Below are 50652 nucleotides of genomic sequence, written 5' to 3'. Positions count from 1 at the left end.
GATCACTATGACTAAAAAACAACCACACTCACCTGGAGGTCTCGACATGACAAAAGTAAAAACAAAATCGACGGCAGCCACCACCTCTTCCAAAAAAAGATCCTACGAAGATACGCTAAATAACCTGGCCCACTACTTGGAGAAAAAACCAGGCAAACGAAAATAAAAACAAAGAGTGCCTGGCAAAAGCGGCACTCTGTTTGGCGTGAATCGAGGCTACGCCATCCTCTCTCTTCTCTTCCTTGCTCCACTACCTCTTGTCGATCCCCTCAGCCAATCGCTACTCTTCTTCTGGAGACTCCATCCAGCCTATCACGTAAAAATCCGTCAACAAGCGAACGATTTTCCCATCTGCATCGTAACCGATATAGCTTGCGTAGCTGCCATCGCCCCAGCCGGACGAAAACATGGCAATGTTTGCGCCATCCCCCATGTCTTTCACCAGCCAGTTCCGTGTGTGTTTGTACGTCTGATCCATTTCCTCCATCAATGTTTCGAAGTATGTATCATCCTGCTCCATTTTGCTCTCCAATTGTTTGCATGCCACTTCGTCCATAAAGCAGCCTGTGCCTGCGTCAACGCCGTAGCCAAAAAACTCATGAGGTGCGAGCTGAGAGACGTCCGAGTTTTCCCAGACCGCCATTTTCCAACTCACTACCGGCTTATCTGCAAACACAATCCGGGCCAAAGCGACGCGCTCATCCGGTTCCAATTCTTCCTCTGGCGACTTCGCTTCATCCAAATGCTGTACTTGTGCAATCGCGAGTTGAACCGGGAAGCTGCCTGTCGGGAATGTTTCCGTAAATGGTTCTGTTTCAAACATGACTAGCGGGTCATTGGCGACGATTTTTCCTGTTTGAATCTGGAGCTGGCCGATGTCTTGGCGGAAAAGGCGGTATTCATAGCCGTCCTGTTCCGTACGAAATCCTGCTGCAAATGCGCTTTCAAACAAATCAGGATAATGCTCTCTCACACGTCATTCCTCCTAGCAAATCCATTTGGTATCGCTACAGAATGAAGCAACCCACTGTCAGGTAGTTGCCAGCGGGTTGTCAGTCTTCGCATTCGTTTCTTGCTTGTTTATTTCGTTAAAGCTGCGTCCAGCGCCACTTCGATCATTTCGTTGAACGTCGTTTGGCGCTCATCTGCCGAAGTCTCTTCTCCGGTCAAAATGTGGTCGCTTACGGTCAAGATGGACAAGGCGTTGCGCTTGTGCTTGGCGGCCAATGTGTACAGCGCAGAAGACTCCATTTCGACGGCAAGCACCTGGTAAGTCGCCAGTTTTTTGTACAGGTCAAAATTTTCGCGGTAAAAGCTGTCGCTGGTGAAAATATTGCCGACTTTGACTGACAGGTTGCGTTCAGATGCTACTTGGTAAGCTTTGTGCAAAAGTTCAAAGCTCGCTGTCGGAGCAAAGTCAATCTGGTTGAACAGCAAGCGGTTTACTTGCGAATCAGAAGAAGCGCTCATCGCGATGATGACGTCGCGCACTTTGATGTCTTCCTGGATCGCTCCGCACGTTCCGACGCGAATCAAGTTTTGCACGCCGTAGGACTCCATCAGTTCATTCACGTAAATCGAGATAGACGGAACGCCCATGCCTGTTCCTTGGACGGAGACGCGTTTGCCTTTGTATGTACCTGTGAATCCGAGCATGCCGCGCACTTCATTGTAGCACTCGGCGCCTTCCAGGAAAGTTTCCGCAATGTATTTGGCGCGCAACGGATCGCCAGGCAGCAAAATCGTTTCTGCGATTTGTCCTTGCTTCGCTCCAATATGTATACTCATAATCGCTTGCTCCTTCTCTTACAAAAAATTTCCTACCTGACTATCGTACTACAAAAACCGAACGATGCAAAATGAAAAATAGAGAGCGATACTATGGCAGCATCGCTTATTTGAACCGTGTATGTCATTCGTCTGGTTGCTGTAAAAAGGAGATGGCCTCCAGGTGATCTCCCAAGTCTGTCAACTTGCTTTGCGCATCGCGTTCCGGCGTGATTCGCTGCTCCTTGCCTGAAAGCCGCTCAATCCTCGTGCGGATAGAAGTCACGCGCAGCTCTTTTTGCAAAGCGATCGCTTGTGCTACGGCTGGGACGAGAAAATAGTGGGCACCGATCGAGGAAGCAGCTTCCCGCGTGATGGCAAAAGGAAGATCGTTCATCGACGCACCGCCAAGCTCACTGCGATTGAGCAAGCTATTGAGGAATTGTTTGGCTAACTGCACCGGGTACTGTTCTTCCTTCACCCTTACAGGTGAACAGGCGGCGTGCCGTACAGCAATATCACCGCCGCGATAGCAGGAACGGACAAACGGCTGAAGCTCGTGGGCGGCGACGATTTGCTCCGCCGCAAGAAACAGCCACACGTCGCCCGTCGCTTCGCGCGCTCCCACTGTACGCCACACATCTTCCCCGAGCGCAAAAGGATAGACGAAGATGCGCAAGGCGCTGCCAGAGTAGGAAAGCACCTGTTCCAGCGAGCGATCTTGACTGCCGTGCACGACGACGACGATTTCCAAGGGGCAGAGCTTCTCAGCCTGTTTGAGCACCTTGAGCACCGTTTTTTCATCCTGTTCGACTCCGACGATAATGCTTAGTCTGCCCTGATTCTCCCATTTTTCCACATGGCTAATGCGGACGCCTTTTGTGTCTTTGCGCTCTCTTGCGGATTCTCTTGGTCCTTTCTTTCCGTTTGGCACCCCATCCATCGGCCTCCTTGTCGTCTGATTCCTGGTAGAACACAGAACGCAGATGCAAAAGTCCTGTTTCTTGCGCCAAAATCCGGTGCCGTTCCCCATCCGGCATGGCTCCGCGCTCATTTTTATCTTGGAGGAGCATGTGAATCGCTCGCGCATGTTCCTCGAATAAGACTGATTTTGGTTTGGCTAAAGCCTGACTTGGCGGCAATCGCTTTCGTGCGGAGCGCTCGATTGGCTCACAGGTGATGGCAAGACCTTTTTTGACGGCTTTCACAAGCGCCACGGCCGGAATGCGCAAGGCTCGAAAGTCGATCGTCTCCAACGCCTTGCGGTTCAGTATGAACGGAGCCTTTTCCAACGAAGCCGAACCGAACTGCCGATGACCGAGCAACTGATTCAGGAAGGAAAAGGCGTAGCGGACAGAGCCCGGCTTCGTTTTTGCCTGTCCAAAGTCGTCTGCGCACATGACGACGTCATAGCCTTGCTGGACTTTTGCGATCCACTTTTTATAACAAGCCTGTGACAAGCCGTTTCGCTCGTCCAGAAAAAGCAGAACGCTTCCTGTGGCGTGCTTGGCGCCAATCGCCCGGCATTCGCTGCTGCTGGCATTGCTCTCGGCCGCAATCACTTTCGCTCCCCACACGTAAGATACAGAGATATCGTCCGCATGGGGCTGCAACCCTGCGCAGACGATGACCATTTCCGCGCCAGGAGTCACTTGCTTTACAGCGTGAACCAAGCGCTCTACATTCCTGGCCTGGTCATGGGTCGGGATAATGACGGACAAAAGACCTTGTACATCGTGTGTAGCGTCCATCGGCAGTTCCCCCCATCGACAGAAATGTAAGGCTTTACCCATATTGTACGTTTCCCGGCAACAATAGGACACGGCTGCTATCCCCGCGCGTTCTATCCAAATCCGCATGCAAAAAAGCAGGACGATGGAAGCGTTGTCCGTCGCCCTGCTTTTGATTGCCTGCCTTGCATTCCCTTTTGTCAATTTACGCGGCGCTGCCAATCGCGCTGCCGGACTCGACGCGCTTTGCGCGAGCGGGAGATGGCACAGCCGATCAAGAACAAATTCATCCCCAGCCAGGCGATCAGCACGCTGTATCGCGCCACGGGAGGACTGTCGTCCAATGCTAACGCCGAAGCGATTACTGTCGGTTTCGGTTGCACAGGTGGATCGTGGCGCTCTAGCGGGTAGGAAACCGCAAGTGCCCCGGCCGTGACGGAGAGCTGTCCGTCTGAAGCGAGCTGGACGAGCGGCTCCGTGCCTTTTGGAACAGTCGCGTACAAATCATCCTTTGCCGAGTAAGTCACTTGGCTGTCACTGCCCGGTGACGACACCTCTGTGTAACGCTCTCCTTTGGCGGCAATTTGCTTCGTCTCATAGCCGTTCAACCCGAAATCGAGCAGTTTGACTACGTCTTTGTACGCATAGTTGCTTGAAGCCGCTTTCATCGTGACAGCGATCATCTCCGTATCGCCGCGTTTGGCAGAGCCAACCAATGTATGCATCGCCTGATCGGTAAAACCATTCTTGATCCCGGTTGCCCCGGGATAATCGCGCAGCAGCTTGTTGTGATTGATCAGCTCCGATTTCCATTCCTTCCCGTCCCATGGCAGGCGGTTTGTGCCGACGATTTGCCGGAAAATCGGGTTTTTCATCGCGTACTGGGCGATTTTGGCCATGTCGGCGGCTGTCGTGTAATGGTTCGGATCGTGCAAGCCGTGTGCGTTGGCAAAATGAGTTTCTGTCACGCCCACTTTTTCAGCCAAGTAAGCGTTCAGTTCCTGGGCGAACTGCTCGGTAGTGCCGCTCATATGCTCCGCGATCGCGGTCGCAGCGTCATTTCCCGAGTGCATCAGCAAGCCGTATTCCAGCTTGCGCAGCGAGACTTGCTCGCCTTCTCCCAGGTAAACCCGCGTTCCTTCTTCAAATCTGGCTTTTTTGGAAACCGTGACGGTATCATCCGGATTTCCTTTTTCGATGGCGTAAATGCCGGTAGCGATTTTCGTTATGCTGGCAGGGTATAGCCTGACATGAGGGTTCTTTTCAAACAGGACTTGTCCCGTTGTCGCATCGATGAGGATGGCCGATTCGCCAAACAGTTGGTCTGGTGCAATCGCAGGCGCTCCCTCAGCAAAAGCCACAGGCACGTCGAGATTGACCATCACCGTGACCACAACGAGAAGGTACGTGAGTAGAAAGCGCATGTTAGTCTAAATCCTTTCCTTGCTTGTCGGGTGTTAACGTATGGCTTTTGACTATTTGACTGGATGAAGCTCGGCTTTGGCCGTTATTTCAACCGCTTGCCGAGCAAATCGTGAATCATTTTGAACTTCGGATTGTCCGCAAAAGCTTCCTCGAAGCCGCTGACGTGCTCGCGGTACAAAGCTGCGGCAGACTCCAAATCTTGTTTGACGTAGAGCGAAAAAATTTCTTCCAGCTTTTCTTCCAGCGTCGAATCCACTTCCGCCGGAGTCAAAATCTCCTGGCGCAGGTTGTTCATCAACACATCGAGCTGATGGGTGATGACAGACGCTTCATGCAGCTGTTGCAGCACATCCTTCGGAATATTTCCGTCGTATTTGTAGCGCAGCTCGTGCTCGTTTGTCGCCCAGAAGTTCATGCCGAGTGTACGAATTTGGATTTCACAAAAAAGGGTACGCTTTTCGCTCCCGTGATATACGGTATAAGAAACAATCATATGGATACTGCGGTAACCGGAATCTTTCGGGTTAGCGATGTAGTCCTTGATGTCGTGAATGACGATATCTTCCCGCTCATACAACAACTGCTGTACTTCTCTGACGTCATCGACATAGCGGCAAACTACGCGCAAGCCCGCGATATCCTGAACTTCCTTGCCGACTTCCTCTTGCCAGTTGGCTTGCTGAAAATCGATTCCCTTCTCGTTCGCCTTTTTGATGAGACTGTCCACTTTTTTGACTCGCCCCACCACAAATTCAATCGGAGAATAGCGGCCGCTTTTCAAAAAGCCGTACTTGATTCCTTTCAGTTTGAGCTTCAATTCCTCTACTGCCTGTTCATACGGTGCCAAGAAATGGACCATATTGTTCAAGACTTTGCTTGGCACATGGGTACCTCTCATAAAAAACACCTCCAATTACTTCCAGAGGAAAGGTGATGCATCAAAAAACGGCTGCGGATTTACGTACGTATTGCCAATCAACATGCCGTAATGAAGGTGAGGGCCTGTAGAAAAACCCGTCGTGCCCATTTGCCCAATCACCTGACCCTGTTTCACTTCCTGCCCGGCCTTGACGGACAGCTTCGACATATGTGCGTAGATGGAAAACACGTTTAGACCGTGATCAATAATGATCGTGTTGCCTGTCAAATAAAGCGAGTCTGCCAAAACGACTTTGCCGTTGTTGCTCGCCCAGATCGGCGTTCCTGTTTTGTTGGCCAAGTCAATCGCTGCATGGCGATTGGCAGGCACTCCGTTGACCACGCGCTGGTAGCCAAACGGGGTTGTCAACGTTCCTTTCGTCGGTACGATAAATGGTTCGGTAAAGTACGGAGTCGCCCTTGAGCTTGCGCGAGCGGCGTTGATTTTTTTCTGATCGGCATCGATGCGGGCCGTATCCTGACGCATGGCATTCATTTGCTTGCTTACCGTCAGCTTGTCCACTTCGAACTTTTTCGGTTGAACCGTCACGGCAACAGACAGCTTTTTGTCTGCCGATTGCAGCTTGTAGTCTCCCGGCTTCACGTCAAATGGAATCGGGATAAATCGGGCATACTCGTTAGAAGAGGACTGCAAACGGTATGTTCGCGAAAAGAGCGTGACCGTTTGAGGCTGTTTGCTGCGCACCAAAATAACATCGCCGGGATACGTCTTGGCTGGCGTCACGCTAAGCGATGGTTGTTGTTTCTCTGCACTCGCGTAAGCGCCTTCCAGTACCTGGCTGTAAACGGTCGTTCCGGACGTGAGCGTCAACGCAACGACCATCATTAAACTGACCATCGATTGGAACATAAGCACGCTCCCTCCCATTTTCTAGTATAACAAAACCGAACTTGAAAGGAAAAAGAAAAAGAAGGCTATCCGACTAGCCTTCTCCAGTCACAGCAGCTTTTTTACAGTTTCTTCGTGTAGTCTGCCATCATGTCCATGATCGATTGCACTCCGGTCAGCATTTCGCTGGCCCGTTTCGTTTTTTGCGAGATGTTGTCAAAATCAAGCCGCCCTCTTTTGCGATCATTCCAGCGTTTGAACAATTCTTCCGCCATGCCGGGATTGCTCCTGACTGCCCGGACGCGCATGGAGTCTTCCACGACCCACGCTTCGAATTCAGGATTTTCCTTCAGAAGCTTTTTCACTTCTTTTTTCTTCATCGTCGAAACGTCACTCCTTTCGCATGTACAAACAAGAATAGAGAGCTGTTCGTTACACCATATGACTAGTCCGCGAATGTGCTTGTGTGTTTGCACCCTGTCTAAAAGAAAGGGCTGCAACGCAAAACAAGAGAGGCCCCGTAGAAGGGACCTCTCTTCATCCAGCTATTTACTTGTCCGAGCGATGAGCTTAGCGGCCAGCCATTTGTTGCTCAGCGAAACTTACCAGACGCTTCGTAATTTCGCCACCAACCGAACCGTTTTGGCGAGAAGTAGTGTCTGGGCCGAGATTTACACCAAATTCAGATGCAATCTCATACTTCAGTTGATCCAGAGCTTGGTTCGCTTGAGGAACTACCAGGTTGTTGCTGCTTCCGTTGTTGTTAGCCATGATTGATTCCTCCCGACGCGTTTTTTTCTCCCGGGACGGATTTGAACCGCCTGCTGCTCGCCTCTCACCGACTGAGACCGGAAGATGATTTTGAGGGCCAAGAGGTGGTTGTCAACCTCTTGTGATACTATCATCCCACGAGATCGCATCTCCATACGCTCCAGCGAAATGTAAAATCTGACAAAGTTGTCCCGGCCCTTTATGCTATAATGAGGCGTATAGTTTGGAGCTGAGAGGGGTTAGCTTTTGTGAGTGAATCAGGAAAAGTATTGCTCATCGACGGCATGAGCTTTTTATTTCGCGCGTTTTACGGGTCTGCCTGGGGCGGTGCCTATCGGCAAACAACCACAGGTATTTACACGAATGCGGTGTACGGTTTTACGAAAATGATGCTGGATTACGCCGAGCTGGTGCGCCCGACCCACCTGATCGTCGGCTGGGATGTGGCGTCGCGCGAATCGCTCGTGCGCAGCCAATGGTTTGACGGCTACAAGTCCAATCGCACGGCGCCGCCGGACGAGCTGATCCCGCAATTCGACCTGGTCAAGGAACTGACCGCTGCCTTTTCCGTCCCGAACATTGGCTGTCCGGGATACGAGGGTGACGATGTGCTCGGCACGCTGTCCACGCGTCTGTCTGACGAAGGACATGAAATCGTCATTGCGACGGGCGACTATGACAGCTTGCAGCTCGTCGATGAAAAAGTCAGCGTGAAAATCCTGAAAAACGGCGGCAAGCATGAGCATTACAACCCGGCGAGCCTGCTTGCTTTGCGCGGGATTTCTCCGGAGCAGGTGGTGGACGTCAAAGCATTGATGGGCGATACGTCCGACTGCATTCCGGGCTGCCCGGGAATCGGGGAAAAAACGGCGACGAAGCTGATTACGGAGCACGGCAACCTGGACAACCTGTACGAAAACTTGAAAAACTGCACGCCAAAAATGCGCAGCAAGCTGGAAGAACATCGCGATCAGGTGTACTTGAGCCAGAAGCTGGCGACGATTATTCGCGACGTGCCTGTGGAGTTTTCCATGGAGGAAGCGGCCTGGACGTACGATTCCTCGACTGTGCTTGGCAAATTTGAAGAACTCGAATTTGGCCGCAGTCTGGCGACAAGAGTAGGTTAATCATAAAGCCGATAACCGCTGCGCTCCGACTTTTCCCGTAGAAGTCGGAGCGTTTTTTCGTGTTTACCTGTCTCGGCGACACAGTGAAAAAACACCTCGCTGGCTATCAACGAGGTGTTCGCTTGTATGGATTTGCTTTTTTCGCTTGCTCCTGGCGGGAAGACTCAAACACGTCGAGCAATAGCCCGGTATTTTCTTCCCCTTCTGCCTCCCAGCTCGTAGCGAAGCGAACCCGATGAGAGACGCCAAACAAATCGTACGTCTGGACAAGATGCTGTCTGGCGGAACCGACAATCAGGCTGTGCAGGCGCACTTGTTTCTTTTGCCCGAGGGCAACCAGCTTTTCCTGCACGTAGGGCGAGATTCCGCCAATGCCGTCCGTGATCATCACAAAATCGGCTCCTTGCCACGCTTTTTCCGTCTCGACAAGCTCCATCGCCCGCTTCATCGGCGCATCAAAATGCGTCCCTCCGCCAAAGACCATCTGCGCCAGACTGTAAAAAGCCGCCCAATCCGGCTTGCGATGATACAGCGGCTGCTCCTTCAACTCTCCTTTTGCGCCGAACAAAAGCAGGACGAAATCCCGCTTTTCCAGCATGGACAGGGCGGCAAACGTCATGAGAAAAATTTGCGCCAGCCGCAGCTTCGCGCCGCGCATCGAATGAGAGGTGTCCAGCATGCAGATGACAGGCCCTTTCGGCGGTTCCTCTACCCAACCGGACGTATCGTACGTCATCAGTTTTTGCTCCACCCATTTGAGCAGGAAGTAGTTCTCGAAGTCCGGATCGGCGAGCAGTACCGCTTCGCCTGGCAGCATGTGGGCAATATCGCCCGATTGCCGCAAATCGTAGTATTCCTCCGGCAAATGACGGGAACGAATTTCTTTTCGCCGTACCCGAAAGCGATGCACCTGACGACCGACCTCGTTTAAAAAGGCAACCAGATCGGGATGGCGCTTCAATTTTTCGATCCACTTCAAATACTGCTCAAAGCTTTGCCTGCGCAGCTTGCCCAAGTCGTGACCCCAACTGCGGTTGGCAAAACGCTGGCTTGCGGCGAACACTTCATCGACAAACAGCGTATCCAGCTCTTCTGTGGAAAGCGTTCCTTTCAAAGACTGCTCCAGCCACTGGCCGAGCTCTTTTTCCAGCGCGTCCATGGCGTCTTTTTCCTGCTTTTGCAGACGATCAAGCTGCTTTTCCCGCTGCGCCAACTCTTCCTCCAGCTTTTTCACTTTTTGCAGCAGTTTGGCTCGCTTCGTGAACTGCACGCTCATTTCCTCGCGAAGCTGTGCGATTTTCGTTTGCAGAGCGAGAATTTCCGCACGCACGAGTGGCTTGTTGTCCAGCGCCTCCTGCTTGTCTTCCACCACACGCTTGCCTTGTTGCAGCGTATAGCCGACAAGCTCCAGCTTTGCCTTTTGCTTTTCCGTCAGCAAATCAGCCAGCTGCGCCTCTTTTGTCCCTTCCTGTCCCTCCTGCTCTTTCAGGCCAGCGAGCAGCGGAGTGAGCTTGCGGTCTTTTTGGCGCTGCTTCACTTCGTCCGCGAAAGTCTCCGTGAGCCACAAAAGCGACTTGATCGCCGTCTTGAAGGCGGCACTTTCGTTGCCCATCGTCCGGGGATGGATCATTCGCGTAAAATACTGCTTCATCAGCGTGCGAATCAGCCAATGGTGAAAAGGAGTCGTTTCCTGGCTTGCATCAATCTCGGGCTTTTCCAAATAAAACACGAGAAAAAAGTCCGCGAGCAGCTCGCGATCAAACCACTCGGCACGGGTTTGCGCTTCTAGTACCCATTCCTGGGCTGTGCGCGAAGAAGCGAGATACGTCTCAAACAGATAGCGATCGACCCCGCTGGCACGAATCATCATCGTCGCTACCCCCTATAACGTAAAATCGTACTCCGCTCCGGCAATGTCTTTATCGAAAATCGTCCGGTACGTCTTCTGCAACTGCTGCAAAATGCGCTCGCCTTCGATACGCAAGTACGAGTATTTGACCGTGTATTTTTCTACGTTGTGAATCAAGCGGTTTTTTTCCAGCACATACGCCCCGAGATCGTGCTCGCGCTTTTCCCACTGGATCAGGCGGTTGCGCAAATCTTTGGCCGTCTCTTCCAGCTCGGCCCGACATGCTTCCAGCAGTTGTCCGTTGCGCTCCACGGCTTCTTTGCCCAGCTTGGCGCCGACTTCCTTTTTGAACTGGAAAGCGTGCAGTTCCGATTCCTTTTCCTTCCATTTATCTGCGGTTTGCTGCAAGCGCTGCAAAGGCAGTTCGTTTTCCAGCTCAGTCTTGAGCATTTGTGTGAATTGCTGCTCGAACAGCTCGCGCATGACCGGCAAGTCTTCCGGCAAGTCCCACAGCATGTGCGGCGTAAACACCGTATCCCATATCGTCACCTGCTCCCGGCCGTGCAGGGCGGCAGACGTGCGCCACACCCCGGCGATTTTGCTCCAGCGGCGGTCGGACAGCACGTAATCTTTTGCTTCCATGTCCTGTTTGATCCGGTACAGGAAGTAAATCAGCGCCTCCGGTATGGTCACTTGCTTCGCCGCTGCCTGAATGTCTTTCATATCGTACAGCGAGAAAACGACGGGAAGCGGGCCGCTCGGCAAGGAAAACATCCGCTCGTAGCTCGACGCCTGCTGCAAGTAATGAACTTCGTAACGGAACAGAAAACGGTCGTACAGGGCACTCAACTGCTCGTCATCTTCCGGCAGCTCGTTGGAAGCCGCCATTAAAAATTGCAGCGGGACTTCTTCCCGCTCCCGGCCGTTGAAGTACAGCCGCTCATTCAAAATGGACAGCAAGGCGTTCAAAATCGCACTGTTCGCCTTGAAAATTTCGTCGAGAAAGGCAAACTGCGCATTCGGCAAATAGCCTTCCGTTTTTCGCACGTAATGGTCGAGCTTCAACTGTTGAAGCGACACGGGGCCAAAAATCTCGTCTGGCGTGGTAAAGCGGGTCAACAAGTATTCAAACCAATGCTCAGAGCCGAACAACTGTGCCACGGAGCGAGCCAGCTGCGACTTCGCCGTTCCCGGCGGGCCGATCAGCAGCGCGTTTTCCCCGCTCATCATGCCGAGCATCAAAAGGCGTATCAATTCACTTCGCTCCAAAAAACGGCGCTCCAACAGCTCGATCGCCTGATCCATTTTTCGCTGGATTGGTGTTGTCGTATTCATCGTCGTTTGGCGCACTTTCGCATCATTTCGCATCATCACGAACGGCGCCGTTCCCCCTCTCTTGCCTCGTGCCCTAGTCATCGATAAGTAGATCGTGCTTGGCTTGCCTCTTGCTCATTTAATAGTGGCATATTGTGGACGAAAATGCCAGTTTTCGAAGCGTCAGCCTTCTTAGGCGCACGGGCTTTCACCCATGAATTTGCTTGTGCATATGGTGTGGCAAAAGGGTGTAAGCGACTCGAAAAAACGAGAGGAGGTACAGCATGGGGATTGAACTTGCGTGGTTGCACGGTGTGTATGTGTTGTTCGTACTCGGCATCATTTTCATGATGGTTATGCGCAGGGACACCAGCTTGATCAGTATCGTCGGAATCGCGCTGCTGGGTCTGGTTGCCACCGGATCAGTGACGTCAGCCATCGGCGGGATTTTCGGCAGCTTCATTTACGCCATAACCGAGCTTTTGCCGACGATTTTGGTCATCTGTATTATCGTGGCGATGAGCCATGTGCTGACAGATACAGGGGTCAACGAAACGATGATCCGCCCGATGACCCATTTGATTCGCAATGCTACATTGGCGTACTGGGTGATCGGGATTGTGATGATGGTCATTTCTTGGTTTTTCTGGCCATCGCCTGCCGTCGCCCTGATCGGTGCGGTCATGCTGCCCGTTGCCTTGCGCGCAGGGCTGCCTGCGATGGGCGTGGCGATTGCGATGAACCTGTTCGGGCACGGAATTGCGCTCTCCGGCGACTTTGTGATCCAGGGAGCGCCGACGTTGACAGCGAAGGCGGCGGGCTTGCCTGTTCAGGACGTCATTTCCGCCAGTGTTCCGCTCGTGATCGTGATGGGCTTGGTCACGACGATCATTGCCTTCTGGTATTTGAAAAAAGACATGCGGCTGGGGAATATTCCGGCGTCCACAAACGACACGCCAGCAACCGATCACGTCTTTAGCGCGGCGCGTGTTCCGCTGCCAACAGGCACCCGGCGTTTGCTTGCAGCGCTCGTTCCGCTTTTGTTTGCGCTCGATGTGGCCGCGATGTTCGCCTTCGATTTGCGCGGCGGCGATGCGACAGCGCTGGTCGGGGGAACCGCTCTCCTGATCTTGCTGATCGCGACGATGCTTGCCCACAAACAAAAAGGGCTGGAACAAGTGACCAGCCACCTGATTTCCGGTTTTCAGTTCGGATTTAAAGTGTTTGGGCCAGTCATTCCGATTGCCGCCTTCTTTTACATGGGCGACAGCGGGTTTGTCAAAGTGTTCGGCGAGGTGCTTCCGGCAGGCTCGCAAGGTATCGTCAACGATTTGGGCGTGGCACTCGCGCACACGATTCCGATCAGCAAAGAAGTAGCGGCGCTGACGGTAGCGGCTGTCGGCGTCATCACAGGGTTGGACGGTTCGGGCTTCTCCGGCATTACGCTGGCAGGCTCTCTCGCCCAGCTGTTCGCGACCGCGCTCGGGGCAGGCGCTGCTACCTTGACCGCTCTCGGACAGATTGCTGCCATCTGGGTAGGCGGCGGAACGATTATCCCCTGGGCCTTGATCCCCGCTGCCGCGATCTGCGGCGTCGACCCGTTCGAGCTGGCGCGGCGCAACTTGTATCCGGTCGCAATCGGCCTTTTGGTGACGACAATCGTGGCGATGTTCCTTTTGTAGCTATCAAACAGATTTTGATCCATAAAAAAAGACGAATGGCCTAGTTGCCGTTCGCCTTTTTTTCTTCTGTTTTGGCCCAAGCTTCATACACTTGTACTAGCATCCCATTTGGAATGGAAAGGAAAAAACGCTATGAAGCTGTGGGGAAAAAGTATCCAGGTCGCGGCGACCTACATCGGCACCGTCGTGGGAGCCGGATTTGCGAGCGGCCAGGAAATTCTCGCGTTTTTCACTTCATACGGCCATGCTGGCACCGTCGGCATTTTGCTCGCCACGTCGCTGTTCGTCTGGCTTGGCTACAAAATGATGCTTCTCGCCCATCAGCTGCGGACCCCTTCGTATGAATCGTTCAACCAAAAGCTGTTTGGCCCGATGATCGGCCGCACGATGAATGTGCTGGTCTTTTTGACCTTGTTCGGCGTCACGACCGTCATGCTTGCCGGGGCTGGCTCTGTATTGGAGGAGCAGTTCGCGATTCCGTATTTGGCTGGAACAGCCGGGACGGTTTTGCTCGCGTTGTTGATCTTGAGAAAAGGACTGGATCAGCTTCTCTTGGTCAATGCGATCGTCGTCCCGTCCATGCTCGTCTTCGCCCTGCTGATTTTGCTCGACAACAGCGTCGAATCGCCCTTGCCGCTCGCCAAGCCCTCCAACTACGCCTTCCTCTGGAAAACGATTCTTTACGTGTCTTTCAATCTGGCGATGGCCCAATCTGTCCTGATCCCGATTGGTTATGCGATCCGCGAAAAGGTTGTCCTGTTCCGGGCCGCCGTCATCGGTGGAGTCGTGCTCGGTTTCATGCTGCTCGTCGTGCACACGGCCATGTTGGCAAACTGGGATGACGTGCGCTTCATGGACATTCCGATCTTGTTCATCACGGATCGCTGGAACGAATGGCTTCAGCTGTTTTTCGTGTTTGTCCTCTACTCCGAGATTTTTACCACGCTCATCTCCAACGTGTTCGGGATCGGTCAGCAATTGCGCGAGCTGGTGAATGTGCCGGAGTCGAGACTTTATCTGTTTCTGTTCGTGGCGGCTTTTGTCTTGTGCCTCATCGGCTACAGCCAGCTGCTTATGTTTTTGTACCCGTTGTTTGGCTATTTGGGGCTGTCTACGCTGTGCCGCATATCGGTTCCTGCGATACGGTTGCCGCGCGGGAAGTGGTGAGTGGTGTGTTCATGGATGGATGACGCGGATGGAGCACAATGCCTCGGAACGGTCAGTGTCGTCTGTCTGTCTACGCCCCCGACTTTTTGCCGATGATCGTGCAATCCGCGAGCACGAGCCAAAAGTTGTCTTCTGCATAGCCTTGGATTGTTCCCTGCACGATATAGCCCGGGTACATTTCTTCCCGTTTGGACTTTGCTCGAAGCGGCGCATCGTCTGCTACTGCATACACCTCATCGCTCACCTTGATGATGACGCCTTGCGGATAGAACATGGCAATCGTTCCCGTCACCGGATCACCGGGCAAAAAGCGCTGCTTCGCTTGCTCAAAAGCCGCCTTGCAAGGCGCTGTTGCCTTTTGCCAAATCGCCTGAAACGCTTCACGGGAAATATCCTCATCGCCTTCATAGCGCTCCACGACTTTTTCGCTCAGCATGAAATCGGGTGCCGCAGACACAAGCGACTGCCCGTCAGTAACCGTCACTTGCCGATAGGCGATCCCATTTTCATCCAGTTCAAAATAGTACAGCTCATTCTCTTCGACGCCATGCGCTTGGAGGTACAGCATCTGCCTCCCCCTTTTATGACCGGACATACGCGTGCCAAATTTCGTCTTCCTCGTCTGTCATATTGCCTGTGATCGTCGAGAAATCGATTTTTCGTTCAAAGCAGTCTTTTAACCGGGCGAATTGCCGGTACGAGCCTGTTATTTTGCGCAAAGAAGCCGATTTGCCCAGCTGCTCTAGCTGCCCAAGCTCGTCGCAGCCGCTAAATTCCAGCGATTGGAGGTTTTCCAGCTCGGCCAGATGTGAAATATCGGCGATGGCCGTTTTTCTCAGCTTGACGGTTTTCAATTGGCGGCAACCGCGCAAGAACGCCAAATCGGCGAGCGACATGTCTTCCAGGCTGATCGTTTGCAGATGGACGAGTTTGCCCAGCACCTTAATCGCGTCTGCGGCATTTTCGCCAAGTCCGGAAATTTTCAGCTCGGTGAGCGTCGCAAGCTCAGCCACACTGTTCAACATGGCCGCGTCCGGACGACTGATGGCGAGGCTTTGCAAGCTTTTGACACGAGCAAGCGCGGAGAGATCGGAAATTCGCGTCTCGGTCAGGTCCAGCTCCGCCAACCTGGGCAAAGACGCAAGCGGCGACAAATCCGTTACGTCTGTCTGAGCCAGATTGAGCATTTGCAAGTACGGCAACCCTTCCAGCGGAGTAAGATCCGCGATCGGGTTTTTCCCCACGTACAATCGTTTCAGTTGCTGGCAGCCGCTGATCGCTTCAATAGAAGTAAGCTTGTTTGCACTCAGCACCAGCTCCCGGACTTCGCGGCAATGCTTGAGCGGAGTGAGATCAGTCAAGCCTTCGTTAATGAAGTAAAGCTGTTTGGCGCGCAAAAATGGCTCTGGCGAATCCCCATTTGCCCGGATGCGCTCTCGCCAGCTTTCCGAAAGACTGTCTAGCCATGCTTGCGGGTCTGCGATACCTGGATCGATGCGCACTGGATGGTAGACCGGAAGCTCCAGTTTGCGGATGGCATCGAGAAAATGAACGGGACCTTGTTGACCGAACGCCCAGAAAAGCTGGTCTTCTTCCTCGTGGATGGAGTAGTTTTTCGCTTTTGCCGTATCATGGATAAATTGCAGCATTTCGGTCAGATTATGGGCAATTACGTATTTGACATGTTCGTCGCGGCCAAAATTGATCACTTGCCCGCTTTTGCCCTGCTCGTCCGGATCGAGGTCGAGTCCAAGGTGGTTTCCGCCCCAATCTTTGCTGATCGGCAGCCAGCAGCGGTTAATATAGCGTTCTTTGATCCAGCCAGGCGGAACCGAGTAATGATCACCCTCGATTGCGTAGTCGCTCTCCAGGTCCGCCCATATTTTCCATTCCGCCACCAAATCCGTTAACGAGAGCAAGGGCAGCCCGAAAAACAGGCCTGGCCCGTTCTCCTTTTCTCCGTTGCACACCTGGTATAGTTCTTTCAATTCGCCAGGCAGCTTCATGCCAAGCTCGGCTTCTGCTCGCTGAATCTCCTCTAGCGAAGCTGGTGGATGAAACGCTTCCGCTATGCCCGGCACCTCTGTGCGCAGCAGTCCAAATATATCCTGAATCAATCCTCGAATCATGGAATCTCCTCCCCAAGCAAATCCAATCGGCGCCTGCACCAAACTTGGCTGCGCCGCTGGAATATTTTCTCTTTTCAACCAACCCATTTTAGCATACCGCCTATTAAAAAGAATGTTGCTATTGGCATAGATCACGCACGAAAAGCAAAGGCACAAAAGAAAAAACCTCTGCTTATAAACAGCAAAGGTTTCTTTACCAAGCTTGGCTTGGAATGGATCGCGCAATTGTCAAGTCGATCACGTATTACGTGCCGCAGTACGTCCGATAAGGCCCGCACGCTTCCGGCGGCAGCGACGCGTACTCCGCCTGCTCCGCGGAGTGCGCATAAGGATTGGCAAGCGCGGCAAGCAGCTGCCGAAGCACGCTGTAGTCGCCGTCTTGCACAGCCGCTTCCAGCGCCGCCTCCACACGGTGGTTGCGCGGAATCACGGCAGGATTGCTCTGTTTCATCAACTGCAAAACGTCATCCGCAGATTGAGACTGACGCGCCAGTCTCGCTTGCCACTTCTCCTGCCACGCGGCAAACTCGGGGGTGGCAAGCAGCTCGGAACCGTTCAAGCGATCAAAAGTCAGGGCGAGAAACGTGTTGGTATAGTCCGCCCGATGCTTTTGCATCAAGCTAAGCAGTTCTTCCATCAGCGAAACATCGTCGGCTTCTTCGCCAAACATCCCCAGCTTGCCCCTCATCCCGGCCAGCCATGTGCCGTAATATTGCTCGGCAAACTGGGAAAGGGCTTTCTCCGCCATTTGAATCGCCTGGGCCTGATTGTCATGCAAGAGCGGGAGCAGCGTTTCCGCAAAGCGCGCCAAATTCCACACGCCGATTTGCGGCTGGTTTCCGTAAGCGTAGCGCCCCTGCTGATCAATCGAGGAAAACACCGTCGCCGGATCGAACGTATCCATGAAAGCGCACGGCCCGTAATCGATCGTTTCTCCGCAAATCGACATGTTGTCCGTGTTCATGACTCCGTGAATAAACCCGACGAGCTGCCATTTGGCGATCAGCTCGGCTTGACGGCGGATCACTTCGGCCAGAAAGGCGAGATAACGGTTTTCCGCTTGGGCGGCTTCGCGATAATGTCTATGTATCGTATAGTCGGCAAGCGCCTGCAACTCCTCGGCGCTGCCCCACTTGGCGGCGTACTGGAACGTCCCGACGCGAATATGGCTGGAAGCGACCCGCGTGAGTACCGCGCCGGGCAGATCGTCTTCGCGAATGACAACTTCACCCGTCGTCACCACCGCCAAACTGCGGGTCGTCGGGATGCCAAGGCCGTACATGGCCTCGCTGATGATATATTCGCGAAGCATCGGCCCGAGTGCGGCCCGTCCGTCGCCGCGCCGGGAATACGGTGTGCGTCCGGGACCTTTCCATTGCAGATCAAACCGCTCGCCCTCAGGGGTCACTTGCTCCCCGATCAAGATAGCGCGCCCGTCTCCGAGCATCGTAAAGTGGCCGAATTGGTGCCCCGCGTACGCCTGCGCGAGCGGCTTTGCCCCTGCGGGAATCCGGTTTCCGGCAAACACTTCCGCCCCCGCTTGCCCATCCAGTGCATCGGCTTGCAAGCCAAGTGCGGCTGCCAGCGGGCGATTGAAAATAACGAGCTGCGGCGAGCGCACAGGGGTAGGATTTTGCTTGGTGAAAAAGGTGTCAGGCAAGGAAGCATAGCTGTTGTCGAAATTCCATCCTGCCTCAGTATGGGCTTGGGTCATCGTTTCCCTCGGCTCCTTTTGTCTTGTCGTGTTTTGTTCATTTTACCAAAGTGACGGGGAAAAGCATGCATGGGATTTAGTCCAGTGTGCCATGTGTGCTACTATTATGGCTATCAGTCACTATTTTTCGGAAACAACAAAACTGGCACCGATGTGCGACCAGCATCTGGGAACTGTCCCGATCGGGCATAGCAGTAGGAGGAAACATGTCTATTATCGACAAAAAATACGGGGTTTTGTCCCCTCAGAAACAATACGTAACGGATACAGTCATCTTGGCTCAGGCATGGAAAAAGTCACACAATTACATCCGCAGGCATAATTGGTATGCAAATGTATTGGAACTCGATCTTTCCACGCTCGACCTGGAAAATCGCTTGAATGAGTGGTCTCAATCTTTGGAAAGCGAAGAATACTGTCCCGCAAAACTCAGACTGGTTCCCGCTCCCAAAACCTGCACCTGGGAGTTTACTTCTAACGGCTGGCACCCTATTAAAGAGAAGCTTGAAAGCGACAAAACCTATTTGAGACCGCTCGCCCACATCAAAATCCAGGACCAAACCATCGCAACGGCGATCATGCTGTGCTTGGCCAATGCCATCGAAACACTGCAAGGCCCGACAGACATTCCGGATTATCATGAAGCTCAGCGAAAACAAGTTTTTAACTACGGAAACCGTCTGTATTGCCACTGGGACAAAAATGAAGACGGAGAATCCATCGCTACATTCCCGTGGGGCAACTCGAAATGCTATCGAATGTACTACGATGACTACCAAAAGTTCCTGGAACGTCCGAAGCACTTTTGCCAACTGTACACGCATCTGAATCGTCGGGGCACAAAGCATTACGTCTTTTCACTCGACCTGAAGAGCTTCTACGACAGTATTGACAGAGCCGCATTAATTGACGAAGCAGAAGAGCTTTACAACGAATACGTGGAAAGGTTCACGCTAGACGATTCGCTTCAAGCTGATCCTGATTTTTGGGAAATGGCCCGAACTGTTTTCGATTGGGAATGGAACGACTCCGACCAAGCCATGGCAAAACAAGTGCTCAACAAAGACACGCTCCCTGATGGTATTCCACAAGGTCTTGTTGCGGGCGGTTTTTTTTCGAATATCTACCTGCTGCGATTTGATCAAGAAGTAGGAAAAAGCATTCATCAAAAAGTTGCCTCATCAGACTTTTCCGAACCGTTTATCATTCGCGATTACTGCCGCTATGTCGACGATATCCGTTTGGTAGTAGAAGCTGCTGACACCGTTGAAATCGAGCAACTGAAACAAATGGTGACAGAGCATATTCAAGCCAAGCTCAATTCGCATTTGAGCCAAATGGGGGCTGAACCAGATTCCTTGGAGATTCACCCCGATAAAGTCAGCATCCAAAGCTATGAAGAAATTTCCAATCAGAGTGACCTCTCTGGCCGCATGCAAATCCTGCAAGGAACGTTAAGCGGCACCCCGGATATCGAAGCTTTGCGACAAATTGTCGGGGGTTTAGACGGTCTCATCCAATTGTCTGAGCAACTTGGCGATTCGGCTGTCGAACATGTAAACAATCTTGCCCTGTCAAAAATCGCCGTCAAGAATGCGGACGTAAAATCCGACACATTGAAGCGGTTTGCAGCGAAACGACTTGTAGACGCGTTAAGGCTGCAAAAAAGCATGATCGGTTCCAGCGATCAGAACCCTACCGTAAACAGTCATATCGGCCACGATTTTGAACTGTACGCCAGGAAATTAATTGCCGTTTGGTCGAAAAATCCATCTTTAAGTTCCCTGCTGAAGTTTGGGCTCGATCTCTTTCCTAGCGCAAAACTGTTGAAAGTCGTAACGGAAGCTCTTGAGCAAAAGCTTTATATGAACGTTAGCAATGATACAGAGCTCAGCCACCAAAAGCTCGTGATGGAATACGTTTCGGCGGATATCCTGTGCGCGTGTTCTGTCTGGATTGGTCACCACTCGAAAAAGCATGATCCTGAACATGCGGATTTGCTTGCTTTTCGCGAACATCTCGCCGTTTTTGCAAGGAAGATACTAGACGCTCAGGACAAAATGTCCTGGTATGTGAAACAACAAGCTGCTCTCTATCTTGCTTCGGTTGGCCAAGCTTACGTTTTAAATGATGAAAGCAGCGAGTTGCAGCCTTACACACTTTTACATCGTGCACTTCTTTATAGTGCGATCACCAGTAAAAATCGTAAGGATATGCTAACGATGGCCTTGATCGTCCAACAGCTTCATCCAAATCCTGACAGGTTCAGTTCGTGGTTTGCGGAAGCCTGTCAGAAATGGAAGCGGCAGCCTATGCAAAAAATTCGGTCGTTAAAATTCCTTTGCGCGAATCGCCCTGATCTGCTTCAGAGGATTCTCTCAAGCCTGACCATCGAAAAAGAGATCGTCCAGCAGGTGCCTGAGCTATCCTCCATCATCTATCGCAACTCGCTCAAGAAACAAGCAGACTGGTCTTCTGCAACTGCAACGAATACGCCTGTCAGTCTCGCCAGTCTCATTACGAGCGCAGATAATCCTTTTCAGCAAGAAAATGCTTTGCTGCATTTGATGTTGGAGTTGCTGAAACCTGGCTCGGGCAAAGAAGATGCATTTACCCGCTTGAACAGCGAAAACGGCCTGTCCATCGAAGATTTGCAAATAACGATGACGGACAAAGAAGCTTGGCAAAATCCTTATAAAAAGCCGTTTGCCATCACGGTAACCAGTACAAAAAGCTCATACTCTTTGCCAACCCCGCACTGGGTAAAAGCAGAATGTCGGTGGATGTACAATCTCGGTTGTATTTTACGAGCTTGCCTGACTGGCGAATACGACTACACGACGAACTCGTTTCTGATGCGACAAGACCATTCCGTTTCGGCTGGGTACAGAGGATTGCGCTCCACCTGGTTTTCACGCCGCTTTGGCATGTCCAGCCTGGCGAGCAGCCTCTTCCCGGAGCCGTTGCCCTTGTCCCCTTGGATGAGCGAGTTGTTGTTCCTGCTTTTGCAATGGCCGGGTATCGATTATCGCGAAAGGTTTGTTCACGGGATTTCTGCTGCACAGTCCGACCGCAAAAAATGGCTGAAAATCATTCAGAACCATATGCAAGAGCAGCAGAAAGTATTTGGCAAATTGTCCAACACGCCAGGATACGTATTGCCTGTCAAACTGCAAAAGCGTCAGGACGACCGCCTGTTCCGTGTCGCCATCGTTCAATCCTTGCTGCCATACATGGACGATTTTAACGCCAAAGATCCGATGCACTGGTCTTCGGACTTCCGCGAGAAACACCGTGCTCATATCGCGGACCTTTGCCACATGGTTGAGAAGCATCTGGCAACTTGGCACGCTGCTATAAAAAGATCAGGCAAGGAGTCCGCTTATGTTGCTGATCTGATCGTCTTTCCTGAGCTGTCTGTCCATCCCGACGACATCGACTACTTGCTGAGACTCTCCCACAAAACGAAAGCAAGCATTTTTGCGGGATTAGGTTTTCAAAAAAGAGCATCCGATCAAGCCACGGTGAATCAAGCGATTTGGATTCTCAATTCAGACGAAAATCCACTTGTTGCCGTGTGGCAAGGCAAGCAGCATATGACGAAGCTGGAACGCAAAATGAATATCCAAAGCCACAGACCTTACCAAGCCTATGTCGAGTTTCAAAAAGGCAATCAATCTATACGCGTAGCGGGAGCTATTTGTTACGATGCAACCGACATAGCACTGACGGCCGATCTTCGTGATATTTCCGACATGTTTGTCATCTCGGCCCTGAACAAAGACATCGGGACGTTTGACAACATGGTTTCCGCCTTGAATTATCATATGTTCCAACCTGTCATTCTTGCCAATACAGGTGAATACGGCGGCTCATCTGCCCAGGCGCCTTTTAGTGGACACGAAAAAATCATTGCTCAAGTACACGGGAAAGATCAGCTTGCCATCAGCATGTTCGATATCGACCCTACCTTATTTAAAACCAAGTCACGTTCCTCCAAGCCAGAGCCACAGGTAAAGTCACCTCCTGCAGGCTTTGCAGGAAGAAAATAAAGCAAAAAAGGCCCATGCAGAGTTGACAAGGAACTTTGCGCGGGCTTTCGCTTTTTCCAAAATGGTCAAACGGATTACTGCTTTGTCAACCAATCCGCAATCTCTTCCGTCTGCGACAACACCGCAATCGGGTCGTAGTACCAGGAGCGTTCTTCCTTCCAGACGTACACATGGTTGTTTTTCACAGCGTCGAGCGACGACCAGAGCGGATCTTTTTTCAAGTCTTCCAGCGTGTGACTGTTCGAAGTCAAGATGATATAGTCTCCGGCGTATTGGGACAAAAGCTCGCTGGACAGCTCCAGCCACTGCTTCTCCTGCAGCGTTTTGGCGATCGCAGCTGGCGGCTTCAAGCCCAGCGCCTGATAGACAGCCTGTCCACCCCGGCCAAAGTTGTCGCCATAGACGAACATCTGCTTGTCGGTCAGCTCAATAATCGAAAACGACTTGCCTTCGGGAATGACTTTGCGCACGCGTTCTTTCGCGGCGGCGATGCGCTTCTCGTAATCCGCCAGCCAGTCTTTTGCTTCCTGTTCCTTGCCGAGCAGCTTGCCGAAGAAAGTCAATTCCTCTTGAATATTTTTCAACTGTCCATACGGAATGGAGATCGTCGGGGCGATTTTGGACAACTGATCATAGCGGCCCTGGTCGTCGGATGATTCCGTGACGATCAAGTCAGGCTGCAAGTCGATCACTTTTTCCAAGGAGCCGTTGACATCCCCGATGTCCTCGACATTTTTCAGCGCTTCGGTAATATACGGGTTTTGGCGATGCAAGCCGGGCGCTCCGATCGGTGTGACACCGAGTGTAATCAGCGTGCCCAAATATTGATCGGCGACGATGCGCCTTGGTGTGGCTGGAACGACGACATCCCCTTTGACGGTGGAAATGACTTGGGTTTGCGAACTCGCCTCCGCTGGCGTGGAGCTCGTTTGCGTCGAGCGATTGGCGTCTGATGCAGCGCTTGTTTCCGTCTGGTTCCCGTTCGCCGCCTGACTTGGCGCTCCCGCATTGCCGGAGCACGCGGCAAGCATCAGGGTCAGGCAGAGCATGACGGTTGCCGCAGCAGATGGTTTGGCAGGTCTGTACATGGTTTTGCGTCCCTCTTTCTTGTATGGATAATGATTCTCGCTATCAATATAACGGCGAAAATCGAGAGCGGCAATGGACGATCCGATGATGGTTGCCGGACGATCTGCTGTTTGCGGCGTCTGTGCTTTTGTCGCCCGAAAACGCGCGGGCGATATTCCGTATACTTTTTTAAACAAGCGCCCGAAATAATACGGGTCGCGGTAACCGACACTCTCGGCGATCTCGCGCAACTGCCGATCTGTTTCCACCAGCAGGCTTGCCGCCTTTTCCATCCGTACGCGAATCAGGTAGTCGATCAGGCTGTAGCCTGTCTTTTTCTTGAACAAGGCCGATAAATGTGGGACGCTGTAGCGCAGCATTTCCGCGAGCGCCTCCAGCGTGATCGGTTCGGCGTAATGGTTCTGAATGTACTGCTTCGCCTGGGCGGCGGGATCGGTTTCCAGCCGTGCCCCTTTCGAATCGAGCAGTTGACGATGCACGGCGCTTACAAACTGGTAAAAGAGTGCCTTCGTCTGGAAGCGCTCCAGCTCGCCCGTGCATTGCCACTGTTCGTCCATTTGCTTGACGAGTGCAAGCAGCTCAATCGGCTGGCACGGCTGAAAGCTGTACGGCAGCTGAAACGGGTCGCTTTTTCGCAGCAAGTTGACGATTTGCTGCCGACTGGTCAACGGGATCGCGGCCCGATAAAAAATCAAGTAGTATTCAAATACGTCCTCTGCCAAAAAAATGTCCAGAAGCGTCCCTTTTCCACTATGGGCGATATCGTATGGCTTGATCGCGTACTCGCTGCCATCCAGACAAATCTGCGCCTTTCCTTGCGCAGCAAACAAAAACGTACTGGCCGGCAGCTTGTACGAGCGCGAGCCGATTTCTCTTCCCAATAGCTGGTGACGCACATCCAACACTTTGATGGACGCATGATTCCAGAGCATGATATGTTCGATGACGCCCTTCACGTCCATGCAATCCCTCCATCTTTTTGTTTCCGTTCCAACTCTCGCCATTATAAATGAAAACGATTATCATTCACATAAAAAAATAACAGCCACAGGCATACTGCGCCTGCGGCTAGTTCGTCTTAGCATGATTAAGGTGCTTGAAGTAACCATCTACTTACGGTTATGGCGTGATTTCCGTCAAAAGCCGCTGACGGGTGTTCGTTTCTTCGCTCTTGGCATTTTTTCCGAATGTCGGGAAACTCAGCGTCTTATTCCGGGACGTTTCGGATTCTCTGTCGTTGCTATCTCTTCCCGTTGCTCCCGATCTGCCTGGCAACGCGTTCCCCCAGTTCCGGGCTCGCCTGGGTTAGATAGCCTAGCACAATCCGCTGTAACTCCGGCACCGCAGCTCCAAGATCGGAGGCAATGTTGTGGACTAAGTGTTCTTGAAGCACAGGCGACAGTGAGTTGTAAAATTGCCCCGGCTGCGTGAAGTCATCCCCTTTTGGAGGTGCAGTGCGCTCAAGACGCCCTGCCACATAGTTGCCGGTGCCGCTTGTTACCTCGTCAGATGGCTTCCAGTCCGCCTGATGGTTGATCGGGATGCTGCGGAAATTCGGTCCCAACCGATAACGCTGTGAATCCGTATAAATATTGGCGCGGCCTTGAAGCACTCTATCCAATGAAAACTCGGCGCCGTCCAGCATATTGGACGGAGAAAAGGCCAGCTTCTCCACCTGTTCCTTATAATTGTCGGGATTGGTGTCCAGCACCATCTTGCCGACTGGCAGCAGTGGGTACTGCCGCACATCCCACACCTTCGTATCGTCCAGTGGATCGAACGGCAGCGTAGCTTCGTCCTGCGGATTCATGAGCTGTACATACAGCCCGTATTCCACTGTTTTTCCTTGAGCAATCGTGTCATAGAGATCCTTGCCCGCATAATCCGGGTTCTCGCAGGCGAGCCGTGCCGCCTCCTGACTATCGATATACTGCACGCCAGCCAGCGGAACCCAGTTGTATTTCACATAATTGCGGACATCCTGCTCATTCTTCCAAACATAAGTACTCACGCTGTAACCCGGAATGTGACGGAAGCTCTTGACTGTTCCCAGGTCGGAGTACAGTTGCAGCACGAAATGCGTCGCCTCCGGATTTTCTGCGTAGAAGCTCCAGAACCGATTAGGGTCCATCAAGTTGTTGACGGGCGACGGATTGAAGGCGCTGACCGTCTCTACAAACCGCATGGGGTCCCGCACCGTAAACACGGGAAGATGGTTGCATATTAAGTCGAAGATACCTTGCTCGGTATAAAATTTAGTCGAGAAGCCGCGCACATTGCGCGAAGTGTCCGGCGTCCCCCTGTTGCTGGCCGCCAGCGAGAATCGGACAGCAACGGGTACTTGCTGGCCCGGATGCTGCAGGAAACAAAGCTTCGTGTAAGCCGCCATCGAGTGAAACGTCTCGAAATAGCCAAAGGCTCCGAAACCCTTCACATGCAAAGGGCGCTCTAATATGGTCTCATGGATAAACGTTTCATTTTTTTCGTGCAGCATGGTGTCTTGTTCTAGAATCGGTCCACGCTTCCCAACCGTCTGCGAGTAGCGCGACGGTTGCGGACCGCCTTGCCAACTCTGATTGTGCGTCTGATCGCGAGCGTTCTTGTCGTCCATTCCTCTACCTCCCATGCCTACATTCTCACCAATATGTATGCATGGCTATAGGTTGGTTATGACTACGCGTCCAATGCCGATCCGCACGCCGAGAGCAGCAGCCGTCACAGCAAAAGCTCGCTCCTAGGGTGCAACATGACGAACGCTTCCGCCTCGTTGCCATATCGTGCGGAACGAATGAGGATCTCCACAGCCACTGCGCCCAGTGTACGAATTGCTTCCACCGTCGACGTATGACATTTCCTGTACAAAAAAACTGGTGCCTAAATCACACCAGTTCGAAATGAATTGGAACATGAATCAAGCGCGTGCCCTATGAATTTACGTGCGAATCAAATCAACCACCCGCTCCCAAAAACCATACAGCGACCGCTCAGACAGAGTGTCCCCTCTTATACAACCATCATTTTCCAGACTGGTCTTTCGCCAAATTCAGCAAGGCCGACAGCCGTTCTGCTTTCTCTCCTTTTGCTTTGGCAGCAACCTTTTCAAGCTTGTCCAAACCACCCCAGACGATGTAAATGACATGCTCGACTTCAAGCGGCTCTTGCGTTTGCAGCAAATCGAGCAACAAGCTCAAATTAGGCTCTTCTTCCAGCTCTGACTTGATCTTCACTTTCGTTGCGTCGGTACCGTGCACCAAGCACGCGACCAATGTCGGGAGCGACTCTGGATGGACGCCGTGCTTCTCGACGAAGGCAGCCGTAAAATAATCTTGCACGGACTGATGCTCCAGATCGATCGTGTCCAAATACTCCTCCACCAAAGCAAAATACTCAGCGTCCGCCAATCCCAGCCCGAAGACGGCATATGTGCCAGGCAGCGCATTTCTCTCATCATCGGCATCCGTATACCACTCATAAGTGACCATGGCAACGCGGGCGTAATCGGCAAGCAGCGGGTGCAAGTTCGGATAAGCCAGCGCGTTGGCAAAAAAGCGATGGGTTCCCGACTTCGCCAATCCTTTGATCGGCAAAAACTGCTTGACGCCGGATTTGAGCTTGATTTGATAGCTTTTCGGAAAACCGCTCTGCAACAACGCGCAAAGAAATGAAAGGGCCCGCGCATAGCTCTCTTCGCGCTCCTGCTTGATCGAGATCGTCACGGTGGCAAAGACGTCATTTGCCAGGCACTCGACCTGTTCGTCACGCAGAACGGTCAGCTCGCGGGAGAGCGTGCCGCTGCCTTCCTTCATGAACTGCGAAGCGCGCTTGCTGCCGAGTTCAACAGCCCGCTCCAGCCAGGTAATGCCTTTTTGTCTACTGTAGGACGGTTCATACTTGATCACAGCGACGGCGGCATACAAGAACAACTCCATAGCCCCTTCGTCGATGTGCCCAGAATCGAAGCCGCTCTTTCGTTGATAAGTCTTTTCCTGCCACGTTTTGGCCACGACATCAAAATAAAGCGGCAAAAACGAGCCTTCCACCCAGTCTGCCAAGGCATTGACGATCTTGTGCTGATGTTCGCCAAGCTGTTCTTTTTTGCTTTTGTTTACTTCCAAAATGCGATCAAACACCCGGATGGCTTCGTGGCAATCCGTCTCGGGAAACAGCGAGCGGTTCAGCAGATGACGCGAAAGGAAAAACGTCTCCAGCGGTTTGGTCGGGCCAGTTGAAGCCGAAAACAGTTGCGTGCGATAAGCGGAAATCTCCGCCAGCAGGCGTTGCTGTTTTTCCGCGTTGAACAGCTGGACAATCGGCAGCTTTACTTCCCCCGTGTCTGTCTGAAACTTGCCCCAAAACGAAAACTGGTAGTTAATCAGCGCTTGGGACGAGAGAGTTTCCAGCTTTTCTTTTATATAGGCGGCAAGATGCGGGACGACCTGTTCCCGCACGTCTGTCTCTGACAAATCCGCCTGCTTCGATCCTAAGCGCCGAAAGTCTCCTGGCGTGTCGTCAAAATCAAGCTCCCAATCATCCAGCTCCATCAGGACAACGCTGGCCCGATCATTTTTGTATTCGAGCATGGCAGAGTCATGGATGCCCACTTGCAAAGTCGTGCGGTGGACAATCTCATCGGCGTCTTTTTCCTCGATGTAGGCGAACCATTTGTCAATGGCTTGCTCCATCTTATTCACTGTTGGTTCCAATGTAGAATGGATCACAATCGTTTCAGCCTCCCATATCTTCCAAGGGGGAGCGTACAGCCTATCAGAACATACATTCTCTTCCCCGGTTTTCTCTCATTATAGTAGATTTCAGCCATTTTTCCAGAGAATGACATGAAAATCCGCCCAAATGCCTAGTCGGGAAAAGAATGCCTTGGCTATTTTCTTAATGTTCGCCTTTAACCTCATGTTCATGGACAGCGAAAAGTATTACCCCCGTGATTTTTTTCACTTCGAGCCGATCATAAAGAAAATAGGCGAATGTTATTACCGCCATAACAAATTATAGTTCGTAATTAAACAGTCCGAAATCCCCTGCTCTTCAAGTAAGCAGACGGATTCACCCCGTACTTTTTCCGGAACTTCTCAGCAAATTGTCCCAGGTTGTTGAACCCTGCCATGCTGGCGGCATACGTGACATTGACGCTGCCCTCCTCCAGCAAGCGTCTCGACTGCTCCAGCCGCTGATCGATCACATAAGCATGCACAGGCAAGCCGAACAACTGTTTAAAGCCTTTTTTCAACTTGTATTCATTGAGGCAAATTTGCCGGGACAGCTCGGCAAGACTGGGAGGCGACAGCAGATTGGCATCGACGATTTGTTTGGCTTGCCACAAACTGGTCAAGTCCGTCTTGGACAAGGTGACTTCACGAGGCAACGTGTCTTTTTCCCGCAAAATCTCATCGATGTACACGGCCAACAGCTCCAGCACCTTTCCTTCCAAATACATGCGTCTGACTGCGGCTTGATAGGGACAATCCAGCATCTCGTGGAGGATGCGCCTCACCAAAGGCGTCATTTTTTTGTTGTCGTACAGACTGTCATGTGCCGTCAAGCGTGCCCATTGCTGTTCAAGCGAAGCGATGGGCCACGCCTGCATCAGTTTGTTTACGTCCAGCTTTAGCGTCAGGCTGTGAAACCTGCGCGCGGGATCGAATTGGCACGTGCTGCTCGTCATCGCTCTCCCGAAGGCGGTCACTTCACCCGAAGCGATTCCATAGTCCCGATGCGTGTCTGTTGACAGCCATTGCATCCCTTCTCCCAGGCAAAAGCATATTTTCATCCAGTCGTCCTGTTCCGTGCTGCTCATGCTCAATTCCTCGTGTAAAACGATGTCGCAAACCATTATTTCCAGCATCGTGTTCAGGCTGGTTTTCTGCCAGTACCCTTTGCCGATCTGATCGGGCAACGATAACGTTTGCTGAAACGAACCGTTTTGATAGAGCGCATTCAAATCGGTTGCGAGCGCACAATGCTTGTCCTTGCGATTCTCGATCGCGTACCAGTGTCCCGCCTGACTCATGGGGTCGTTCACCTCTGTGTTGTTTCTCTCATCTGTGATCCAACGACAATAACCCCGCCGCTCGGACGGGATGATCCTTCTTACTTCACGCGCCAGCCGTCGACCTCTTGCTGCAACCCCCACAAACGGGCGTACAGCCCGGATTTTTCCACCAATTCGCTGTGGGTTCCTTCCTCGGCAAGACGTCCTTGATCCAGCACGATGATTTTGTCCGCATGTTGAATGGTTTTCAGGCGATGGGCAATCAAAATGACCGTTTTGCTTTTGACCAGCTCGTTGATCGCTTGCTGGACAGCCGTTTCGTTCTCGGGATCAAGCGAGGCTGTCGCTTCGTCAAGCAGGACGATCGGAGCGTCTTTCAGCAACGCGCGGGCAATCGATATGCGCTGCTTTTCGCCGCCAGACAGAGTAGAACCACCTTCGCCAACAGGTGTAGCGTATCCTTGCGGCAATTGGGAAATAAATTCATGGCAGCAGGCGCGCCTGGCCGCCTCTTCAATCTCTGCCTGGGTCGCATCCATTTTGCCGATGCGAATGTTGTTGCCAATCGTGTCCTGGAACAAGTATACGTCCTGGAAAACCATTGACATCTGCTTGAGCAAAAATTCGGGGTCAGCCTTATGCACAGGCATGCCGCCGATGGTGATCGTTCCTTGCTGGACGTCCCAAAAGCGGGCGATCAGCCGGGTCACCGTACTTTTTCCGCTTCCGGACGGCCCGACCAGCGCGGTAATCGTATTCGGCTGGATCGTAAAGGACAGCTCCTGCAAAACAGGATTGTTCTCGTCGTAGCCGAACGTCACCCGCTCAAAGACGATGGGCCCGTGCGGCTGAATGAGCGCCGTTCCCGGCTGTCGCTGCTCTGTCTGCACATCCATGATCCGCTGTGCGCTGTAAGCCGAGTAACGCATTTCTCCGTAGCTCATCAACACGACGGTCAGCGGCTCGAACACGCGTGTCCCGATCAACAGAAACAGCAGAAAGACCGATAGCGACAAAGTTCCGCCCACAAGCAAATAACTGCCGACCAAAATCATGATCGTCATCCCGGAGCGCGTCAGCAAAAGCGCGCCCATGATCAGCGGCCCGACCAGCCCTTCCAGCCGGATAGAAGCCCGCATGAGCCGATCAAAAGCAAGCCGCAGGCGCTCAAAGCGCTTTCCGCCAGCATTGTGCGCTTTAATTTCGCGGATACCCGTCAAATATTCCTGGAGCCTGCTGGCCGCTTCATTTTTCGCGCGGACGTGACTCTCGCTGAGCCGGGCCTGCAACGAATCGGTCAGCCACAACAGCAGCGCACCGAACGGAAGCGCGACAAACATGGCAAGCGCCATTTTCCAGTCCAAAAAGGCAAGTCCGAGCAAAGCGAGCACAGGCAGCATGACTGCGCTGATTAGCTGCGGAACGTTGTGGGAAATCGTATGTTCGACCTGCGCGTAATCACTGAGCAGCAGGTTCGTCACGTCGCCGGGATCGCGTTTGCCAAAAAAGCCTAACGACAAATGACGCAAATGTTCGGCGAGCTTCATCCGCCCGGTGGCCGCCAAACGATAGGCTGCCGTGTACGATTTTTCGTACAGATGGGCATAGGTGACGTACGACACGATCAGCCAGACAAACAAAATGACGCAGACGGTCCACAAGCGGGCAGTATCAAGCCCTGACTCCGGTTGGGCAAAGGAAAGGTAAATCGTCTGGAAAATGTCGACGAGCAAAGCGGCAGGAATGACTTTGGCAATCCCGTCCAGCAAGGCAGCAAAAGCAGCGGGCCACAAGCTCCGCACGTTGCCGCCGGAAATGTTAGTAAAGTACGGAAGCATTCGCTGGGGCCTCCCCTCTCATCTCGGGTTTGTGTGCGTACGTATGGTTCGCGCCGAGCTTCCACGTAGCGGCGCTAACATGCGCTTGCCACATCTTTTCGTACAGGCCGTTTCGCTGGCGCAGCTCGTCGTGTGTCCCGCGCTCGACAATCTCGCCTTTGTTCACGACCAAAATTTGCTCCGCTGCGCGAATCGTCGACAGCCGATGGGCAATCATGATCACGGTTTTGCCTTTCACCAACTCAATCAAGCCTTGCTGGATCTTTTTCTCGTTTTCCGCATCGGCGTAGGCGGTTGCCTCATCGAGAACCAAAATCGGGGCGTTTTTCAACAGCGCGCGGGCAATCGCGAGACGCTGGGCTTCGCCGCCGGACAAATACGTTCCCCCTTCGCCGATCTTTGTTTCGTAGCCGAGCGGCAGCTTTTCGATAAACTCATGGCAGCAAGCTGTTTTCGCCGCAGCAATGACCGCCTCCCTGGATGCGGACGTGTTCCCCATCCGGATGTTCGCTTCGATCGTATCGTAAAACAGGTGCACATCCTGAAACACAAACGACACGGTGTCCATCAGTTTTTCCGTGCCCATCTCCTGGATCGGGACACCGCCAATGCTAATCGTTCCCTCCTGGACGTCCCAAAAGCGCAAGAGCAAGTTGGCGATCGTCGATTTCCCCCCGCCGGAAGGCCCGACCAGCGCCGTCATTTCGCCCGCTTTGGCGAAGAAGTCGACGTTTTGCAAAATGGGCTTGTAGTCTTTGCTCTCCTTGTTTTCATAGGCGAAGGAGACACGGTCGAAGGCGACGTCGTAAGCAACAGGGACGCGAGGAGCAGCTGGCTCCGCTACGATCGGCTCGGCAAACACCGCTGCAATCCGCTTGTTGCCTTCGATAATTTCCCGCAGCCCGCCCCCGACGTAAATCAGCCGCAGCAAAGGCACGGACAAGCTCGGTGTGATAATCAAAAACAGCGTAAACGTAATGGCAAACGCCTGATTCCCCGGCTGACCGCTCGCAAGCAAAATGCCGATCGGGACAATAAACGTAAACAAGGAGCTGACCAGCACGTAAAACAGGCTGTACGGCTTCTTGCACAGCGCCGTGATCCGCAGCGCAATGTCGCGATAGCTGCTCACCGCACGCTGGAAAGTCAAAAATTCATCCGCCTTGATCCCGAAAATTTTGACAGCGGGCATGCCGCGCACGTATTCCACGCCTGTCGCGTTCATTTCTTCCACGGCAAACTGATAATCGCGAAAAGCGTTTCGGCCGAGTTCACTTGTAAAAATGCGCGCCTGCACCCATAGACCGAAGACAACCGGGACGAGCAGCACGAGAGCAAGCAACCCATTGAGCCAAAACAAATACCCGATCATCAAAAGCGGGATCAAAATGGCTGTCACCATGTCAGGCAGCTGGTGGGCAATGAATTTCTCGATTTTTTCGACACTGACCTCGATCACTTTTTTCAACTCGCCTGTGGCCGTTTTCGTATGGTAGCCCATCGGGACTTTCGCCACGTGCTCGGCCAGCCGTACCCGCAACTGGTACAAAATTTGGAAGGCAGCCACATGGGAGCACATCAGCCCGACGTACAAGGTGAGCAAGGCGGCAACCAGCGCTACCAAAGCGGCGACGCCCCAATACGTGATCAGCTCCCTGTCGATTCCCGCAGGACTTTGCGCGTGCAAGAGCAGTTCTTCCACGATTTTGTACACGGCTACAAAGGGAGCAATTTGCAGGAGACTGGAAACCGTCGAAAGCAAGCTGGCCGCGGTCAGCAGCCCTTTTTTCTCTTTGGCGATTTGCAAGAGCCCGGACATTTCTGCTTTCATTTTTATACCCGACTCTCCTTTCCTGTCGCAGATGGTTGGCGAGAATCATTATCATTGCACGGTAAAAAAGAAGGACCCGCCCCCCACAGATGGTCAGAAGACAGGTCCTTCGGTGGTCCACTGCTTATTCCGAATGCTTCGTCGCCAGCACATTGGCTGACACAGGTGCGCCTTTGGAAGCGAACAGCGTGATCGCCATCAAAAGCACGACAATGGCAACGACACCAAAAGGCAAATGCCGCTCTACCTGGTACAGACTTGTGCTCAAGATCGGCGCAATTACAGCCGATATGCCTTGCACGGCTCCCACCAATCCGGCTACTCCGCCCTGCTGCTCGCGCAAAACGCTAAGCGAAGCGCCTGCCATAAAGCCTGGCATCATCAAGCCCGTACCTACACCAAATAAGAAGAACGCGATGTAAAAGCCGACAGCATGAATGAACAGCAGGAACAGCGCTACACCGCCAAGCACCAGCAAGGAACCGACGAGAATCAGCGAGCGCGGCTGCCATTTCGGATTTTTCATCTGCACCCCTTGGGTAATGATCATCGCGACTCCGCTCAGCATCATGCCCATGGAAAGCATCCGCGCCGTATCTGTTGTGGTCAAAAGCAGCTGATCCTGGAAATAAAACCCGCCGACGACTTGCAAGGTGACAATGCTCAGCATGGTGGCCATCCCTGCGAACAAGTACAGACGCAGTCCTTTTTGCAAAGGATTCAGCTTGGGCGGCTTGGTTGTCGCAACAACCGGCTTGTGCGGCGGAATCAAGAGAAGCACCACGATAAACGCGATCATCGGCAGCAGCGCCCCGATGTACAGCGGCCAAATCAGACCGATCAGGGCAAAAACTCCCGCGATCGCTGGCCCGAGGACAAGCCCCATTCCATTGGCCGCACCGATCAGCGCCATCCCGGACGACCTGTCCTTTTCCTCCGTCACATCAGCCATGTACGCTTGCGCCGAAGACGGAACGGCAGGAATGAACATGCCGACCATCGCCCGGGCCAAGATCAGCAGGAACACGAGCAGACCTCCGCTGATCAGCTTCGCAAGCCCTGCGTACATCGTGAGCGTAAACAGCACATAGGCGACGAACATTCCCAGAAAGCCTATTAAAATGACGGGCTTTCTGCCTTTTGTGTCGCTCCATTTCCCCCAGACGGGCGCCATGATCGCCATGGCTACGGAACCAAGTGAAATAATCAAACCGGAATGGGTTTCGCTCAATCCCAATTCACGAATCAATGGAGGCATGACAGGGGCGATGATCATCAAGCCAACCATTGCGACGAAGACGCTGAAAAAGACACTAATTCGTACTCGTCCCATGTTTTTACTCTACTCCTTTCGTCACTCCCTGCCCCTAATCTTATGGAAAAAGGCAAGGTAGCCACTACCTAATGACGGAGAGATAATGCTGTAAAACGGATTTTTTCGCGAAATGATTTCATGCCGGAGCAAAAAACGGTACGGATTGGAACATGGTACACGCCATGGCTGTTAGTCCCGCCTGCTTTGCGGCTACTGCTACTGCTTCTGTCCGTGCACCTGCACGATCTGGTTGCCCAGCTTGTCCAACAATTGCATCCGGCCGATGGCTGTGTAGGAATAGTTGTAATTGTCTACGTTGCTGATTTTGTACACATTGCCTTTTTGCACCGCTTCCAAACTTTTCCACACCTTGCTGTCGCTCAGTTTGTTTTCGCTGTTTTCCATCAGTAACAAATGCTGTGGATGGAGGGCAGACAGCGCTTCCAGACTGATTTCGATTCCGCCCCAATGCTCCGGCGCAGGGATGCCCTCCGCTCGCTTGAGTCCCAAGTCGCTGTAGATCAGCTCGGCTGCTCCCGTTGACGAATAAATGACCAGATTTTGCGGATACGTTTCGACCACGACAAATGTTTCGTCTTTGAGAATCGGGCCGAGCTTTTGCTTCCATTCCGCTGTTTTTTTCGCATATTCGCTCAGCCACTGTTCCTTTTTCGGCTGCTGTTCAAACGTGTCTGCCAAAAAGTCCAACCGCTTGCGCCACTCGTAGTACGGGTGGGGAATTTTGATCGTCGGAGCCATTTTGGATAGCTGCTCGTACAAATTTTCGTTGAACAGCGGCCCCAATAAAATCAAGTCTGGCTCAACGGCCATGACGGCTTCCAGGCTGATCGGTTCGGCGTACCAACCGAGGTTGACTGTCTCTTTAGCCAGCCGCTCTTTGATCGTCGGAGAAAATTCGGCGCGGTTGCCATAGTCGATATTGCCCGTCGCGACAGGCTCCATCCCCAGCAAAAGCAGCTCCTCCGTCGACCCGGACAAATCGGCAATGCGTTTCGGCTGCAACGGGATGCTAACCTTCTCGCCCCCGGGATTTACGATTTCTTTTCGGGCGGCATTCCCCGCAGCCCCATGACCGCCTGCCTCCGGGCTGGCGCAACCAGCCAGCAAGAACAGGCATGTGAGCGTTGCCATAACATGTACGAGCTTCATCTGTCTCTCCACTCCCTGGACGAACTGTTTTTACTCGCGACAAGCAGCGAAGTGCCGCCTCCGCGAGCCAAACATACTTTCTCATACCCGGAGCGTGGCGCGACAGTCAAATCGGGAGCCGGAGAAGACAAAAGCGGATTTTTGTTCTGTACAAACCAAAGACACCAACGGATGCGTCAGTGTCTTTACGTTTCTTGGCTGGCGGTTATTTGCAAGGGTAGTGCGGCGGTTTTGGCGGATTGATCACAGGCAAGGGAACTTGCTGATCTTGCAAAACTTTCAGCCCAAGATTGAGAACAATTTTTTCGCGTACGTGTGAAAAAGCATGCTCGTTGCATTTGACTTTACGCAAATCTTGCCCGATGTCCAGCTCGGTGAACTCGGAAAAGACCAGCTCACAGTACGGTTTTTCGTTGTAAAATTGGCGGTTGCCAAATAGCCCCATGTTCAACTGTGCTGCTGTGCCTGTCTTGTTGCCCAGCTCGCCGGAAGAGGTGAAATCGGGGATGAGCTGCAAGGATGGGCCAGATGTAGGGAACGTAATTCCTACGCAAAAGTCGAACGGAATCAGCGCGCTGATGTGGCGAATATCCCCGCATACGGCACTGCCCGAAACGTGGTCTGCTGTGGCATACTCAAGGTTTTTGCGGATGAAGCCGCTTCCGAACAGTTTGGCCGCGTACGGATTGAATGTCGGAACCAGCTCGCATTGCTCAAGAATGACGCTTTTCCACGCCCGGATGATTTCCAGCGCAGGTTTTTCCAATTGAATATCTGCTTCGACACAAACTACGACCGAGAGTTCTGCCAGGGTGACAGGCACTTTGATCGTTTTCGGAAAAGTAGTCGCTTCTGTGCTGGAGCCAAATACGCGTACATTATCCACGCCGCAGGAATGGCCAGGCTTGCTGTGGCAATGATCCTTGTCATGCTTGTCTTTGTCCTTGTGGTCGTGGTCGCATTTGTACTCATGCTTGTGCTCGTGTTTGTGCTTATGTTCGTGTTTATGCTCATGCTTGTGCTTGTCTTTGCATTCATGTTTGTCTTTGTGATCGTGTTTGCCATGCTTGTCGTGTTTGTCGTCGCAATGGTATTCAACCCGGAACTTGCAGTCTTTTGAATCGTCGTGTTTTCCCATTTGATTGATCGCCTCCTTTATCAGAGCATTGTCTTTCTCTTCATCATATGGCCTGGCCTTGGCAAACGACTTGGCTGTTGCCGAGCGTGATATACCCATTTTTTGCCTTTTGGAGCCGGCTTGTGATCGGATTGCTTGGGAGTTTTGGTTAACTAGGCAACTATTTGCTCAGCGATACTCCCTATGTACGAAAGACAAGCCGTGCACTTGCTGCTGCCAGCAAAGGGAAAAGCGGACTGGCTCCCTGCGCTTGCCGATCTGGCCTGCTGACCATGGCGAAGAAAAGCCGTCACGTCAGTCTTGGCCTACGTACCTGAGCGGAATCAGTTGTTTGCGGAACCACCAAATTCGCCCGCTGACGATCGCCACCCCGTTGTACTCGCTTGTGCCGGCTCCTTTTTTCATGAATGGCTCGGACATGAGGCTCGCCTTCCAATCGCCTGTTTCGATCCAGCTTTCCGTGCTGGCAAGCGGGCTGTTGTCGGGAAATGCTCCCGCTCCCTGCTTTTCCGAGGCAACTGGCGGGCGCAAAACCGTTGATGTAAAAGGCAGGCGCAGCGTCTCATGGGCGACTTTTCCCGCTTCGCTTGTCGTGCCAACGACGGTCAGCTCAAAATCTCCGCGCACCCAGACCACCCGCCCATTGCTCTCATGGCGCGTCTCCTGCACATCCAGCGAGATTTTCGGATGGATTTCCAGCCATTCCTGCTGCCAGTGGGCATGAATCGGGTGCACCCAGTTCACTTCCCACGCTTCTTCCAGAATCGAAACTTGCACATACGCATTTTCTCCCTGCTCGGTGTACGCTACATCCGCGAAAACAACCTGGCTGCTGCTGCCTGCGTTTGCCGCAGTCCCGGTTTCCTGTTGACCCCGTACTGGCGCTGTGACTGCGCTGCTGTCCGCCATGCGCAAAGGCTCGCTCGCAAGCAAGCTCGATGAATCGAGGTGCGGCAACTCTTCGAGAGGATCGGGAGCTGCCAGCGGCGTCCGTATTTTCGGCGGCTTGATGGGCGCTGTTTTTTTCCCGAAAGCTTTTCCAACCTTTCGCGCTTGGCGGGAAACGTCACTTGCAACGGGGCTTTGACTTTTGCTTTTCGCTGGAAGCTGGCGCTTGGGCCGCGGTGCTTCGTATTTGTCGCCAGCCATGTCCTGCTTTGGCATGGATTGTTTGACACGCAAAAAGTTTTGCTGGTGGCTTTTTGGAGCGCGCCGCAGCTCTAGATGGTTTAAAAAGGGCGTTTTTCGCGCAGGTGTCCGCCTGGGTTGGGGCATAGCCATGTTTTCACCTCCTCTCCTTCTTGGTTGGCTCGCAAGTATGCTTCGCGTTTTTCGCTTTTTCGCCTTGCTATATCCATACGCCCGAGCTTTCGCTTGGGGAATAGTCGTCTGTCCTTTTCTGCCGCTGCCAACGCAAAAACTCATGCCTAATTTGGCATGAGCTTTCAAGTCTGTTGCTTTTTCGTCAAAAGGTAGCGGCAGCACGTCCCTCCTTCTGCGATGCATTCTGTCCGGTCTACTTTCGCGTCGTTGAACAGCGAAGCGAACAAGCTCCATTCGCACTGGCACGCTTGGGGAAACTCGCTCGCTACTCTCGCGATCGGGCAATTCGTTTCGATAAACGAGTAGACCCCGTCCGCCTTTTGCTCCAGCTTGACCATATAGCCGTCTGCATCCTGTAGCTTCGCTAACGTGTCAAGCCGCTCCTCGAACGATTGGCCTGCCATCTGCTCGCGATATTTTTGCTGGATGCGCTTCATCCTGCGTTCGAACAGCATCGCCACATGCGATTGGCCAAACAGCTCCTCCACATTTTCCATCAGCTCTGTCACCCACTCATCGTAGTGCGTGGGAAACAATCGCTCGGACGCTGGCGTCAATTTGTACACAAAGACTGGGCGCCCAATCTGTCTGCGCATGATGCTTGCCTCTACGTAATGCTCTCTATGTAAAAGATCCAAATGCTTGCGTACCGCGACCTTGGTCATTTGCAAGTGCTCCGCCAATTGCTGGACATCGACGGTCCCTTGCTTTTTCATGTACACCAACAGCTTTTGCCGGGTTGTCTGTTCGCGTGCCATCGCCATCCTGTTGCTCACGCTGTAACGCTTTCCGTTGTTTTTACGCCCAGGCACCGCCGTTCCCGTAGTTCGCAAACATACGACCGTTTTGGCAAAAGGAAAGCTCTCATTGGAAAATCCCTCCTGTTCGGATTGATGACAAGGACAGTTTACAAGAAGCAACGCGTTTTGTACATATACAAATATGTTTCCTTTGGTAAAAATAATTGCCGAACCGCCATTTGTATTGTAGAATGAGCTAAATTCCATTTTTTCCAAGTGAAAAAATCTTTCTCGGAGGAAAAACTCGGCTCCTCCATCGCTCCGCACGTTTGCACGGAGCCATGTCGATTCGCGATCAGGAGGGGAAAACGATTCATGGCTGAGTCAATGAAGCCGTCCACCTATTACGCTGCTTATCAGCCGCTCGTGGAGCTTGCGAACGGACAATGCTTCGGATACGAAGCGCTTCTGCGGTGCGCATCGAAGCAATCGCCTGAGCAGCTTTTTCAGGCGGCGCGTCAAGCTGGTCAGTTGTACGAATTGGATACCGCCGCCATGCGCGGTGCTGTTTCATCTTATTTTGCGGAAATGCCTGCGGGGCGAAATGCGCCGTACTTGTTTGTCAATCTCTTTCCGTCTACCTTGCTGAATCCGCTCTTTCCACCTTTTTTGGACGAGCTTCTGGCTGCGTTTCCGGGCATCGCTCGCCGAATTGTACTGGAGATCAATGAAGCGGCCGAGGAAGACAAGATGTGGGATGTCCGACTGCTCGGCCAGAAAATCCGCGAGTTGCGCGCGTACGGCTTTTTGATCGCACTGGATGACGTAGGCTCGGGTGCAGCATCTTTGCGCAAAATCGTCGAATACGAGCCGGACGTGGTCAAGCTCGACCGCTATTTCGGCAGCCAGCTTGCCCACCATCCGAACAAGCAAAAGCTTGTCTCGCTGTTTGTTGATTTTTGTTTGGGGCAGTCGCAGTTGGTGCTGGAAGGGCTGGAGGAGCTTGATGATCTGGCGGCGGCAAAAGCTCTGGGGGTTCCTGTCGGGCAAGGCTTTTTGCTCGGGCGGCCCCGCTCGCTTGACCAGGCGGAGATGATAGGGAGCAATGCTGCGGTGTGAAGGAATGGAAAAGGGAAAGGGAAAGCCCGCTGCCTGATGATCGGCGGCGGGCTTGACGGCGGAAGATGTCATGTGTCGCGATTATTTTCCTCCAGTTTTCGCAGCATGGACTCGATATTTCGCAATTCCATCTGCTCGCTTTCGTGGCGAAGATCAGCGTATTCGTACAGTCCTGTCATTTTGATTTTCCCTGCCGCAAAGAACGATTGAATCCGTCTTGCTTCTTCCTGGAGCAGTGCGCGCTGACGGTAACTGATCGTCAACTGCCCCTCATTCGGAGCCTGAAATCTCGGCTGTTGCCCGAACAAACACACCCTCGCTCTTTTCCCATGCAATCTGTTCTTTTGGGTCAACGTCCTTGATGGCAAACAGCTTTGTCCCTTTTTCCAAGTAGTTGGAGGCAATCGCTGCTTGCGCTGTTTGCTCGTCTCCTTCAAAAGCGTACTTCGCTTCTACGCTACCGATTTGTTCTCCAAGCTTTTCTTTGTCGATCCATTGCTCTTCGTTTTCATCATCGGCGATGACATACAAGCGATCTTCGACTTTCACAAAAGGATAGGGCCAGCTTGCGATTGCGCTTGTTGTGTTTGCGGAATCCGTCGTTGGGGAGTGGTTCGCACAGGCTGAAAGCAGGAAAGCGGAAAGGATCAGCCCTACTACGATCGCAGCTTTGCTCATTTCATCTGCTCCTTCCCCAAGCAATAAAAAAAGTGGGCGAATCTATCATATCACCCACGCGCTTCATTTGGAAAATATTTCATTTTGAACACAACAAGCTTCGCTGTATCGAATCTATCATTTCTGCGCTTTCTTCTCGCCAAGTCTCTCTTGCAGCATGCTCGCCACTTCTTTCACCTGCGCCTGCACCGCGATTGGATCATACGGCCAGAAGCGATCCGGGTTCAGCTTGAAAATGCGATTGTTCTTCACCGCATCGAGCGAGGCCCAGACAGGCGAGCTTTCATCGAACTCGGCTCCGCCAGATATGTCGAGAAAAATATAATCCCCGGCATACGCAGCGATTTTCTCGGTCGAGACACTTTGCGCGTCCACTTTTTTCTGAATCAGATCGGTGCGCACGCTCTCCGGAGGTGTCAAGCCGAGCTGCTGGTAAATCGCCTGGCCGCCCCGGTTCACACCATCGCCGTATATGTAAAACTCCTTGTCGAACGGCCCCATGATCGAAAAGGTTGTCCCTGCCGGAACCAATCCCGCGATCGAAGCTTTTGCCTGCTTCACGTCCTCGTCAAATGCGGCCAGCCGGTTGTCTGCTTCCTGCTCCTTGCCGAGCAGCTGGCCGAACGCTTTCATTTCTTCATGCACCTCATGGTAGGTGCCATAAGGGATGACGATTGTCGGCGCGATTTTGCGATATTGCTCGTTCAGCTTTTCATCCCCGCCAACCGTCACAATCAGGTCAGGATTCAGCGCCAAAATTTTCTCGACCGAACCGCCATCGATCTGTCCGATATCCGCAATCCCTGCGGCCAAATCCTTGACATGCGGACTTTCGATTTCCCAGTACGGCGCTCCTACTGGTTTGACGCCAAATGCGAGAAATTGCGCCAAGTACCCTTGTGTGACGATTCGCTGCGGATTCGCTGGTATTTCGACATCCCCATGGACGGTTTTCACAATCCTGGTCTCTGGCTTAACTACTGGCGTCTCCTCTTGTTTTCCTGCATTCGGGACCGAATCTGCCGTACCGCAACCATGCAACATCACGGTCAGCCAAAGCAGGACGATCCCCCAGCCGATATCGTTTCTGCGCTTTTGCATATGCTCGTTCCTTTCTGATGATGTTGAGAATGATTCTCACAAACATCTTCATCGTACCTCGCCCCCTCTCTGCTGTCTATTTCCATTCGTGACATTTTCGTCATGGACAATGGTTACCTGCTTGCCAGGACAAGCGCTGTTGCTGCCAGCAGCTTGTCGACCATGATCCCGCGTTGTTTTTCCAAGGCGCGCGCGTCATTGCACCAAAAGTCTTCCAATGGCAAAGGGTACAGGCGGTGGCGTCCCGTTTTCAGCAATTCGCGCCAGCATGCTCGCGACCGGAAATGGTCGGTCAAAGCAAGATCGTCGCCCCCTTGCTCGCGGGGAATGACCACAAACATATGATCCGCGGCATAATCGGCGAGCTGCTCTTCCCGGATCAGCTTGTGGGCTTGTGGCCGCAAGACTTCATCGGCAATTTTCGGCGGAGGGGTCAGCTTCAAGCTGCTGTACAAGTTGTACGTTCCCCTGGTCGTCTGATTCCAGATGCAGATCGTGTTGTCTTCCCACAGCTCGTACAGCCCCACCGTTTCCTCCGGCTGGATCACGCCAGCGAGCTTGGCAGCCAAAGCCTCCGCCCGCGCCGTATAATGTTGCAGCCACGCCTCTGCTTCCTGCTCTTTGCCTGTCAATTTTCCGCAAAGCCGCACCGTTTCCAAGCGATCCAGCCGATCCCACGGGAGGACGAGCACAGGCGCGATCTGTTCCAGCCTGCGCAATTGCTCCAATTGATCGGGCACGTAATACAAATAATCCGGTGCAAGCACCATATCCGGCGATAGTTGCTCCCATTCCGCCACGCTCTGTATTTCTTCGACATTCCGCACCCCGTCCAGCTCCGCTGCAATCAACGGCGAGCTTTCCCACGGCGCAAACCGGGCAGCGATCGGTTTGATTCCGAGCGCGAGCAAGTCACCTGCAAACTGCAGGGCAACGATGCGCTGCGGCTTTGGCATCCGCCGATACGCGCTGGGGGAAGTGCCGATCACTTGCTTGAATTTGCGGCTCAAGTAAAAACCGTCTGCGTAGCCGACTTTCTCCGCGATTTCCTGAAGCGTCGCCTCGCTTGTCAGCAGATGCAGCTTTGCCCGATCGAGCCTGACCCGCGTCAAATGCTCGGAAAAGCTGTGCCCGACCAGCTTTTGAAACTGACGCGAGAAATAGCTGGCGTCATAGCCTGACAGTTCCGCCAGCTGGGTACGGGTCAAGTTTTGGTCGTAATAGCGGTTCGTGAAGTCGAGGACATCGTGCATCGGATTTGCCGGATTGGCTGTTTGTGTCGACACAGCCCTGGCAAACAGGTCAAGCAGCTCGGCAAGCAGCCCGTGCTGACTTGCCTGATCGCTTGGATTACCGGAAGCGTTCGCGTTGCTTTTCACTAACTGCTCGACGATCGTAAAAGCCCGGAGCGGCAACGAGCCAACGCCCGCAACAGAGCCATGTGCCGGGAAGATGCTGTGATCGACGAGATACGTCAGCTTGTCGATCGTTTCTTCCTCCAGACGGTATCCTTGAAAAAAGAGGAGAAACAGCGAGTCGACAGCCTGTTTCGCCCGTTTCATTTCGATGCGCTCGTTCGGGTGAACGAAAGCAAGCTGGCCTTTTGCCACCTCCTGCCACTGTTCCCCTATTCGCAGCTGTACCGGAGTGTCCGCCCAAATAAACAGTGGATAAGTTGGTACGAATGCTTGTCCGTTTTCGTTCAAGGAACAGCTCTCTGCTTTTTTCACGACATACAGCCGCTTCATCTTCTCTCCTCCTCTTGCGGTGTGGCAACATACTAGCCTCTCTCTGACGAATGCGCGAAAAGCTGCCCCAAGGTCTGGCAGAGCCTGGCGACAGCTTTTCACTAGCCTATGAATTTGCAAAACGATTATTTTTTCGCCGCTTTCAACAAACTGTCGACGATGAAATCAAGCTGCTTGTCCAGCGAGTAAATATCGTTGTAGTACGACAAGCCGAAGTCGATCTCGATCAGCCTGCCTTCCTTGATCGCCGGGATGCTGTTCCACACTTTGTTATCGGACAAGTCGACCATTCCTTCATACGCCGAACGGAACACAAAGTCACCCGCATATTGGGGCAGCACCTCAAACGAAACGCTTTCTGCTGTCGCTTCCCCAGATGGCTTGTCCAGTTTTGCCTGCACAATAGCCGGGGCTTTCATTCCCAAGTATTCGTAGACGATTTGCGAGCCGCGCCCGTAGTCTTTGCTGCTGACTACGGACATATTGCCTTTTCCGCCCTCCATGATGCTCACCGTCTTGTCCAAAATGCCTGCTTCCCCCAACTTTTTCTTGCTCTCCGCTACTTTTGCGTGGAAGTCGGACAGCAGTTTCTTCGATTCGCCCTCCTTGCCCAGCACTTCGCCGAGCTTTTGCAGACGTTCTTCCACTGTCATGCGGTCAAACGGGATATACACAGTCGGTGCGACCCTTTCCATCATTTGGTAAATTTTCTCGGAAGGAGCAATGATCAGATCGGGATCAAGCGCCAAAACCGCCTCCGGATTGGGCTCGAACCAAGTTCCGAGCGTCTGGACACCCTCCAGCTCTTTTTCAAAAGCGGCTCCTTTCTGGACGTCAGAGATGCCGACTGGCTTTACGTTCAACGCGAGCACGTCTCCAAGCAAGTAAAAGACGACCACGCGCTGGGGATTGACTGGGATCTCCACGTCACCTTTGGCCGTAGAGACGATTTTTGTTGCCGGCTTTGCGCTTGGCTGGTTCGAGGTCGAAGCTGACGCTGCTGAGTTCACCTGCGGCTGTTCCGCACCCGGATTGGCCGTGCTTGTAGTAGTCGGTGCAGAGCAAGCGCCGAGGATCAGAGTCAGGCACACAAACAGGATGGTTGCCAAAGAAGATTTGTTGCTGTAGCGCATAGGTATGAATGTTCCCCCTTTATCGTGACGATGATGATAACCATTATCACTATAAACGCGGCTTCTACCTGCCTCAATGTCATATCGCGCCATTTTCGATGTCTCATCGCGCCTTGCCTGTTCCGTGCGATACCGGATCGGCGATGCTCCCGTGTACCGTTTGAACATTTTCGCAAAATAGTACCGATCCGGATAGCCGATCTCTTCGGCAATGTCCTGCAAACTGGCTTCTGTGCGCCTGAGCAGCTCCTTCGCTTTTTCCATCCGCAGCGAAATCATGTACTCGATCGGACTGCTGCCCGTCCGCTGCTTAAACAGTCTCGACAAATGGCGCGGACTGCTGTCCAACAGCTCGGCGAGCACTTCGAGCGAGAGCGGTTGGGCATAGTTTTCCTGGATATATCCGAGCGCCTGAGCAGCCAAATCATTCGGCTTACGCGACAACGGTGGGTTGTGCATCTGCCGCAAAAGCTCGTAGACCACTTGATAAAAAAGCGCCCGCACATGAAAATGCTCCAGTCCGTTCCGTTTCTCCCATTCTTCGTGCATCAGCTGAATGTTTTGCAACAGACACACCGCTTTTTCCGGGAGAAAGCCGTAAGCAGCATCAAACGGCCTCTGCCGCTCCAGCATGGCGATCAGCTCCTGGTTCATCGGCAAAGGGAGCAGCGCTCTGTAGTAGATCACATAATATTCGAAAACGTCCTCCAGCGGACAAATCTGCAGCCTGGCGCCTTTTCCGCCGTGGAGCATGTAAAAGCGCTGGGCCGGATGCTTCTGTCCATCGAGCCAAATCTCGGCTCTCCCTTTGGTCGCAAATAAAAAGCTGCTGGCCGGAAGCTGCCAGGCACGGCTTGCCTCTTCCCGAAACAAGGCCAAGTAACGAACGTCCAATATTTTCAGAGAAGCATGGTTCCAAAGCACAAATGATTCACTGACCCGCATCGCAGCTGCTCACTCCTTCAACCTGTTTGCGATACGCCGCTAGCTGGCTGTATTTGGCTTCATTATATATGAAAATGGTTCTCATTATCAACGGTTGCCCGCTGCCTTCGCTTTCCCCTTCACCTGTTGCCCAAACAGAAAAAGCGATCCCCTCAGCCAGTGTGCCAGCTTGCGAGATCGCCTTTTTCCGTATGTGATGTTGGAAGGAAGCTACGGGCGGAACAGTTGCTGCTCGGCGAATTGCACGAGCCGCTTGGTCATTTCGCCACCGACCGAACCGTTTTGACGCGATGTTGTCTCGGCACCCAAAACGACACCAAACTCGGCTGCACAAGCGGGTACAACCACCAAAACAGAAAAAACAGCAGGACAACGATAGGTATAACAATCATGATATCTGTTCCTCCTGTGCGTCCTCCACGTATATTTGCCAGCAAACGACCCCATCCTAAAAGATGGTTGGAAAAATTATGTAGAGAGGATATGAATTATGCCGATACACGCTTACCTTAACTTCAATGGAAACTGCCGGGAAGCTGTCCTGTTTTACGCGCAAGTTTTCGGCACGGAACCCCCGCAAATCATGACCTTTGGCGATACGCCGCCCGATCCGAACTTCCAGATGCCGGAAGAGGCGAAAAACCGCGTCATGCATACGCACCTCGTCCTCGCTGGCAGCCGGGTGATGTTTTCCGACGTCTTTCCAGGAATGCCGTATGTCGCTGGGACAAACATCAGCCTGGCGATCATCAGCAAAAATCTCGACGAGCTGAAAGGCTACTTCGCCAAGCTAAAAGAAGGCGGCACCGTCCGCATGGAGCTGCAAGAAACGTTTTGGAGCAAATGCTACGGAAGTGTCGTCGACAAATTCGGGATCGAGTGGCAGTTCAATTACGAAGATTGCCCGACGGAGTAGACAGAGGATCAAGCTTTATCCTCTGTCTCTTTTTTGGCAATCGCGCCAAACGCCACGCGGGAAGATAGCTCCTTCACATTCAACTCACCATAGGCATTGATTACATCCGGCACATACTCCTTTGTCAACTGCATCGCCTTGAAAATCTGCTCTTTTTCTTCTGTGGAAAAGTGTATCACGCTTTCCCCGCACAGCTCGCAAAAAAGCTGCCAGCCAAGCTCTGTCTGCTTCAAGCTATGCAGCAAATCATACTCTCCAGCGCAGTTGCAAGCAGGGCACGCCGCTCGAAACGCCATCGCTTTACCCTCCTTATTTCAGTTGAGAGATCATCTCGATCAGCCGGGAAACAGGATCAACGATTTCCTCGTTTTCTTGCGCGACTCTCTCGAAGGTCGGCACTGCTTCTTGCAAAAGCAGATAGCTGTAGTAATAGTAGCTGGAAAACGGCAACTCGGCATATCCCGCCGGCTCTTCTTCCCAGGCTTCCTCGTCCTCCTCTTCATCCTCCGGCCATAAATACGCCTCGTCCAAAAGCATCGTCATATCCGGAACATGGACAGCATCCGCGAGTGGATGCCCTTCCAGCGCCTCCACCACCGCTTTGTACAGCACGATTTCGTTCAAGCTTACCTCGCTTGGCTGCTTTGTTTTCAACTGCTGCAACAAAACAGACAAAACCCATGGCGTAACTTGCCATAGCGTACCCTGATGCTCAATGAGCTGGCCGATTTCGCCGTAAGCGCCCTGCTCGATCAAGGCAGGCAGCTCTGTTCCTCTCCCGTAAGGCGTGGTCAAGCGTTGCCATGGAATTTGCACGCCCTCTTTGTTTGCTTCTGTTGTCATCTGATCCCTTTCCTCCCTCATCATCGAAAATGATCTTCCCTCATTAGAAAAGAAAAGACACTAACCGAGACGTTAGCGCCTTTCCTCTTCACTTTTCAAGCTGTTTTCACGCCGTCTACTGTGCTGAAAAATCACTCATATATGTAAAGCTTATCTCCCGCACATGCACCTGCTGCTTGCCGACCGGGCTCTCCAGAACAACGGAATCCCGCGGAGCAGCCATGAGCAGCTGCCTGCCAATGGGCGACAAGAATGAGATTCTGTTGTTATCCGGATCAATATCTGTGGGATAGACCACAGTGAATGATTCCTCAAAGTCATCCTCTTCAAATAAAACTTTCACGCTGCTGCCGAGCAAAGTAACAGCTTTCAGCGACGTGAACAGCTCGCTGTCGTCTTTGGCGAGCAGTTGTTCCAGCGTCTGCTTGTAGCGCTGGATCATTTCGTCTACCGTTTGTTTTTCTTTTCCATAATCGCGCACATAATGGTCAAAAAAGAGCGAATATTGCTCATCGAAAAAAACAAGCTGGTTGATCAAATGTTTTCTCGTACCTTGCAAAATACTAGGGTTCATAATAAATGTCACCCCCCAGTTGTTTTTCATAGACGAGTTTGATGAACGCTTGGTTCTCCCTCATGGAAAATACCTCCTTAGAAAAATAGCCCCCGAAGGGACTCAAGTTTATTGTATCAGGAATTGCAAGATGATTCCATTCCATGCATCCTGTGGAAAGTCGTCTTTACAAAAGCGTTTGTCTGTAAGGGACGAAAAAAGTCTCCTCGACTTCGGTTGCCGGCAATGGTCGGCTGAAGTAATAGCCTTGGATTTCCTTGCAAGCATTTTCCGTGAGAAAATCCAGTTGGCCCTTGGTTTCGATTCCTTCCGCGATGACGTCCATATTCAAATGCTTCGCCATCGAGATAATCGTGGCGACAATCGCCTGGTCGCTCGTATTTTGCGTGATGTCGGTAATGAACGAGCGATCGATCTTGAGTTTGTGAATCGGCAGCAATTTCAAATAGCTGAGGGAGCTGTATCCCGTTCCAAAGTCGTCCAGACTGATCTTGACGCCAAAGTCGTTCAGCTTGTTGAGAATTTCCGTGGACAAATCCGCGTCCATCATCATGCTCTCGGTAATTTCCAGCTCCAAATACTTCGCTTCCAGCCCGGTTTCCTGCAAAATATCGCGGATGTATTCCACCAGATTCGCTTGATGGAACTGGCGCGAGGACAAATTGACCGATACGGGAATCAGCGGGCCTCCTGCGGAATGCCACTTTTTCATTTGCTTGCACGCTTCTCTGAGCGTCCATGTCCCGATATCGTAAATCAGTCCGGTTTCTTCTGCCACTGGAATGAAGATGCCTGGCGACAGCATGCCCTTCGTCGGGTGATTCCAGCGAACCAACGCCTCTACCCCGATAATTTCATTGCTCGACGCACGTACTTGCGGCTGGTAGTACAAAATAAATTCATTTTGCTTGACGGCTTTGCGCAAATCGCTTTCCAGCTCGATCCGCAAGAGCAACTGGTTGTCCAGTTCATTCGAGAAAAACTGAAAGCCGTTTTTGCCGTTTTTCTTCACCTCGTACATGGCGGTGTCGGCATTTTTCAATAGCTGCTCCACGCCCGTTCCGTGATCGGGATAGACGGCGATCCCGATGCTGGCTGAGACGTAGTAATCATTGCTTTGCAGACGATACGGAATCTCGATCTCTTTGACGACTTGCGTGGCCAACTCGGCAAACGCCTGATCAGACTGCACATTTTTGCAAATCAGGGTGAACTCGTCTCCGCCCATCCGTGCGATGACAACGTCGAATCCTGCCGTGCTTTTGCGAATCCGGTTGCTCACCTCTTGCAAAAAGCGGTCTCCGTAGGTGTGCCCGAGAGAGTCATTGATCATTTTGAAGCGGTCGATATCCAGCACGAGAACAGCAAAACGGGAGTCGGCCTCCGCACTTTGGTCGATTGTTTCCTGGAGGGATTGGTGCAGCATTCTCCGGTTCGGCAATCCGGTCAAATCGTCATGGAGCGCCTGGTATTCAATAATGACTTTTGCCCGCTGTTCTTCCTCGCGCGTCTGTTTCTCGTACGCTTCCAGCACGAGTTGTTGTTCAAAGCTGAGCAGCTTCGTCACCGCTTGTGCGAGGGCGGGGCAGTCGGGATGCGTGTCTTTCAAGTCATCGACGATTCGCAGCAAGGCACTGAGCAGATTTTGAAAAGATCCCATATACCACTTCGGCGGCAGCCCGATTTTTTGGTGAACCATGGCAATCCGCATCCGTTTTTCGATAAACGCCTCATCAATGTAGCCGTCGAACATCTCGATCAGATGGTTGGACAGCGTTTGACGAAGGCGGTTCACTGTCGTATGGCTGGTGATGATTTCTTTGAGCGAATCGACATGAAGGATCGCTTCATAAAAAGAAGCTGTGATGTGCTCAATTTGTGCCACGACCAAAGGACGCAGCCCTGCGATCAGCTCCAGGTCCCTTTGCGTCAAATTGATCATATTCATTTGCGCCAAAACTTCTGGATTCCCCTCTAAAGAGATGCGGGAAAAATCGTCGTGTGAGAAATGCTCCATTCCACAAAACTCCTTTGCTGCCTGAACCATATCATTTCTGGACTCATGCCGTATTGTCTTGCCTATCTTTTCGACACCATTCAACAAATTCCTCCCGATTTCTTCCCATGTTTATCCATTCGTGGAACTAGATTGTTACAAAATGACAAAAATAAAAAGAAATCAGCAAAATGGCGTGCAGACTTCTTTTTAACGGGTTCCGTATGGGAGTAGAAAATTGAAATGAACAAATAAAACAGCATGCTCTTTTCGTTTCTATATTCAAACAAATTCAGGGTATAATTGGAGCTGTAACGAACGCAATCATAAAACTCCGAAGGACTTTTATAAAATAAGCAAATTATGTAACTTTTAACAGAGAAGGGAGATTACACCATGCCAGATGAGATCACCGTGCACCCCGTCGCTTGGCCACCTGCTCCGATCAAGACCGAGCGGCTCCTGCTCCGCCAGTCCGAGGCCAGGGACCGGGCGGCGCTGATCGACCTGTTCGCCTCACCAGAGGTGGGAGCCTATGTCGGCGGCTCCCGACCGCGCGACGAGCTTGAGCGCGCGCTGCCTGAGGTGCCTGGGCAGCGCTTCGGCTTCTTCGTGGTCGAGCGCAACGGAACAACGATTGGCATGATCACGCT

The 50652-nt window shown here is 52.5% G+C and carries 41 protein-coding genes and 1 pseudogene; 7 read left to right on the top strand and 35 right to left on the bottom strand.

What is annotated here, in order from left to right; all coding sequences use genetic code 11:
- Positions 1–280: 280 nt before the first annotated feature.
- From DEP07_RS18120 to DEP07_RS18080, 9 genes are all read right to left on the bottom strand, one after another.
- Entirely contained in the window at positions 281–973 is a 693-nt protein-coding gene (locus DEP07_RS18120; protein WP_287102844.1) for a DUF4241 domain-containing protein, read from the bottom strand.
- A 107-nt stretch (positions 974–1080) separates the two neighbouring features.
- A complete protein-coding gene (gene deoD, locus DEP07_RS18115; protein WP_122966507.1) occupies positions 1081–1788 on the bottom strand; it encodes a purine-nucleoside phosphorylase in 708 nt (235 codons plus the stop codon).
- A gap of 124 nt (positions 1789–1912) precedes the next feature.
- On the bottom strand, positions 1913–2701 hold the full coding sequence (locus DEP07_RS18110; RefSeq protein WP_233454168.1) for a glycosyltransferase family A protein: 789 nt from the start codon (positions 2699–2701) through the stop codon (positions 1913–1915).
- Positions 2631–3518, bottom strand: a complete 888-nt coding sequence (locus tag DEP07_RS18105; RefSeq protein WP_287102843.1) for a glycosyltransferase family 2 protein — start codon at positions 3516–3518, stop codon at positions 2631–2633. Before DEP07_RS18105 ends, DEP07_RS18110 begins: the two co-directional genes overlap by 71 nt.
- Before the next feature lie 179 nt (positions 3519–3697).
- Positions 3698–4921 (bottom strand): D-alanyl-D-alanine carboxypeptidase family protein, encoded by a 1224-nt coding sequence (locus DEP07_RS18100; protein ID WP_287102841.1) that lies wholly within the window; start codon positions 4919–4921, stop codon positions 3698–3700.
- Positions 4922–5004: 83 nt separating this feature from the next.
- Positions 5005–5820, bottom strand: a complete 816-nt coding sequence (locus DEP07_RS18095; protein ID WP_122966511.1) for a GTP pyrophosphokinase — start codon at positions 5818–5820, stop codon at positions 5005–5007.
- A gap of 15 nt (positions 5821–5835) precedes the next feature.
- Positions 5836–6711: a M23 family metallopeptidase gene (locus DEP07_RS18090; protein ID WP_122966512.1), complete on the bottom strand. Its 876-nt coding sequence runs from the start codon at positions 6709–6711 to the stop codon at positions 5836–5838.
- Between the two features lie 101 nt (positions 6712–6812).
- Complete coding sequence (locus DEP07_RS18085) at positions 6813–7070, bottom strand: hypothetical protein (RefSeq protein WP_063231451.1); 258 nt, start codon at positions 7068–7070, stop codon at positions 6813–6815.
- Between the two features lie 190 nt (positions 7071–7260).
- Positions 7261–7461, bottom strand: a complete 201-nt coding sequence (locus DEP07_RS18080) for an alpha/beta-type small acid-soluble spore protein (protein WP_005836264.1) — start codon at positions 7459–7461, stop codon at positions 7261–7263.
- Between the two features lie 248 nt (positions 7462–7709).
- Between DEP07_RS18080 and DEP07_RS18075 the strand changes: the two genes are divergently transcribed.
- Positions 7710–8588, top strand: coding sequence for a 5'-3' exonuclease (locus DEP07_RS18075; RefSeq protein WP_217020916.1), 879 nt, complete (start codon positions 7710–7712; stop codon positions 8586–8588).
- Between the two features lie 106 nt (positions 8589–8694).
- On the opposite strand, the gene DEP07_RS18070 is transcribed toward DEP07_RS18075, so the two are convergent.
- Positions 8695–10458 (bottom strand): VWA domain-containing protein, encoded by a 1764-nt coding sequence (locus DEP07_RS18070; protein WP_287102838.1) that lies wholly within the window; start codon positions 10456–10458, stop codon positions 8695–8697.
- A gap of 12 nt (positions 10459–10470) precedes the next feature.
- Positions 10471–11772, bottom strand: a complete 1302-nt coding sequence (locus DEP07_RS18065; protein WP_122966527.1) for an AAA family ATPase — start codon at positions 11770–11772, stop codon at positions 10471–10473.
- Between the two features lie 263 nt (positions 11773–12035).
- Between DEP07_RS18065 and DEP07_RS18060 the strand changes: the two genes are divergently transcribed.
- Both DEP07_RS18060 and DEP07_RS18055 read left to right on the top strand, forming a co-directional pair.
- The gene (locus DEP07_RS18060) at positions 12036–13433 is read left to right on the top strand and encodes a hypothetical protein (RefSeq protein ID WP_217020914.1); all 1398 of its coding nucleotides are present in this window, start codon (positions 12036–12038) and stop codon (positions 13431–13433) included.
- A gap of 132 nt (positions 13434–13565) precedes the next feature.
- Positions 13566–14600, top strand: coding sequence for a YkvI family membrane protein (locus tag DEP07_RS18055; protein WP_173597349.1), 1035 nt, complete (start codon positions 13566–13568; stop codon positions 14598–14600).
- A gap of 70 nt (positions 14601–14670) precedes the next feature.
- Here DEP07_RS18055 and DEP07_RS18050 read toward each other — a convergent pair whose 3' ends face one another.
- From DEP07_RS18050 to DEP07_RS18040, 3 genes are all read right to left on the bottom strand, one after another.
- A complete protein-coding gene (locus tag DEP07_RS18050) occupies positions 14671–15168 on the bottom strand; it encodes a hypothetical protein (RefSeq protein ID WP_122966517.1) in 498 nt (165 codons plus the stop codon).
- Between the two features lie 13 nt (positions 15169–15181).
- Positions 15182–16729, bottom strand: coding sequence for an SMI1/KNR4 family protein (locus DEP07_RS18045; protein WP_287102837.1), 1548 nt, complete (start codon positions 16727–16729; stop codon positions 15182–15184).
- A 244-nt stretch (positions 16730–16973) separates the two neighbouring features.
- Positions 16974–18443, bottom strand: coding sequence for a protein adenylyltransferase SelO (locus tag DEP07_RS18040; RefSeq protein WP_287102836.1), 1470 nt, complete (start codon positions 18441–18443; stop codon positions 16974–16976).
- Positions 18444–18649: 206 nt separating this feature from the next.
- On the opposite strand from DEP07_RS18040, the gene DEP07_RS18035 reads away from it, so the two are divergent.
- A complete protein-coding gene (locus DEP07_RS18035; protein WP_287102835.1) occupies positions 18650–22495 on the top strand; it encodes a reverse transcriptase domain-containing protein in 3846 nt (1281 codons plus the stop codon).
- 74 nt (positions 22496–22569) lie between these two features.
- On the opposite strand, the gene DEP07_RS18030 is transcribed toward DEP07_RS18035, so the two are convergent.
- From DEP07_RS18030 to DEP07_RS17980, 11 genes are all read right to left on the bottom strand, one after another.
- Entirely contained in the window at positions 22570–24546 is a 1977-nt protein-coding gene (locus DEP07_RS18030) for an AraC family transcriptional regulator (protein WP_287102834.1), read from the bottom strand.
- 278 nt (positions 24547–24824) lie between these two features.
- Complete coding sequence (locus tag DEP07_RS18025) at positions 24825–26195, bottom strand: catalase (protein ID WP_287102833.1); 1371 nt, start codon at positions 26193–26195, stop codon at positions 24825–24827.
- A 403-nt stretch (positions 26196–26598) separates the two neighbouring features.
- Positions 26599–28302: a DUF6138 family protein gene (locus DEP07_RS18020; RefSeq protein ID WP_353772885.1), complete on the bottom strand. Its 1704-nt coding sequence runs from the start codon at positions 28300–28302 to the stop codon at positions 26599–26601.
- 299 nt (positions 28303–28601) lie between these two features.
- Positions 28602–29609, bottom strand: a complete 1008-nt coding sequence (locus DEP07_RS18015; protein ID WP_287102832.1) for a helix-turn-helix transcriptional regulator — start codon at positions 29607–29609, stop codon at positions 28602–28604.
- Positions 29610–29689: 80 nt separating this feature from the next.
- Positions 29690–31429: an ABC transporter ATP-binding protein gene (locus tag DEP07_RS18010; protein WP_280648859.1), complete on the bottom strand. Its 1740-nt coding sequence runs from the start codon at positions 31427–31429 to the stop codon at positions 29690–29692.
- Positions 31410–33260, bottom strand: coding sequence for an ABC transporter ATP-binding protein (locus DEP07_RS18005; RefSeq protein ID WP_429827540.1), 1851 nt, complete (start codon positions 33258–33260; stop codon positions 31410–31412). The genes DEP07_RS18010 and DEP07_RS18005 overlap by 20 nt, the downstream gene beginning before the upstream one ends.
- 124 nt (positions 33261–33384) lie before the next feature.
- The gene (locus DEP07_RS18000) at positions 33385–34593 is read right to left on the bottom strand and encodes an MFS transporter (RefSeq protein WP_122966825.1); all 1209 of its coding nucleotides are present in this window, start codon (positions 34591–34593) and stop codon (positions 33385–33387) included.
- Between the two features lie 198 nt (positions 34594–34791).
- A complete protein-coding gene (locus tag DEP07_RS17995; protein ID WP_173597357.1) occupies positions 34792–35745 on the bottom strand; it encodes an ABC transporter substrate-binding protein in 954 nt (317 codons plus the stop codon).
- 205 nt (positions 35746–35950) lie between these two features.
- Entirely contained in the window at positions 35951–36883 is a 933-nt protein-coding gene (locus tag DEP07_RS17990) for a CsxC family protein (protein ID WP_287102831.1), read from the bottom strand.
- A gap of 294 nt (positions 36884–37177) precedes the next feature.
- Entirely contained in the window at positions 37178–38164 is a 987-nt protein-coding gene (locus tag DEP07_RS17985) for a hypothetical protein (RefSeq protein ID WP_287102830.1), read from the bottom strand.
- A 164-nt stretch (positions 38165–38328) separates the two neighbouring features.
- Positions 38329–38982 carry a helix-turn-helix transcriptional regulator gene (locus tag DEP07_RS17980; protein ID WP_287102829.1) on the bottom strand — a complete coding sequence of 218 codons (654 nt, stop codon included), beginning with the start codon at positions 38980–38982 and terminating at the stop codon, positions 38329–38331.
- 339 nt (positions 38983–39321) lie between these two features.
- Here DEP07_RS17980 and DEP07_RS17975 point away from each other — a divergent pair, with 339 nt between their 5' ends.
- Positions 39322–40065 carry an EAL domain-containing protein gene (locus DEP07_RS17975; RefSeq protein WP_122966828.1) on the top strand — a complete coding sequence of 248 codons (744 nt, stop codon included), beginning with the start codon at positions 39322–39324 and terminating at the stop codon, positions 40063–40065.
- Between the two features lie 68 nt (positions 40066–40133).
- Here DEP07_RS17975 and DEP07_RS17970 read toward each other — a convergent pair whose 3' ends face one another.
- From DEP07_RS17970 to DEP07_RS17945, 6 genes and pseudogenes are all read right to left on the bottom strand, one after another.
- Entirely contained in the window at positions 40134–40328 is a 195-nt protein-coding gene (locus DEP07_RS17970; RefSeq protein ID WP_242771410.1) for a hypothetical protein, read from the bottom strand.
- A gap of 7 nt (positions 40329–40335) precedes the next feature.
- Positions 40336–40743: a hypothetical protein gene (locus DEP07_RS17965; RefSeq protein ID WP_122966830.1), complete on the bottom strand. Its 408-nt coding sequence runs from the start codon at positions 40741–40743 to the stop codon at positions 40336–40338.
- Positions 40744–40860: 117 nt separating this feature from the next.
- Positions 40861–41844, bottom strand: a complete 984-nt coding sequence (locus DEP07_RS17960; RefSeq protein ID WP_122966831.1) for an ABC transporter substrate-binding protein — start codon at positions 41842–41844, stop codon at positions 40861–40863.
- Between the two features lie 113 nt (positions 41845–41957).
- Entirely contained in the window at positions 41958–43592 is a 1635-nt protein-coding gene (locus DEP07_RS17955) for a helix-turn-helix domain-containing protein (RefSeq protein ID WP_287102828.1), read from the bottom strand.
- Positions 43593–43717: 125 nt separating this feature from the next.
- Positions 43718–45670, bottom strand: coding sequence for an AraC family transcriptional regulator (locus tag DEP07_RS17950; protein WP_287102827.1), 1953 nt, complete (start codon positions 45668–45670; stop codon positions 43718–43720).
- A 210-nt stretch (positions 45671–45880) separates the two neighbouring features.
- Positions 45881–46000 (bottom strand): annotated as a pseudogene (locus DEP07_RS17945) (small, acid-soluble spore protein, alpha/beta type); the annotation flags it as partial.
- A gap of 160 nt (positions 46001–46160) precedes the next feature.
- Here DEP07_RS17945 and DEP07_RS17940 point away from each other — a divergent pair.
- Positions 46161–46586, top strand: coding sequence for a VOC family protein (locus DEP07_RS17940; RefSeq protein WP_173597363.1), 426 nt, complete (start codon positions 46161–46163; stop codon positions 46584–46586).
- Between the two features lie 8 nt (positions 46587–46594).
- Here DEP07_RS17940 and DEP07_RS17935 read toward each other — a convergent pair whose 3' ends face one another.
- From DEP07_RS17935 to DEP07_RS17920, 4 genes are all read right to left on the bottom strand, one after another.
- Entirely contained in the window at positions 46595–46882 is a 288-nt protein-coding gene (locus DEP07_RS17935; protein ID WP_122966836.1) for a hypothetical protein, read from the bottom strand.
- A 13-nt stretch (positions 46883–46895) separates the two neighbouring features.
- Positions 46896–47429, bottom strand: a complete 534-nt coding sequence (locus tag DEP07_RS17930; RefSeq protein WP_122966837.1) for a hypothetical protein — start codon at positions 47427–47429, stop codon at positions 46896–46898.
- 115 nt (positions 47430–47544) lie between these two features.
- On the bottom strand, positions 47545–48003 hold the full coding sequence (locus tag DEP07_RS17925) for a GreA/GreB family elongation factor (RefSeq protein ID WP_122966838.1): 459 nt from the start codon (positions 48001–48003) through the stop codon (positions 47545–47547).
- 166 nt (positions 48004–48169) lie between these two features.
- Complete coding sequence (locus DEP07_RS17920; protein WP_233454177.1) at positions 48170–49945, bottom strand: putative bifunctional diguanylate cyclase/phosphodiesterase; 1776 nt, start codon at positions 49943–49945, stop codon at positions 48170–48172.
- Between the two features lie 450 nt (positions 49946–50395).
- On the opposite strand from DEP07_RS17920, the gene DEP07_RS17915 reads away from it, so the two are divergent.
- A partial coding sequence (locus DEP07_RS17915; RefSeq protein ID WP_441299849.1) for a GNAT family N-acetyltransferase occupies positions 50396–50652 on the top strand: 257 nt, incomplete at its 3' end.

This window comes from Brevibacillus sp. (assembly GCF_003521185.1).
Taxonomy (GTDB): Bacteria; Bacillota; Bacilli; order Brevibacillales; family Brevibacillaceae; genus Brevibacillus; species Brevibacillus parabrevis.
The sequence above is the reverse complement of the archived record's forward strand: the minus strand, read 5'-3'. Positions and strand labels throughout refer to the sequence as shown.

Excerpts from the sequence above, each read along its gene's own strand:
- DEP07_RS17990 (WP_287102831.1), bottom strand. The coding sequence starts at position 36,883 with ATGGGAAAACACGACGATTCAAAAGACTGCAAGTTCCGGGTTGAATAC.
- DEP07_RS18090 (WP_122966512.1), bottom strand. The coding sequence starts at position 6,711 with ATGTTCCAATCGATGGTCAGTTTAATGATGGTCGTTGCGTTGACGCTC.
- DEP07_RS18095 (WP_122966511.1), bottom strand. The coding sequence starts at position 5,820 with ATGAGAGGTACCCATGTGCCAAGCAAAGTCTTGAACAATATGGTCCAT.
- DEP07_RS18055 (WP_173597349.1), top strand. The coding sequence starts at position 13,566 with ATGAAGCTGTGGGGAAAAAGTATCCAGGTCGCGGCGACCTACATCGGC.
- DEP07_RS17920 (WP_233454177.1), bottom strand. The coding sequence starts at position 49,945 with ATGATCAATTTGACGCAAAGGGACCTGGAGCTGATCGCAGGGCTGCGT.
- DEP07_RS18035 (WP_287102835.1), top strand. The coding sequence starts at position 18,650 with ATGTCTATTATCGACAAAAAATACGGGGTTTTGTCCCCTCAGAAACAA.
- DEP07_RS18105 (WP_287102843.1), bottom strand. The coding sequence starts at position 3,518 with ATGGACGCTACACACGATGTACAAGGTCTTTTGTCCGTCATTATCCCG.
- DEP07_RS18070 (WP_287102838.1), bottom strand. The coding sequence starts at position 10,458 with ATGATGATTCGTGCCAGCGGGGTCGATCGCTATCTGTTTGAGACGTAT.
- DEP07_RS18060 (WP_217020914.1), top strand. The coding sequence starts at position 12,036 with ATGGGGATTGAACTTGCGTGGTTGCACGGTGTGTATGTGTTGTTCGTA.
- DEP07_RS17960 (WP_122966831.1), bottom strand. The coding sequence starts at position 41,844 with ATGCAAAAGCGCAGAAACGATATCGGCTGGGGGATCGTCCTGCTTTGG.
- DEP07_RS17935 (WP_122966836.1), bottom strand. The coding sequence starts at position 46,882 with ATGGCGTTTCGAGCGGCGTGCCCTGCTTGCAACTGCGCTGGAGAGTAT.
- DEP07_RS17995 (WP_173597357.1), bottom strand. The coding sequence starts at position 35,745 with ATGAAGCTCGTACATGTTATGGCAACGCTCACATGCCTGTTCTTGCTG.
- DEP07_RS18005 (WP_429827540.1), bottom strand. The coding sequence starts at position 33,260 with ATGAAAGCAGAAATGTCCGGGCTCTTGCAAATCGCCAAAGAGAAAAAA.
- DEP07_RS17975 (WP_122966828.1), top strand. The coding sequence starts at position 39,322 with ATGGCTGAGTCAATGAAGCCGTCCACCTATTACGCTGCTTATCAGCCG.
- DEP07_RS18045 (WP_287102837.1), bottom strand. The coding sequence starts at position 16,729 with ATGATTCGAGGATTGATTCAGGATATATTTGGACTGCTGCGCACAGAG.
- DEP07_RS18050 (WP_122966517.1), bottom strand. The coding sequence starts at position 15,168 with ATGCTGTACCTCCAAGCGCATGGCGTCGAAGAGAATGAGCTGTACTAT.
- DEP07_RS17950 (WP_287102827.1), bottom strand. The coding sequence starts at position 45,670 with ATGCGGGTCAGTGAATCATTTGTGCTTTGGAACCATGCTTCTCTGAAA.
- DEP07_RS17940 (WP_173597363.1), top strand. The coding sequence starts at position 46,161 with ATGCCGATACACGCTTACCTTAACTTCAATGGAAACTGCCGGGAAGCT.
- DEP07_RS18100 (WP_287102841.1), bottom strand. The coding sequence starts at position 4,921 with ATGCGCTTTCTACTCACGTACCTTCTCGTTGTGGTCACGGTGATGGTC.
- DEP07_RS18010 (WP_280648859.1), bottom strand. The coding sequence starts at position 31,429 with ATGCTTCCGTACTTTACTAACATTTCCGGCGGCAACGTGCGGAGCTTG.
- DEP07_RS18065 (WP_122966527.1), bottom strand. The coding sequence starts at position 11,772 with ATGAATACGACAACACCAATCCAGCGAAAAATGGATCAGGCGATCGAG.
- DEP07_RS17965 (WP_122966830.1), bottom strand. The coding sequence starts at position 40,743 with ATGAGCAAAGCTGCGATCGTAGTAGGGCTGATCCTTTCCGCTTTCCTG.
- DEP07_RS18030 (WP_287102834.1), bottom strand. The coding sequence starts at position 24,546 with ATGGACGTGAAGGGCGTCATCGAACATATCATGCTCTGGAATCATGCG.
- DEP07_RS17985 (WP_287102830.1), bottom strand. The coding sequence starts at position 38,164 with ATGGCTATGCCCCAACCCAGGCGGACACCTGCGCGAAAAACGCCCTTT.
- DEP07_RS18025 (WP_287102833.1), bottom strand. The coding sequence starts at position 26,195 with ATGGACGACAAGAACGCTCGCGATCAGACGCACAATCAGAGTTGGCAA.
- deoD (WP_122966507.1), bottom strand. The coding sequence starts at position 1,788 with ATGAGTATACATATTGGAGCGAAGCAAGGACAAATCGCAGAAACGATT.
- DEP07_RS18080 (WP_005836264.1), bottom strand. The coding sequence starts at position 7,461 with ATGGCTAACAACAACGGAAGCAGCAACAACCTGGTAGTTCCTCAAGCG.
- DEP07_RS17930 (WP_122966837.1), bottom strand. The coding sequence starts at position 47,429 with ATGACAACAGAAGCAAACAAAGAGGGCGTGCAAATTCCATGGCAACGC.
- DEP07_RS18000 (WP_122966825.1), bottom strand. The coding sequence starts at position 34,593 with ATGGGACGAGTACGAATTAGTGTCTTTTTCAGCGTCTTCGTCGCAATG.
- DEP07_RS18015 (WP_287102832.1), bottom strand. The coding sequence starts at position 29,609 with ATGAGTCAGGCGGGACACTGGTACGCGATCGAGAATCGCAAGGACAAG.
- DEP07_RS18085 (WP_063231451.1), bottom strand. The coding sequence starts at position 7,070 with ATGAAGAAAAAAGAAGTGAAAAAGCTTCTGAAGGAAAATCCTGAATTC.
- DEP07_RS17955 (WP_287102828.1), bottom strand. The coding sequence starts at position 43,592 with ATGAAGCGGCTGTATGTCGTGAAAAAAGCAGAGAGCTGTTCCTTGAAC.
- DEP07_RS18040 (WP_287102836.1), bottom strand. The coding sequence starts at position 18,443 with ATGACCCAAGCCCATACTGAGGCAGGATGGAATTTCGACAACAGCTAT.
- DEP07_RS17925 (WP_122966838.1), bottom strand. The coding sequence starts at position 48,003 with ATGAACCCTAGTATTTTGCAAGGTACGAGAAAACATTTGATCAACCAG.